Raw genomic sequence first — 56,914 nt, forward strand, 5'->3', positions numbered from 1 at the left:
GGTTCCGCTCGGTCGCTGTGGCCGACCACCGCCACAAGCGCATCGACATAGGATTCAAAACGCGATCCACTGTCCAGACTCGCAACGAGATCCATATCAGCCTTCTCCTGCCGAAGCATGAATCTTCCCCTTATACCTCATTTTGCGATACAAGAATCATACATATACAAAATGTAGATATTTTGTGACTCAGTAAGACTAGTGGCAGATGATTTTTAGTGGAATCGCTCCGCGATACCGCCAAAAATCTGAATCCGCCTTTATATCAATAAAGTAGAGGGCGATGACATTTGGCGTGGTCATGCCCCTTGATGGGGGCGCCTTCTAAGGCTTCTCCCGTTGCCTCCGGTTCTCCGATGGCATGAAAGGAGCCACCGGATATTTTGAACCACCAAGACACCAAGTCACCAAGGCGTCTTTCGGATCCGTCGGCGGCAGCCAATCCGCGCCACAGGCATTCGCCCGACAGCCGATGACGGGACGGGAAAATGCCAGTGGCACACTCCGCCACCTTGGTGACTTGGTGTCTTGGTGGTTCATCAAAAGCCGGAGCGCACAGAAACGATCAAGAGGACGAACTCCATCCGGCCAATCGCCAATTGTCCACAGAACCTAGGGTCTGTAGACCCTACCGGGCCCAAAAATCCTCCTCTTCCCGACATATCCGGGTTGCCGCGCAAGGCGATCGCCCGGATCACGCCCGCCCGGTCAGCCCCTCGCTTCGGGGCTGCCGGATGCCCCCGCTTGCCTCGCCCCTCAATTCCTCTTCACTGCATAGACTTAATGGTTTACTCATATGTCATATTCATATGTACAAACTTCATATTTAACATATTATTTTATGTTAAATATGACCACACCGCTTGGAACCAGGATTGATGAGCACAGCCCAAACCTCTCCCCTCCCCCGGAAAGAATCCCCCGATTCCGCCGAACGCATCCGGGTCGCCGTCGACGTGGGGGGAACCTTCACCGACGTCGTCCTCCTGACCTCCGAGCGCCGATATACGGCGAAGGTTCTGACCACTCCCGCCGCTCCGGAACGGGGCGTCATCGAGGGCGTGGAGGAGATTCTCGCCCAGGCGAGGCTGGCCTGGCGCGACATCGACCTGCTGATTCTCGGCACCACCCTGGCCACCAATGCGCTGATCGAGCGCAAAGGCGCCACGACGGCGCTGGTGACGACGCAGGGCTTTCGCGATCTGGTGGAAATCGGACAGGAAGACCGCTTCGCCCAGTATGACGTCTTCCTCGACAAACCGGCCCCCCTGGTGCCGCGCCGCTGGCGTTACGGTGTCGCCGAAAGGCTGGACGCCGGCGGCAAGGTCATCACCCCGCTCGATGACGATCAGGTGCGCCGTCTCGCCATCACCCTTGCCGACGAAGGCATCGAGAGCGTCGCCATCTGCTTCCTTCACGGCTATGCCAATCCGCTCCATGAGCGTCGCACCCGCGACCTGCTGAAACAGCAGGCCCCCCACCTTTGGATCTCCCTGGCTTCGGACGTTTGTCCGGAAATCCGCGAATATGAACGGCTGTCGACGACCTGCGCCAACGCCTATGTGCAGCCGCTGGTCGCCGGCTATCTCGATCGGCTGAACCGCCGCGCCACCGAACTGGGCCTTCGCAACGAACCGTTCCTGATGACCTCGGGCGGCGCCATCACGACGGTCGAAACGGGAATGGCGGAACCCGTCCGGCTGGTCGAATCCGGCCCGGCCGGCGGCGCCGTCCTTTCCCGGCAGATCGCCCGGCAGATCGGCGCGAAGCGGGCGCTGTCCTTCGACATGGGGGGCACCACCGCCAAAATCTGCTTCATCGACGACTACCAGCCGCAAATCAGCCGCAGTTTCGAGTTCGGACGCGTTCATCGCCATCTGAAGGGATCGGGCCTGCCGATCCGCATTCCCGTCATCGAAATGGTCGAAATCGGGGCCGGCGGCGGCTCCATCGCGCGGGTCAACCATCTCGGCGTCGTCCAGGTCGGCCCCGACAGCGCCGGATCCGCCCCCGGCCCGGCCGCCTATGGACTGGGCGGCGACCGCCCGACCGTGACCGACGCCAATACCGTTCTCGGGATCATCGACCCGGAACGGTTCGCCGCGGGAAAAGTCGCCCTCGACGCGAAGCTCGCCCGAGGCGCCCTGGCCTCCGGCCTGGCCACGCCCACGGGTCTCGACATCGAGGCCAGCGCGCAGGCGGTCGTCGAAATAGTGACCGAAACGATGGCCAATGCCGCCCGCGTCCATGCCACGGAGCTGGGAAAATCGGCCGAGGACTACACATTGATCGCCTTCGGCGGCGCCGCGCCGCTCCATGCCGCCCAACTGGCCCGAAAACTGGGCATCTCGCGGCTTGTCATCCCAAAATCTGCCGGAGTCGGCTCGGCGCTGGGTTTCCTTTGGGCCCCGGTGGCCTATCAGACCGTGCGCAGCCTGCGTCAGCGCCTGGCGGACATCGACCATGCCGCCGTCGAACGGCTTCTGGCCGAGCTGGCCGCCGGGGCCGAGGCGGTGGTCCGGCGCGCGGCCCCCGGCGCGGTTCTGACCCAGCAACGCCTCGTCTATATGCGTTATGCCGGCCAGGGTCACGAAATCGCCGTCGACCTTCCCGTCCGGCCTTTCGACGAGCTGGCGGTGAGCGATCTTCAAACGGCTTTCGAGACGCGATACGGGGAACTGTACGGCCGCAGCCTGCCGCACATCGCCGTCGAGGCGGTCAGTTGGTCCATCCTGGTCGAGGCGGACGAACAGCCGAACCCGGAACCCGACAGCCTCGCGGCGCCGGCGACGAGCCCTTCCCCTGCCGATTCGCGCAGGGTCTTCGTCACCGAGGACTCGGAATGGCGGACATTGCCGGTTTTCGACCGGGCGGCCCTGAAGACGGGCGCCGTGCTGGAGGGGCCCGCCCTGATCGTCGAAGACGAAACCACGACCTACGTCGCCGCCGGCTTCCACGCACGCGTCAGCGAGCTGGGCGCACTGGTCCTGGACAACGGCCGGCCGGCCGAGGCGGCTCAATGAGCGAACGACTGCACAGGGTGGGCCGTTGCCTCAGACGCGTCGTCTTCCAGGCCGTCCCCACCATTCTCGGGATGGTGATCCTGAATTTCCTGTTCCTGCAACTGGTGCCCGGAGACGCCGCCGACGTCCTCGCCGGTGAATCCGGCTCGGCCACGGCGGAAACCATGGCCCAGCTTCGCGGCCGTTTCGGTCTCGACCAGTCGGTGGCCGGCCAGCTCCTGGCCTATCTGGACAATCTCGCTCATTTCAGCCTCGGATATTCACCGCGCTACAACGCGCCCGTCCTCGATCTGATCCTCGCGCGCCTGCCGGGCACGCTGATCCTGATGTTCGGCGCTTTGGGCACGGCTTTCATCGTCGGGCTGATTATCGGCGCGATCATGTCGGCCTGGGCCGGAAAATGGGCCGACAGGGTCCTGTCCGTCGTCGCGCTGCTTTTGTATTCGACACCGGGATTCTGGATCGGCCTCATGGCCATCGTTCTGTTCTCGGTGCACTTGGGATGGTTGCCGGCGGGAAGCGACGCGACGATCGGCGCCCATTTGCATGGCCTGGATTTCCTGTTCGATCGCCTGCGCCACCTGATCCTGCCCACCATCGCCCTGGCGAGCTTCTTCGTGGCGATTTACGCCCGATTGACCCGGGCGGCCATGCTTGAAGTGAACCGTCAGGACTTCGTCCGCACGGCCATGGCCAAGGGACTGCATCCCTGGCGGGTGCAGATCTCCCATATCCTCCGCAACGCCTTGATTCCCATTACGACCGTGGCAGGCATCCACCTCGGCAATCTGTTGGGCGGAGCGGTCGTGGTCGAGACCGTTTTCGGCTGGCCGGGGATGGGCCGGCTGGCGCTGGAAGCGGTCATGGCCCGCGATTTCCATGTTCTGCTGGGCGTCCTGCTGCTGGCCTCGTTCGTCGTCATCATCGCCAATGCCCTGATCGATCTGCTGCATGCCTGGCTCGACCCCCGGATCGAGGTGAGATGAGCATGTCCGTTTCCCCACCCACCCTGTCGCCCGCCCCGTCCATCGCCATGTCGACGGGCGAACCTGAAGCGAATCACCTTTCCAGGCGCCGACTTCCGCGCGCGATCCTGCGCAACCCGACGGCGTTGGCGGGGTTGCTCATCCTGCTGACCTTCGTCGCCCTGGCGGTGTTCGCGGGCGTCCTTTACCCCCAGGATCCGCTGGATATGGTCGGCGCGCCGCTGTTGTGGCCGGGCCAGGATCCCGAGTTCCTCCTGGGAACCGACTCGATGGGCCGCGACGTCGCGGCCGGCCTGGCGCACGGCGCCCGCGCATCGCTTCTGGTCGGAGCGATATCGGCGGTCATCGGCCTGTTCATCGGCACCCTGGTGGGGGCGATCGGTGGATATTTCGGCGGCGTCGTCGACGATCTGCTGGTGCGCCTGACCGAGTTCTTTCAGACCATCCCGACGATGTTGCTGGCCATCGTCATCGTGGCCATCGCCGAACCGTCGATTGGAATGATCTCGCTGGCGATCGGGGTCGGCTCATGGCCGACCATCGCCCGGCTGACCCGCGCCCAGTTCCGCTCCCTGCGCGAGGCTGATTTCGTCATGGCCGCGCGCAGCCTGGGTTATGGCGACGCCCGCATCATCTTCCGCGAAATCCTGCCGAATGCCCTGGCGCCGATCATCGTCACGGCCTCGGTGATGGTGGCGAGCGCCGTCCTGACCGAATCGGCATTGTCCTTCCTCGGCATGGGAGACCCCAATGTGGTGAGCTGGGGCAACATGATCGCCAACGGGCGCGAACTGCTGCGCACCGCCTGGTATCTGACCGCCCTGCCCGGCGGCGCGATCTCGCTGGCGGTCCTTTCCCTGAATCTGGTGGGGGACGGCCTGAACGACGTTCTGAACCCCCGTCAGCGTGGGGAATGAACGGCATGAACGCCATCATGGAGGCCACCAATCTCACCGTCGCCTTTCCCGGCACCGTCGCGGTGCAGGGCGTCACTCTGTCGATCCAAGCCGGTGAAACGCTGGCCTTGGTGGGCGAATCCGGCAGCGGAAAATCGGCGACCGCGCTTGCCCTGATGCGGCTGCTGCCGGCCAGCGCGCGCATCCTGTCGGGGCGGGTGCGGTTCGAGGGAACGGATCTGATGGGCCAACCGGCCGCCGCCCTGCGACGGCTCAGGGGCAAACGCATCTCGATGATCTTTCAGGAGCCGATGACCTCGCTCAATCCGGTCATGTCGATCGGCGGGCAGATTGCCGAAGTCCTCCGCCAACACGAGTCCTTGTCGCGCAAACAGGCCCGCGACCGCGCCGTCGACCTGCTCGCCCTGGTCCGCATCCCCGATCCGGCGCGGCGCTACGACGAATTTCCCCACAACCTCTCCGGCGGCATGCGCCAGCGCGTCATGATCGCCATGGCGGTGGCGTGCAATCCCCGCCTGCTGATCGCCGACGAACCGACCACCGCGCTCGACGTGACGATTCAGGCCCAGATCCTGGAATTGCTCGACGGGTTGCGCAGACAGCTGTCCATGGCGGTGCTGCTGATCACCCACGACCTCGGCGTCGTGGCCCAATGGGCCGACCGGGTGGCGGTGATGTATGCCGGCCGGATCGTCGAGCAGACGACCGCCGCCAGGCTGTTCCAGGGCGGCGGCCCCGCCCATCCCTATACGCGGGGGCTGCTGGTTTCGACGATCGCGCTGGATGCCGGAAAGCATTACCGCCACGCCCGCCTCCATGAAATCCCCGGCACCATCGCCGATGCCGCCGGGGCACCGGGATGCGCGTTCGCTCCGCGCTGCCCCGGGGCGCATTCCGACTGCCTCCATCGTCCGCCGCCGCTCGAAGAAGTCGGGCCGGGCCACCTCGCCGCCTGCTTCGCCCCGCTTTCAAATGGACGGCTTTCCTCCAGCCACGGTGACGACGATGCCCTTGCTCTCGGTTGAATCGCTGCATTCCGGTTATGCCTCCGGCCATGGGATCCTTCGCGCCGTCGACGGGGTCTCCTTTCACATCGACAAAGGCGAGACCCTTGGGCTGGTGGGCGAATCGGGGTGCGGAAAATCGACGCTGGGCAAAGCCCTGCTGAGGCTGGTCCCCTCTTCGCAAGGCACGATCCGGCTCGACGGCACGGACATCACGCGGCTGAGCCGGCGGGCCCTGCGGCCTCACCGCCGCCGCATGCAGATGGTTTTCCAGGATCCTTTCGGATCTCTCAATCCCCGACAGACCGTGCATAGCCTGCTCGATACGGCATTGAAGGTGCACGGATTGGGCGATCGTGACGAACGCCGCCGCCTGGCCGCAGAAATCGTGCAGCGGGTCGGATTGCCCGCGTCGTCCCTGACGCGGTTTCCCCATGAATTCTCGGGCGGCCAGCGCCAGCGGATCGGAATTGCCCGCGCCCTGGTCCTGCAACCCGAACTGATCGTCTGCGACGAACCGGTCTCGGCGCTCGATGTCTCGATTCAGGCGCAAATCCTCAATCTGCTCGTCGATCTCAAGTGCGATCTGGGCCTGTCCTATCTGTTCATCTCGCACGATCTGTCGGTGGTCCGCTATTTCGCCGACCGCGTCCTGGTGATGTATCTGGGGCGCATCGTCGAAAGCGCCGACCATGCCTCGCTGTGGCGCGCCCCCCGGCATCCCTACACGCGGGCCCTGATCGAGGCCGTCCCCTCCACCGCCCCGGAAAGACGCCGCATCGCCGGTGCCATCGCCGGCGATCTCCCGAGCGCCGTCCAGGTGCCGGCGGGATGCCGCTTCCGTTCGCGCTGCCCGCTGGCCGACGAGCGGTGCGCCCATCAGGAACCGGCTTTGCGGCAAGTCGCCGCGGGCCATGCCGTGGCCTGCCATTTCGCCGAGCCCGCGCCCTTTCAAAATATCGAGCCCCAGCCCAGGAAGACCCTATGACCGAAACGACGAAACTCGACGACAGCCTGATTCGCAACCAGGTGATGTGGAACCGCCTTTTATCCGTCGTCGAGGAACAGGCCCAGGTTCTGATGCGGACCGCCTTCGGCACCCCGACCCGGGAAGCCGGAGATTTATCGGCGGGCGTTTTCCTGCCGGATGGACGGATGATCGCCCAGGCGGTCACCGGCACACCCGGCCATGTCAATTCCATGGCCGAGGCGGTCAAACATTTTCTGCGGGCCTTTCCCGCCGAAACCATGCGGGAGGGCGACGTCTTCCTGACCAACGACCCCTGGAAGGCGACCGGCCATCTGTTCGACATGACCATGGTGACGCCGGTTCACCGGCAGGGCAGGCTGACCGCCTTGTTCGCCTCGACCCTGCATGTCGTCGACATCGGCGGCCAGGGCGCCGGTCCGGACAGCCTGGAAATCTATCACGAGGGTCTGTTCATCCCCATCCTGCGTTTCGTCGAGCAAGGAGTGGTGAACGCGACGCTGCTGGCCATGGTGCGGGCCAATGTGCGCGACCCCGAGCAGGTGGAAGGCGATCTGTTCGCCCTGGTCGCCTGCAACGAGGTCGGCGGGCGCCGGCTGCGCTCGATGCTCGGCGAATTCGGCCTGGACGATCTGACGCCCCTGGGCGCCTACATCATCGAGCGGTCGCGCCTGGCGATGCGGCAAGCCCTCAAGGAGTGGCCGCGGGGAACCTATGCCAACGCCATGACGGTCGACGGCTACGACAGCCCGATCGAACTGCGCGCCGCCGTCACCATCGGAGAAGACTCCATCCTCGTCGACTTCGCCGGTACCTCCCCGTCGGTGGCGCGCGGCATCAACGTGCCGAAGTCCTACACCGACGCCTATGCGTCCTTCGGCATCCGATGCCTGATCGGCGCCGACGTTCCCAACAACGCCGGCTCGCTGGATCCCATCCGCGTCGAGGCGCCGGCCGGTTCCATCGTGAACGCCCAATATCCGGCGGCGGTCTCCACCCGCCATGTCATCGGCCAGATGCTGCCCGACGTCATGTTCGGCTGCCTGCGCCAGGCCCGGCCGGACCGGGTGCCGGCCGAAGGGGCCTCGTCGCTGTGGAACATCCACCTGATCGGCGGCGAACCGATCGCCGGCGGACCGAATGGCGCGCTGATCCGGGGGCGACGGTTCAACATCACCAGTTTCTCGACGGGCGGTACCGGCGCCCGTCCCGGCAAGGATGGCCTTTCCACGACGTCCTTTCCAAGCGGCGTTCGCAACGTTTCGGTCGAAATCCTCGAAAGCGTCAGTCCCATCGTCTTCCGACGCAAGGAATACCGGCCGGATTCGGGCGGCGCCGGACAGGTCCGGGGAGGACTGGGACAGGTCATCGAGATCGGACATGCGGATGAGGCGATGCCGATGATCGTCGCCGCGACATTCGACCGCATCGACAATCCGGCACGCGGCGCGCTGGGAGGCGCGGACGGCGCGCCCGGCGGCATCCGCCTGGCCTCGGGCCCTCTCCTGAAGGGCAAGGGCAATCAGGTCATCCCGGCGGGCGACCGGGTGATCATCGAAACGCCGGGGGGCGGCGGACTTGGCGATCCCCGCCGGCGCGATCCCCAAAGCCTGGCGCGAGACCTGGTCAATGGACTGGTCACCCAATCCGCGGCCCGAACCTCCTATGGCGACACCGCCCCCCTCCCGGAAACGGCCCCCATTCTCTGAAGGAAGAGCCATCATGAATTTTCTGACGAGCCTACGCCTGCTGACCCGCATCGGCATTTGCCTGCTGGCGGTCGGTTCGGCCCCCGCCTTCGCCGCGCCGCCGGCCCATGGCGGCAGCCTCACCCTCCTTTCCACCACCGAGCCGACAACTCTGGTTTCACTGGCCACCACGGCCACTCCGGCGCTGACCGTCAGCGCCAAGGTGACCGAAGGCCTGCTCAAATATGATTACGACGTCAATCCGCAGCCCCAGCTCGCCACCGCCTGGACGATCAGCCCCGACGGCAAGACCTATACGTTCACGCTGCGCCAGGGGGTGAAATGGCATGACGGCAAGGACTTCACCGCCGAAGACGTCGCCTATTCGATCGATCTGATCAAGAAGATCCATCCCCGGGGACGCGGCACCTTCGCCAATGTGCTGGCCGTCGATACGCCGGACAAATATACCGCCGTCATCAGACTGTCGAAACCGTCGCCCTATCTGATCAAGGCCTTCGCCGCGACCGAAACGCCGATCGTCGCCAAGCACATCTATGAAGGAACCGATGCGGCCGCCAATCCCAACGGCAATGCCCCCATCGGCACCGGCCCGTTCAAATTCAAGGAATGGGTGCGGGGCAGTCATATCGTCTATGAACGCAACCCCGACTATTGGGACAAGCCCAAGCCCTATCTCGATCAGTTGATCGTGCGCTTCATTCCCGACCCGGCGGCGGCGGCCATCGCCTTCGAGACCGGCGCCATCGACCTGGGCTACAGAACCCCGGTGCCGCTGGCCGATCTGGAACGCCTGCGCAAGCTTCCCTCCCTGCGCTTCGAAACCAAGGGAAACAGCTATTCGTTCAACGTCACCCTGCTTGAATTCAATCTGGACAACGAATATTTCAAGACACTCAAAGTCCGCCAGGCCATCGCGCACGCCATCGACCGCGACACCGTTCTCAAGGTGGTCAACTACGGTTACGGCAAGCCCTCGGCTTCCCCCATCGCTCCCGGACTGAAGGCCTTCCACGATCCGGCGCCGACGCCTTACCCCTTCGACTTGAAAAAAGCCAACCAGTTGCTGGACGAGGCCGGTTATCCCCGCGGCGACAAGGCCGTACGGTTCCACGTGACCCTGGACTACAACCCGATCGCCTCGGATGGCGCGCGACTGGCCGATTTCCTCCGCTCCGCCCTTTCCCGGATCGGCATCGACGTCACCGTCCGGGCGCAAGATCCGTCGAGCTTCATCAAGCGCGTCTACACTGACCGCGATTTCGCCTTCACGACCAACGGCATGAGCAATCTGTTCGACCCCACCGTCGGCGTGCAGCGCCTCTATTGGTCGAAGAACTTCATCAAGGGCGTCCCCTTCTCCAACGGCACCCACTACGCCAACCCCAAGGTCGACCAGTTGCTGGAGGATGCGACGGTGGAAATCGACCCGGCCAAGCGTTTCGCCCAATTCCAGGAGTTCCAGCGCATCGTCGAAGAGGAGATTCCGGCCGTGAACCTCTATCAGCCGGAATTCATCACCATCGCCAATGCCCGCGTTCACGATCACTCGCTCACCGCCGACGGCGTCGAATCCAATCTCGCCGACGCCTATGTCGATCCTTGAGGATGAAATAGCCATGCGATCAACCGGTCTCGACCGCCGTCACTTCCTGATGGGAGCGTCCTCTCTTGGCCTTGCCCTGAGCCTGGCGAGACCGGTGAAAGCGCAACCGTCCGCCAAAACCCGGCTTATCCTGCTGGGGACCAAGGGCGGACCGCGCCCCACTCCGAAAGGCCGGGGAAACCCGGCCCAGGTCATCGTGGTCAACGACGTGCCCTATGTGATCGACTGCGGCAGCGGCGTCGCCGACAAGCTGATCCTGGCGGGAATTCCGCTGCCGTCGCTGCGCCATGTCTTCATTACCCACCATCATTCCGACCACAACGCCGACTATGGAAACCTTCTGCTGCTGGCCTGGGCATCCGGCCTGAAGAGCAGGGTCGACACCTGGGGACCGCCGCCGATCGCCAAAATGACCCGGCTGTTTTTTGAAATGAACCAGTATGACATCGAGGTGCGCATCCCCGACGAGGGCCGCCCGGATCTGCGCAAGCTCGTGGACGTCCATGAATTCGATCGGGCCGGCGTGGTCATGGAAGACGAAAACGTCAGAGTGACGGCCGCGCTGGTCGACCATCCGCCGGTGACCCCGGCATTCGCCTACCGGTTCGACAGCGCCGACCGTTCCATCGTCATTTCCGGCGATACCAATTATTCCGAGGCCCTCATCACCCTGGCCAAGGGAGCCGACGTCCTGGTCCATGAGGCGCTCTACCTTCCGGGACTCGACCGGCTGCTGCCCAAAACGGCGAATGCGGATCGCCTCCGCGAGCATATCGTCGCCGCGCACACCTCCACCGAGGACGTCGGCCGGGTGGCCGCCGCGGCCGGCGTGAAGACCGTGGTCTTGTCCCATCTGGTGCCCGGAGACGATCCGTCGATCAGCGACGACGACTGGACGGCCGGAGTCCGCAAGCACTATGACGGCAAGGTGATCGTCGGCCGTGACCTGATGGAGATTTGACGGCGGGATCAAACGGAAGGCTCGTCCACCCGCCCGGCATCCCGAATGCCCTGTCCCGCCAGGCCGACGACGAGTCCCACCCCCACGACCATCAGGCTGACCGCCAGCGCGGTGAACAGCGGGTTGACGGGCCAGTCGAGGCCGAACCGCCCCACCACGGCGACGACCGTGCTGGCCGCCATCGACAGCACGGCCCAGAAGGCGCTCAACCGGCGCGGCCAGAAAATCGCCAGGGTCATCGGAACGAAGACGCCACCGCCGCGCAAAGCCATCGACATATAGTTCCAGTCCAGCACATAGCTGTTGGCGTTGCTCAACGCGATCAGCGTGGCGAGAATGGTCACGGCGAGAACGGCCAACCGGTTGATCCCCAGGATCCGCCCCTCCCCGGTGACGTGAAACAGGTTGCGGCCAATGTCGTTGGCCAGCATGGTCCCGATGCCCAGGGCCAGACCGGCCACCGAGCCGACGATGGAAAACAGGATGCCGGCGAGGCCGATGCCGCCCAGCCAGGCCGGCAGATGGAGAACCAGATACATCGGCAGCGCCAGGATCGGCTTGATGTCCGGGTGGGTGACATGCATGACCATGCCGATGGCGACGGAGGGCAGTCCAACGGGAATGGTGATAGCGGCGGCGACCAGGGTTCCGACGGCGGCCACCTTCGTATCGGAGGCGGAATAGACCGCCTGGATATAGGTCTGGGTACAGATCATGCCGACGATCAGGGACGCCACATTGCCCAGGCAGTCGGGCAATCCGCGGGCGATCGGGCTGAACCAGGGGAAGGCCGGGAAGAGCGCATCGAAGTCGGGCATGCGGCCAAGCGCCAGGGTGGCGACGGCGCCGGCGGCGAACAGCGTCACCCAAAGAACCCCCATCTTCAGCAGCCCCGAGACCCCCGCCCCCTTCAGCCCGCCGACACAGACGCAAGCGACCACCATCGAGATGATGAGGGCGGCGGCCTGCCAGGACGCCATGCCGAAGACCAGTTCGACCATAGCGATGCCCGACAGCACGCTGGCCACCGCGCTGAACAGGATGCCCAGCGAGGAGATCAGGCTGGTCAACGGCCCGGCGAGACCGCCGTAATGGCGGCCGAGATATTGGGGCAGCGTCTCCAGGCCGCTTTTGCGCAAGGGATAGGCGTAGAAGGCCGCCAGCACGATCAGCCCCAACCCCTCGCCCATGGTGAACCACCAGGCGGACAGGCCGTAGCTATAGGCCATCTGCGCCGTTCCGATGGTGGCCGAACCGCCGATGCAGGTGCCGGAAATACCGCCGGCGATCAGCATGGCGCCGGAAGAGCGTCCACACAGGCTGAACTCCACCGCCGAACGGACCGAGCGGGTCGAATAGACGGTAACGGCGAGGATGACCGCCAGCGTCGCCGCCAGGCTGATCCAATGGCCGATGGTCAAGGAAATCATTTTTGTTTGCGCCGGCCCATTAAGACGGGGGCGCCCCCATCACATAGCGAAAAATGTCTCATCGAAAGGGTCGCATCGCCGTTTAATCGCGTCAAATATCAAAATGTTCATCTTTGATATCTAATATGGATTAAATGACAGCGGACCAAAATTTTAAACCCGGGCAAGCGCGTTCACGCGGTCGCCCGGCGATGGAGAACGACCGATGGACATCCGGCAACTGCGATATCTGGCCGCGGTGAGCGAAGAGCTGAATTTCGGCAAGGCCGCGGGCCGCCTCAACATCGCCCAGTCGGCGTTGAGCCGCCAGATCCTGCTGCTCGAGGAGGAAATCGGCACCCGCCTGCTGGTCCGCCACAAACGCTCGCCGGTGCGTCTGACCGAAGCCGGGGTCCTGTTCATGGCCGCGGCGCGCTCGGCGCTGGAACATTTCGAACGGGCCGAACTGGTCGGGCGCCGCCTGGGCCGGGGCGAATTGGGCAAGGTGAAAATCGGCTATGTCGCCTCGGCCACCTTTTCCGGGCTGCTGCCGGCGTCCACCTTCGCCTTTCGCCGGCAATGGCCGGAGGCGGAGATCGATCTCAAGGAAATGGAAAGCGTCACCCAGGTCAGCGCCCTGTCCGGCGGCGAGATCGATATCGGCTTTTTCCGTCCGCAGCCGTCGCTGCCCGCCGATCTCTCGGTCATTCCGCTCCTCCGGGAACCGGTGATGGTGGCGCTGCGCAAGGACCATCCGCTGGCCCGCTCCGAAAGGCCGATCGCCGCCGCCGATTTGGCCGGCAGCCATTTCGTCGTACCGCAGACGGACGACGAGGTCGGCTTCTCGCGTCACGTCGCCGAGATCGCCCGCCAGGGCGGTTTCACGCCCATCTACGCCTTCCATGTGCGGAATTTCATCGCGGTTCTGAGCCTGGTGGCCGCCGGCCTCGGCATCGCGGCCGTACCGGCATCGCTCGGCTGCCTGCAACCGGCCGACGTCGTCTACCGGCCCCTGGCCGACTGCGCCGTGTTCGCCGAACTGACCGCCGCCTTCCGGCGCGACGAGCAGTCATCGGCGGTGCGGAATTTCATCGAAGTGATCACCCGGCACAGCCTTATGCCATAAGTAGCATAAACTTGATTAAAAAATCACCTGAGTTGTATCATGCCTAAATCTTGTACGGATAATCTCGTCGCCACGGGACGGACCACCTGGGCGCCGTCCCGTCGACGTCGGGCATCGTGAACACCACCATTCGAGGAGGAGGCTCATGATCGAGATCGACGTCACCCATTGCTGGGCCGAACTGGAATTGGGAAACCGCTTCCGCCGCTCCTTGCGGCGCCACCTGCGGGAATGGCTTTACGCGGAAATCGAGGAACGCGGATTCGTCGGCGATGCCACGGGATTCGACCGCGATCCGGTGGAAGATCAGATCGACGCCATGGAGGTCGACGTCATCAATCGGGTGAAGACGGCCTTTCGCAACCGCGCCCGAATGGAAATCGCCGATTATTCGCCGGCCACCTTGTCCAAATGGCTGCGCCGCATCCTCAAGGGCGAACTGGCCATGTGCAAGCGGACCTTCCTCGAAGACCACTCCTGTGGGCTCGATTTCCTGATCGTCATCGCCAGCGGCGCCCAGGGCGAAATCGAAATGGAAGTCGAATAGGAAGACACCCGTCCGCCCGAAACGGTTCTTTCAAACGCCCCCGCGGGCTCGTTGGGCATGTCATCCAAACCGACATGTCCGACGAGACGCTCGCGTGCTGCCCCCACTCCCGCCCCTGCCGAGCCGAACCATCCCGACGGAATGTCGTTGACTCCCATATGCATTAGTCTAGTAGACTATAGGCTATAATCCACATGATGATAGTGGATTATAGTATGACGGCGCCGGGACGCGCGACGGCGATTTGCCCCGTCTCTTCTCCTAAAGGAACCAGCATGACCTCTCCTCTTCCGCCCGAAGTCACCGCCCTTCTCGACGACGAAACCACCGTCAAGGCCCTGGCCACCGTCGACGCCTCCGGCGTTCCCCATCTCGAAATCCCCTTGGCCCTGTTCGCCGGAGGGGACGGCACCATTCATTACCTGGAGCCGCTGGAATCCTCCGCCACCAATCGCAATCTGGTGCGCAGCGTCTGGTTCGACGCTCCCCTGGCCGTCATCCTGCGGGCGGCGGATGGCCGGACCGCCCATATCAGGGGGACGGCGATCAAGGTCCATGTCGCCGGCCCGCTGTTCCAGCGGCACTACACCGCGCTGCGCGACCGCCTGGGAGATGTCGACCTGGCCGGCGTCTGGGTGATCCGTCCCGACGAGATCACCTGGAAGACCTTCGATGCGGCCTTGGCCCGCGAAGCGGCGGAGCATCCGTCCTTCATCCATCTCGACCGCCTGGCCATTCACTGAAAAGGCCCCTCATGAAGCTGATGAAGATCGCGACTCCAACCGCCGCCGCCATCCGGACGATGGATCGCAATTGAGCGGAGACATCGCCCTGACGCGAACGATAGCAGCCGCCCCCCCGGATTCCGGAGCCGGCAGGAGAACAGCCCTGCTTTCCGGCCTCGGACGGACGGCGCTCTACGTCGCCCTGCCGCTGGCCGTCATCGCGCTTTGGCAGGGCCTGTTCGAACTGGGGCTGATCCGCCCCATCCTGCTGCCGCCCCCCACCCGAGTCGCCCAGGCCTTCTGGACGCTTGGACTGTCGGGCGAACTGCCGCGCCACGTCGCCATCAGCCTGCTGCGCGTGCTCGAAGGCTTCGCCATCGCCGCCCTCGCCGGCCTCCTCCTGGGGTTGGCCATCGGCCTGTCGAAGAAGGTCGACCGGGCCTGCGACCTGCTGATCCAACTCGTCAAGCCGATCCCGCCCATCGCCTGGATCCCCCTGGCCATCCTGTGGTTCGGCATCGGCGAGGCGGCCAAGGTCTATATCATCTTCCTGGGCGCCTTCTTCCCCATCCTGGTCAATACCGTCGACGGCATCCGCCAGACCGACCAACGCTTCGTCGAATTGGCCCGCATCCTGGAGGTGCCGCGCCGGCGCTTCATCCTAAAGGTGGTGCTGCCCGGCGCCCTGCCGGCCATCATGACCGGCCTGCGCGTCGGCGTGATGGTGGCCTGGATGTGCGTGGTCGCCTCCGAACTGATCGCCGCCTCCAGCGGCGTTGGCTATCTGATCATGGACGCGCGGCAACTGTCGCAGACCGACGTGGTGCTGGTCGGCATGATCACCATCGGCGCCATGGGCAAGCTGCTGGACAGCCTGCTGAAACGCCTGGAACGCCGCCTGATCACCTGGAAAACCTCTTTCGGGGGGCAGTGAGCATGGCCGAGCTGCGCATCAAGACCCTCGTCAAGCGTTTTTCCCAGGCGAGCGGCGCGGTCCTGGCGCTGGACGGCATCGATCTCGACATTCCGTCTGGCGGCTTCACCAGCATCGTCGGCGCCAGCGGCTGCGGCAAGAGCACCCTCTTGCGGATCATCGCGGGATTGGAGGGCGACTTCGCCGGCGAGGTGAGCCTGGACGGAAGGCCGGTCGGCGGCCCCGGCCTCGACCGAGGCATGGTCTTTCAGGAGCACCGCCTGCTGCCCTGGCTGACGGTGGAGGAGAATGTCGCCTTCGCCCTGAACGGCCCCACCCCCGCCGAGGTCCGGGAACTGGTCTCCGAACATCTGGAACTGGTCGGCCTCGGCAGCTTCGCCAAGGCCTATCCCGGCCAGCTTTCCGGGGGCATGGCCCAACGCGTCGCCATCGCCCGCGCCCTGGTCAACCGGCCCCGGGTGCTGCTGCTGGACGAACCCTTCGGGGCGCTGGACGCCATGACCAAGATCATCATGCAGCAGGAGATCCTGCGCATCTGGGAGGCCGAGCATATCACCATGGTCCTGGTCACCCACGATATCGACGAGGCCGTGTTCCTGGGCGATCAGGTGGTGATGATGTCGGCCCGCCCGGGCCGGGTCAAAGCCGTGCTGCCCGTCTCGCTGCCCCGGCCGCGAGACCGCTCCAGCCCGCATTTCATCGATATTCGCCGCCACATCTTCGGATCCTTCTTCGCCGAGGCCGAGGAGACCTTCGCTTATGCCATCTGAAGCGAGGCGAACGGCACCGACGGCTGGATGATAAATAACATTTTATATTAGTTATTAATGAAAGGTGTCAGAACACCAGCGATATATGCGAGAAAACCTCATATTTTAAGCCATATTCATAAACATCTATATTTTAGTAGACTGATGGTCTATGACTGGAAACTCAGTCATAGACCATCAGGACCCACTCTTCCAATGCCTCATGAAAAGTTGATCTCGCTCGCCGAAGCGGTCCGCCGCTACACCTGGGACGGGATGCAATATGCCAGCGGCGCCGCCCTCCCCGTCGGTTCCGACGCCATCGTCTTCGGCCGCGAACTCTTGCGCCAGAACCGCAAGGATCTGCATGCCATTTTCCATTGCAACACACAGCAACTCAACCTGCTGGCCGCCGCCGGCGCCGTGACCAGGGCGGAATGCGGCTTTTCCGGGCTTGAGGTCTTCGGTTTCGCCAACGGGCTCAGGCGGGCCGTGGAAAGCGGCCGGCTGGCGCTCGAGGATTATTCCAACCTGGCCATCCCGCTCAGGCTGCTGGGCGGAGCGCTCAACTGGCCCTTCGTGCCGGCCACGGTCGCCATCGGCTCCGACATTCAATACCGCAGCGCCTTCGCCCCCGACGACTATCCTGCCCAAAAGAAGATTCCGATGGTCACCGACCCCTTTACCGGCAAGGAAATCGGCGCATTCCTGCCTTTGCGACCGGATCTGGCGGCCATCCACGTCACCCTGGCCGACCCGCTGGGCAACGCCATCATCCTCGGCACCGAATGGAGCCGCTTCGAGCTTTCGCGCGCCGCCAAAAAGGTCGTGCTGATCGCCGACGCGCTGGTCGACACCGCCTGCATGCGCCAGTTCCCCAATCTGGTCCGCATCCCCGACATCATCGTCGAGGCCGTCGTCCATTGGCCCTTCGCGGCCTGGCCGCAAAGCTCGCCCGGCATGTACGACGCCGACGAGGAGCATATGGTCGCCATGAACAAGGCGCTGGCCACCGAAGAGGGCACGGCGGCCTATATCCGCGACTATATCGACGGCGTCACCGACATCCCCGCCTATCTCGATCGCATCGGCCGCGACAAGGTCGAGCATTTGCGCCGCAGCAGCACCAGTTTCCTGCTCGATCCCTTCCGTCAGTGGCTGCTGGCGGCCGAGGAGGTGGCGCCGTGAGTGGGCTCGATTATACGCGCCAGGAGATGATGGCCATCGCCACCGGCCGTGAGATCCGGGACGGTGAACTGGCCATCTTCGGTGTCGGCCTTTCCATGCTGGCCGGCTTCTTCGCCCAGGCCCACCACGCCCCCAATGTCCGCACGATGACCGAAGGCGGCGTCTACGGCGCCACGCCGGTCGGCGGCCTGCCCTGGGGCATCGAATGCAACCGCATCTCGTCCAACGCCACCAGTTTCACCAACGCCATCGACGCGCTGGGCTTCCTTGTCGCCTCGGGGCGCTGCGACGTCGGCATCATCGGGGCGGCGGAAGTCGACAAATTCGGCAACGTCAACACCACCGGCATCTGGGAGGGCCCGATCGGCCCCACCTTCCGGCCGCCGAAAACCCGCCTGACCGGGGCCGGCGGCGCCAACGACATCGCCTGCGGCGCCAAGCGGACGATCATCATGGTCAGCCACGAGCGCAAGCGCTTCTCGGAGAAGGTCGCCTACATCAGTTCGCCCGGTTATCTTGAGGGCGGCGACGCCCGCAGCCGGCACGGGTTCAACGGCGGCGGCCCGGCCGCCATCGTCACCACGCTGGGCATTCTGCGCCCGCATCCCGAAACCAGGGAATTCGAGCTGGCGTCCTGGTTCTCGTTTTCCAATATCGAGGAAATCAAGGCGAACACCGGCTGGGACCTCAAGCTGGCGGCCGGAGCGCATGAGGCGCCGGAGCCGACCGCGGATGAACTGGCGGCGCTGCGCCGCGTCGACGAAACCGGAGCCCTCAGGAAAAAGGGCTGATGGAGAAATGACCATGACCGATACCCCGCTCCTGCTTCGCCAGGACGAAGACGGCGTCGCCACCCTGACGCTGAACCGCCCGCAGTCGCGCAACAGCCTGTCGCAAGGCATGCTGCGGACACTGCTGGAAACCTTCGAAGCCCTGGCCGACGACGCTTCTGTGCGCGTGGTCGTCCTGGCCGGGGCCGGCCCGGCCTTCTGCGCCGGCCACGATCTCAAGGAACTGCGCGCCGCCGAATACGGACGCGCCTATACGGAAGCCCTGTTCGCCGATTGCGCGCGCGTCATGCAGGCCATCGTCCATCTGCCGAAACCGGTGATCGCCCGCGTGCATGGCATCGCCACCGCCGCCGGCTGCCAGCTCGTCGCCAGTTGCGACCTGGCCGTCGCCGCCGAGGACTCCCGCTTCGCCACGCCCGGTGTCAATATCGGCCTGTTCTGCTCGACCCCGATGGTGGCGCTGTCGCGCAACGTCGGCCACAAGGCGGCGATGCAGATGCTGCTCACCGGCGATCTGATCGACGCGCCGACGGCGCTCCGCTTCGGCCTGATCAACGAGATCGTGCCGGCCCAGGATCTCGTCTCCGCCACCCGGACGCTGGCCGTCAAAATCGCCTCGAAATCGCCGCTGACCCTGGCCGTCGGCAAGGAAGCCTTCTACCGCCAGGCCGAACTGCCGCTGGCCGAGGCCTACGCCTACACCGCGAAGGTGATGGTCGACAATCTGGAAGCCCGGGACGCGCGGGAGGGCATCGACGCCTTCCTCGACAAGCGGGCGCCCGTCTGGTGCGGGCGCTGACGCCGATGACCGAAAATCGCCCCAACCGCCCGGACGGCGGCTTCGCCACCCGCGCCATCCATCATGGCTATGATCCGGCCCTGGAACATGGCGCGCTGACGCCGCCGGTCTTCCTCACCTCGACCTATGCCTTCGAATCGGCGGAAATCGGCCAGCAGCTCTTCCGCGGCGAGCGGGAGGGCTATGTCTACGGCCGCACCCGCAATCCCGGCCAGGCCCTGCTGGAAGACCGCCTGGCGACATTGGAGGGCGGCGAAGCCGGCCTTGCCGTGGCCTCCGGCATGGCGGCGATCAGCGCCACGCTATGGACCCTTTTGGAGGCCGGCGACGCCGTGGTCATCGACCATACGCTCTACGGCAACAGCTTCGCCCTGTTCACCAAGGGCCTGACCCGTTTCGGCATCAAGGTTTCGGTCGCCGATTTCACCGATCTCGACGCCGTCGAGCGGACCTTCAGGGAGGCCCGGCCCAAGCTGGTTCATTTCGAAACGCCGGCCAATCCCAACCTGCGCCTGATCGACATCGAGGCGGTGACGCGGCTGGCCCATGAGACCGGCGCCCTGGTCATGGTCGACAACACCTTCGCGACACCGGTCCTGCAACGCCCCTTGGAACTGGGGGCCGACCTGGTGGTGCATTCGGCGACGAAATTCCTGGGCGGCCATGGCGACCTGATCGCCGGCGCGCTGATCGGCGACAAACAGACCGTCGAGAGCGTCCGCCAGCACGGCCTGCGCTATCTGACCGGAGCCACCATCTCGCCCATCACCAGCTTCCTGTTGCTGCGCGGATTGAAAACCTTGGAACTGCGCGTGGCGCGGCACAGCGCGTCGGCCCAGACCCTCGCCGAATTGCTGGAACGCCACCCAAAAATCCGCTGGATTTCCTATCCGGGCCTGCCCTCGTCGCCGTTCCATGCCCTGGCGAAGCGTCAGATGAGCGGTTTCGGCGGCCTGGTGGCCTTCGAACTGGATGGGGGACTGGAAGCCGGGAAGCGCTTCATGAACCGCCTGAGTCTGGTTACCCGGGCCGTCAGCCTGGGCGACGCCGAGACCCTGGTGCAGCACCCGGCCAGCATGACCCACGCGGCCTACTCGGCCGAGGAACGCCGCCGCCACGGCATCGGCGACGGCCTCATCCGCCTGTCGGTCGGCCTGGAAACCCCCGACGATCTTCGCGATGACATCCTGCAAGCCCTGGAGGCCGTTTGACCCATGAGCGCCACCGACGTCGTCACCTATGAAGTCCGCGATCGCGTCGCGATCATCACCATCAACCGCCCGGAAAAGCGCAACGCCCTCACCAAGCAGGTGGTCGAGAGCCTGAACGCCGCCTGGCTGCGCTTCAACGCCTCCGACGAACGGGTGGCGGTGATCACCGCCACCGGCGAGACGGCCTTCACCGCCGGCGCCGATCTCAACGACGTTCCGCACGACCTGTGGCGCGCCATTCCCGGCATCGGCGTCGAGGTCGAAAAGCCGGTGATCGCCGCCGTATCGGGCTGGGTGGTCGGCGGCGGCCTGCTGTTCGCCCAATACAGCGACATCCTGGTCGCCAGTGAAACCAGCAAATTCTCCTATCCCGAGGCGAAGGTCGGCTTCAGCGGCGGATTGATCGCCTCGCTGGCGGCCCGCATCCCGCACAAGATCGCCATGGAGATGCTTCTTCTCGGCGAACCGCTGTCGGCCCAGCGCGCTTATGAAATCGGGCTGGTCAACAAGGTGGTGCCGGCCGGCCAACATCTCGAGGCCGCGCTCGAATACGCCAACAAGCTGGCCGCCAACGCGCCCCTGGTGCTGGCGCAACTGAAACGTTTCGTCTCGCGCACCATTCCCAAGGGCCCTTCCGAGCTGGCCGGCATCGCCCGGCGCGATGTCGACCGGGTGACCTTCAGCGACGATTTCGCCGAGGGACTGGCCGCCTTCAAGGAGAAACGCCCGCCGGTTTTCCAGGGCTCCTGACGCGATGAGGGATCCCGGTCCGGTTTCCGTGAACGCCCTGGCGGGCTCCATCCCGGACGGAGCCCGCCTGGCCCTGCCCGCCGATTATGGTGGCGTGGCCATGGCCGCCACCTTTGCCCTGATCCGTCGCGGCGCCCGTCGCCTGCGGCTGTTCGGCGTGCCCACCTCGGGCCTGCAAACCGACCTTCTGATCGGCGCCGGCGCCGTCGAAACACTGGAAACCGCCGGCATGGCGCTGGGCGAATCGGGGGTCGGCCCGCGCTTTCGCGACGCTTTGCGCGCCGGCGGCCTCGTCGTCCGCGATTCCACCTGCCCCGCGCAGCACGCCGCGTTGCAGGCGGGCGAGAAAGGCATCCCCTTCCTGCCGCTGCGCGGCATCCTCGGCACCGATCTCCTGGCTGGCCGGCAGGACTGGCCGGTAATCCGCAATCCGCTGGCCGGGGAAGCCGATCCGGATCCCATCGTGCTGATTCCCGCCGTGCGGCCCGATGTGGCGCTGTTCCACGCCGCCCTGGCCGACGCCGCCGGCAATGTGTGGATCGGCCTGCGCCGCGAACTGGCCACCCTCGCCCACGCCGCGCGCCGGACATTGGTGACGGTCGAGGCGCTGCATCCCGGCAATCTGCTGGAGGATCCCCTGATGGCGCCCGGCACCCTGCCCCACCTTTACGTCGCCCAAGTCGCGGTGGCCCCGGGGGGAAGCTGGCCGCTGGCCTTCGGCGAGTCCCACCCCGCCGACGACGGGGCGCTCGCCCGTTATTCCGAAGCCGCGAAAACCGATGACGGGTTCGCCGCCATCCTGGCGGAGTGGCTGCGATGAGGGAGCGCGACGTGACGAAAAGCGCGTTTCTCGCCGCGGTCCTGGCCCGTTGCATCGCGGGTTCCGGAAGCGTCGCCGTCGGCAGCAATTCGCCGATCCCGGCCGCCGCCGCCCTCTTGGCGGAGCATAAGGCGGCGGGCCGGCTCACCGTTTTCATCCTCGGCTCGCCCCGGCACAATCCCTTCACCGACGGCGGCAGGGAGATGTTCGACTTCGCCGCGCAGGGACGTCTCGACAGTTTCTTCCTGGGCGGCGGAGAAATCGACGGGACGGGCGACATCAACCTGCTGCGCACCGGAGACCACCGTTTCCCCGGCTGCTACGGGGCCCCCTATCTGATGGCCCTGGTCCCCAACATCGTCCTTTTCCGCGAAGAGCACAGCCGCCGCGTGCTGGTGCCGCGCGTGGACTTCGTCAGCGCGCGCGGGAGCGGACCGGAGGGAGCCTATCGCACCGGCGGCCCCAAAAGCCTGGTCACCGGACGCGCCGTCTTCCGTTTCACGGACGGCGGCTTCACCCTGGTTTCCTGCCATCCTGGCGAAACCGTCGAGACCATCCGCGCCGAAACCGGTTTCGATTTCGCCGTCGCCGCCGACCCACGGCCGACCGAAGGACCGACGGACGAGGATCTGCAGCTGCTGCAAGGTCCCATCGCCAGCGCCCTGGCTCCGCTCTACCCCCGTTTTACCGCCCGCCTTCTGCGAGGATCCCATGCATGACTTCGGCATCGACACCCGAGACCCCGGCGAATATGTCGCCGCCCTCGATCGCTTGCGATTTGCCAAACTGAAACGGCAGATCGCCTACGTCTTCGGCAATACCGACTACTACGCCGCGCGTTTCCGCGAGGCCGGCGTCGCTTCGCCCGACGATATCCGCACCCTCGACGATTTCCGCCGGTTGCCGGCCTTCCTCGACAAGGCCCGTCATCGCCGCTCGCAGGAGGAATCGCTGGAACGCCACGGTCACCCGTTCGGCCTGCATCTGACGGCCCCCCTTGAGCAGGTGATTCACGTCGCCGCCACCTCGGGCACCACCGGTCAACCGACATTCTACGCCTTCACCCGCAAGGACCAGGACATCACCAATCGGGTCCTGGGCAGGCTCTTCCAGGTCGCCGGCATCGCCCCCGGCGACACCACCTTTCACGCCTTCGGACTGAGCCTGTGGCTGGCCGGCATCACCTATGTCCAGGCCCTCGAAGCCTACGGGGCGCGGCCCATTGCCGTCGGGGCGGAAGGCGGAATCCCGAAGATTCTGCGCTACCTCGAATATACCCGCCCCAAGGCGCTGTTCGGAACGCCCTCGCTGCTCAACCAGTTGATCGAGCGGGCCCCCTCGGAAATCGGAAAACCCGTCGGCGCGCTGGGCATCAAGACCTTGGTGTGCACCGGCGAACCGGGCGTCAGCATCACCCCCATCCGGGAGAAGATCACCGGAGCCTTCGGCGCCAGGATCTTCGACGTCACCGGCGGCGCCTGGCACAACGGGACCATTTCCTGCGGTGGCGGCGACTACCACGGCATGCATTATATGGCCGAGGATTACTGCTTCCGCTACGACCTGGTGGATCCGGAAACCAAGGCGCCGATCGAAATCAGGGACGGCGCCGTCGGCGAGGCCATCCACACGGCCCTCGAATATGAAGCCGCCCCGGCCTTCCGCAACGCCACCGGCGACATCCTGCGCATCCGTATCGGCGAATGCCCCCATTGCGGCCATTTCGGAACGCGCATGGAAATCGTCGGCCGCGCCGACGACATGCTGAACGTCAAAGGGGCCAAGGTCTATCCCTCCGCCATCCAGGAGGTGGTTTCCGGCTTCCAGCCGGCGGTCTCCGGCCAGATCCGCATCCGGCTGTCCGCGCCGCCGCCCCGAGTCGAGCCGCCGTTGCAGGTCGTCGTCGAGGCGGGCGAGGACACACCTTCCGGCCAATGGGACGACGTCGCCCGCCGGATCGAACAGCGCGCGCGGGAAATTCTCGCCATTCGCCCCCGCGTCACCGTCGTTCCCTTCGGTTCGCTGCCCCGTTCGAACCAGAAGACCAAGCTGATCGAAGTGGTATCCAAGGACAGTTGACAGCCCGATCCGCCGCCCATTCCCTCACAAGTGCAAGGTGAACAGGATGACCAACAGCCACACCCTTTCCAGGCGCACCCTGATGCTCGGCGCCATGGCCGCCTCGACCGGCCTGTTGCCCGCTTTTCCCGCCCGGGCCCAGATACAGGCCCAGGACAAATTGAAGCCGATCAAGCTGGCGTGGAACGCCAACGCCGCCTGCCTGGCCCCCATTCCGCTCGCCATCAGTTCCGGGCTCTTCATCAAGCACGGGCTGGACATCGAACTGATCAACTATGTCGGTTCGACCGACCAGCTTCTCGAATCCATCGCCACCGGCAAGGCCGACGCCGGAGTCGGCATGGCCTTGCGCTGGCTGAAGCCCCTGGAACAGGGTTTCGACGTCAAGCTGACCGGCGGCACCCACGGCGGCTGCCTGCGTCTTCTGGCGCCGAAAGGCTCCGGCCTCACCGCCGATCTCTCCACCTTTAAAGGCAAGACCATCGCCACCCCGGATCTTGGCGGACCGGATCGCAATTTCTTCTCGATCCTGTTCAAAAAGAACGGCCTCGACCCGGACAAGGACGTCAACTGGCGTCAATATCCGGCAGACCTTCTGCCGTCCGCCGTCCAGAAGGGCGAAGCCGACGCCCTTACCCTCAGCGACCCGCTGGCATGGGTCTTCCGCAAACGGCCGGATCTCGACGAAGTCGCCACCAATCTGACCGGAGACTATGCCGACCGCGTCTGCTGCGTCATCGGCATCCGGGGCAGCCTGCTGAGGGATGACAGGGCGGCGGCCAGGGCTTTGACGCTGGCCCTGCTCGAAGCCCACCATTTGACCGCCATCGACTATCGCAAGACGGCCGAGGCCTTTTATCCCTACTCGCCCAAGGTCGACATCGAAGATCTGGTCTCCATGTTGAAAAGCCATACGCACGGCCACAATCCGGTGGGAGAGCCCTTCAAGCGGGAACTCCGCCTCTACGCCGAGGATCTGAAACTGGTCAACGTTCTGAAGCCGACCACGGATCCCACCAAATACGCCGAAAAGATCTACGCCGACGTCTTGTCGTAACGCATCTCGACAGCGAGTGGTCCACCCCAGACGCTTGGGTGTCCAGGCGTCTGGGTAAGCCGGCCCACCAACTCATTGATAAATTTCCGACCGAGGATGGCCATGGGTACGAAAGAAACGATTTTTTCCATCGAACATGCCGCCATCCGTTTCGGACCCGGCGCCCTCGAAGACGTCGGAGAGGAAGCGCGGACACTGGGATTGACCCGCGTGCTTTTGGTGACCGATGCCCGCATCCGCCGGCTCCCGTTTTTCGAAACGGTGCGAACGTCGCTCCATCGCGCCGGCGTCGAGGCCGTGGTTTTCGACCGGACGGAAGTCGAACCGACCGACGTCTCCATGCTGGAAGCGGCGCGGGCCGCAACCGAGGCGAGGGTCGACGGCTTCATCTCGCTGGGCGGAGGATCCGTCATGGATACCGCCAAGGCGGCCAATCTGTTTTCCACCTGGCCCGCCGAATTCCTCAGCTATGTCGCGGCGCCCCTCGGCGAGTCGCGCGCCGTGCCGGGACCGCTGAAACCCCATATCGCCTGCCCGACCACCTTCGGCACCGGCGCCGAGAACACCGGCATCGCCATCTTCGACGTCACCGCGGCGAAGGTGAAAACAGGAATCGTCTCCCGCCGCATCCGGCCGACGCTGGGCATTCTCGACCCGACGGTTCTGACCCATCTGCCGGCCCGGGTGGTGGCGGCCAACGGCTTCGACGTCCTCAGCCACGCCATGGAAAGCTTCAGCGCGAAACCCTACACCGCGCGCCAGCGGCCCCCGCTTCCCTCCCAGCGGCCGATGACCCAGGGCGCCAATCCCTACAGCGCCGTGCCCTGCCTGGAGGCCATCCGGCTGACGTCGCGCAATCTCGTGGCCGCCGTCACGGAAGGAGACCCGGAAGCCCGCAGCCAATTGATGTTCGCCGGATTGCTGGCGGGTATCGGTTTCGGCAATTCCGGCTGCCATCTCCCCCATGCCATGTCATATCCGGTGGCCAAGCTGGTGAGGTCTTTCCGCCCCGAAGAATGGGGCGAGGGCAAGCCCCTGGTTCCACATGGAATGGCGGTGGCGGTGAACGCGCCCGCCGCCCTGCGATGGCTGGCCCGCGCCGCGCCGGAACGCTTCGCGCCCATCGCCCGGGCCCTGGAAGGACCGGGTCGGGACGACCATCCCGGCGACACCATCGCCGGCGTCTTGCTGGGACTGATGCGCCAGACCGGCATCCCCGTCAATCTGGCGCAACTGGGCTTTGACGAGAAAGACATCGGGACGCTGGCGAAGGGCGCCCTTGAGCAGAAAAGGCTGGTCGAGAACTTCCCCGGCGAACTCTCGCACACCGACATGGAGGCGATCTTTCGGGAAGGGCTTTTCCAGGGTGAGTCCGCGTCATAGCGAAGGACTTTCAGGAAACCCACCACCGTCATGCTTCGCCCGTTACCCATGGTTCCCAATGGCCTGAAAGACGACCCTGGATATTTTGAACCACCAAGACACCAAGGCACCAAGGCGGCGGAGTACGCCGCAGGCGTTTTCCTGTCCGACCGACGACATCACGCGGGATGACCGAATGAAAGCCTGCGGCGCTGCAACCCAGTCCATCGCCCGTTCTTTCGGGGAACGCCTTGGTGCCTTGGTGGTTTTTCAAAAGCCGGGGCGCACCGGACCCCTCAGGAGGAGGAAGGGCATCTGGCCGATCGCCAAATGTCCAAACGCCCCCAGGCTGACGAGCGCGATTCCGCCTAAATACGAAGCGCTACTCCATCCCCATCAGGACGCGGTATTTGGCCATCAGGGCGTCCGGCCCCTCCACCCGGAGGGGATTGACGATGATGCAATCGACCGGGCAGATCTCGATGCATTGCGGCGTCCCGTAATGTCCGACGCATTCGGTGCATTTGTCGGGGTTGATCTGGCATGTCTCCTCCCCCTCGGTGATCGCCTCGTTCGGGCATTCCGGTTCGCATTCGTCGCAATTGATGCAGGCATCGGTGATCAGCAGGGCCATGAAAGCCTCTTGTCAGAAAGGAAGCGGAGAAAGGCGGATGCTCGCGGCCAGCAAAAGCAGGCAGGCTCCATAGCCGGCGGCGCCGGCCGGGCGGCCGGAGACCGGCAGGCCACGGATCAAACGCCACCCCAGGCGGCCGCTCCACAGGCATCCCAGGAGAACCGCGAGATCGCGCGACCATGTCAGAAGATCGCCGACCTCCACCCCCTCTCCGGCCAGCAAGGCCAGTGAATGTTCCCCGGCGCCGGCCATCAGGCCGAAACCGGCCAGGGGTATCAGGCCATAGCTGAGACGCATGGCCGAAATGAACCGCCCGCCGGTGGCGGCGAACAGCAGAAACGCGGCCGCGCTTCCCAGACCGAGCGAGATGGCGAGCATGGCCGAAGCCGAGTGGTGCCAGTGAAGACCGGCCTGGGAAAGACCGATCAGCACATAGCAGATGCCGAAGGCGTCCCAGGGACGGACCTCGTCGTCACGCAAACTTTCGATTTCCGAACCGAGCGGACGCCAGGCCAGCTCGACCGCCCCGCGATGGCCGCTGCAACGGCCGCACATGTTGCATTTCTCGTTGCTGGTCAGCCTGCGGACATCGAGCAGCAGCGGGCAGTCTACCGGCTTCGGCACCGGACGCGGGGCCGCCTCCCAGGCGCCGCGATCCACTCGGAAATGCAGCACCGAGCAGCGTGACAACAGGGAGAAAATACTGGTCACCGGGCAAAGATAGCGGCACCACACGCGCTTGCCCCGGCCGTAGACGAGCCCGGTGCCCAGGGCCAAACCCGACATGCCGCCGACGGCCAGCAGCGTTCCCCAGGCGGACCGATGTGCCTGGAAGGCATCGCTGAAGAAGGTCAGGACCGAGTAAAGCGCCAACGGCCACCAGGCCCAGCGCAACCATTCGGTCGGCTTGCGGCCACGGCCGCGGCGGCTGGCGAATTCCGTCACCGTGCCGTCCGGGCAAAGGACGCCGCACCAGAACTGCCCGATCAGCATCATCGAGCCGATGACCAGGGGCCACCAGACACCCCAGAAGAGGATTTCGGCGACACGGCCGATCCGGCCCTCCGGCCAGATCACCGGCCCCGCCAGCAACAGGACGTAAAGCCCCACCACCAGCCACTGAACCAGCCTGACGAGATCCTGCCGGCGATAAAGGCCGTCGCCGAAATCCTTCGCCGTGATCATCTCAAAATCCCGCCAGCGCATGCCGGGCCGCCTTGCGGACCTCGACGTCGGAATCGTCCAGCATGGCTTGCAGAGCCGGGACCGCGTCCCGATGGCCGATCGCCCCGAGAGCGTTGACCGCCTCCTTGCGCAGATTGCCGATGGGGTGGGTCAGCGCCTCGGCCAGGGCCGGTATGGCCAGCGTCTCGCGATATTTGCCCAAGGCCACGGCCGCCTTCAGCCGAACCTGCCAGTAGTCGTCGGTCAGGGCGGCGATCAAGGCGCCGGTGACGCCCGCCGGACGAAGCCGGCCAAGGATCGACGCCGCCTCCTCCCTGGTCTGCCAATCCCCATCGGCGAGGCCGGCGAGCAAACCGGCGAGCACCAGTTCGGCGGAGCCATATCCCAAGGCACCGACGGCGGCCCGGCGCACCTCGGCGGACGGATCCCCGGCCACCCGTTCGGCCAGCCGGGGCAAGGCGGCGGGATCTTGTAGATAGCCCAGCACCATGACCGCCTCGCGGCGAACGGCGGCAAGGCCATCGTCCAGCGCCGCCAAGGCCGGGGCCAGGGCGCCCTCCAGCCGCAGGCGGCGGAGGGCGGCCAGGATTGCCGCCCGCGCCGCCCCACGGGCGGAGGCCAGACGTCTCAGCAAAGCCGGACCCGCCGTCCGATCCTGGATTTCCGCCAAGGATCGGGCGGCGGCGGCGGCCACCTCCCCGTCCTGGTCGTCCAGGCGGTCGACCAAGGCCTCAACCGCCTCTTCCGCCGCCACGCCCTCCAAGGCGGAGACCGCTTCCAGGCGGACCCCCGGATCATCATCCCGGCTGGCGCGGATGAAAGGCAACGCATCCTCGTGGACGGCATCCGCCGCCGTCAGGATGGCCAGACGGCGGACTTCCGGATCCCGATCGTCGAGGGCGGCGAGCAGGATGGCGATCTCGGGATCGGACATGGCGAACCTCACCGCAAAAGATAGGGAATCGCCACGGTGATCGCCTTGGTCGGGCAATCATGCTGGCATGGCAGGCAGTACCAGCATTGGTCATAGGCCATGTGCACCTTGCCCTCCTCGTCCAGGGCCAGGATATCGGTGGGGCAGACGTCGATGCAGGTGCGGCATCCCTTGGCGGCGATGCATTTGTCGTGATCGATGGTGACCGAGGGCTGATTCACTTTCGGCATGGAATTCACTCCGCGGCCGTTTCGATACGCAGTTGGTTGTAGGCGTCGCGCTCGTCGTCGCCGACCGGCACGATGTAGGGGTCGACCGGGCGCTTGAAGATCTCCGGCTTGCCGTCGGGCCCCTTCCTGACCTCGACGAAGCAGAACCACTCGGCGTCGTTCCTCTCCTCGAAATCGCTGCGGTAATGGTAAAGCCCCCAGCGGCTTTCGGTGCGGAACAGCGAGGCGCGGGCCGCCAGTTCCGCGCAATCGACGATGGCGTGGATCTCCAGCGCCCGCATCAGTTCATGGGGATTGCCGGCCTTGACGCGCTTGAGATCCTCGCGGATCTCGGCGAAACGGTCGAGACCGATCTCCATCTTGCGGGTCACCTTGGGCGGCTGCAGATAGTCGTTGACCATGCGCCTCAGCTTGTATTCGACGTCGGTCGGATCCAAACCCTCGGCGCGCTCCAGGGGGGCGAGCACGCGGGCGTGCTCCCTCTCCACCTGGCCGGCGTCGAATTCCGGCAGATCGAGGCCGGCGGCATAGTCGACGGCGTCCTGGCCGGCGATCATGCCGAAGACCATGGCGCCCATCATGTAATTGTGCGCGACGTTGCACAGGTCGCCTGCCGCATAAAGGCCGGGAACCGTGGTCCGCGCGTTCTCGTCGACCCAGACGCCGGAGGCGGAATGCCCGCCGCACAATCCGATCTCGGAAATATGCATCTCGACCAGATCGGAACGGTAATCGGTGTGCCGTCCTTCATGAAACAACCCGCGCGTCGGACGCTCGGTGACATGCAGAATGTTCTCGATCCTGGTGACGGTCTCATCGGCCAGATGGTCGAGCTTAAGAAACACCGGCCCATTGCCGCTTTCCAGCTCGCGCCAGAACTCCAGCATCATCTGGCCGCTCCAGTAATCGCTTTTGATGAAGCGCTCGCCCTTGGCGTTGACGGTGAAACCGCCGAACGGTCCGGTGACATAGGCGCAGGCCGGTCCGTTGTAATCCTTGATCAGCGGATTGATCTGGAAGCATTCGAGACCGGACAGTTCGGCCCCGGCGTGATAGGCCATGGAATAGCCGTCGCCGGCATTGCACGGATTTTCGTAGGTGCCGAACAGATAACCCGACGCGGGCAGCCCGAGACGTCCGGCGGAACCGGTGCACAAGATCACCGCCTTGGCCCGGATGACCACGAACTCGCCGCTGCGGCTGTCCAACGCCATGGTCCCGGCGATGCGGCCGTCGGGGGCCACCAGAAGCCGCGTGGCGATCAGGCGGTTGCTGACCGCGATGCCCAGGCGGCGGATCTGTTTGTAGATGAATTTCTTGATGGCGTGCCCTTCCGGCATGGGCAGCACATAGGCCCCCATGTGATGAACCTTTTTCACCGCATAGGCGCCGGTTTCGTCCTTTTCGAATTTAACGCCCCAGGAATCCAGCTCGCGGATCATGTCGTAGCTGCGCGTCGCATAGGCCATGATGGCCTTCTGATTGACGATGCCATCGTTGGCGATGGTGATTTCCTTGACATATTGCTCGGGCGTCGCATAGCCGGGAATGACGGCGTTGTTGACGCTGTCCATGCCCTCGGCGATGGCGCCGGCACGCTTGACGTTGGCCTTGTCGAGCAGCAGCACGCGCGTCCCCGGCGCCTTCTCCTTGGCCTTGATGGCGGCCAGAGGGCCGGCGGTGCCTCCGCCGATGACCAGGACGTCGGTTTCCATCTGGCGGATGGCGGTGGTGATTGCGGACATGGGGCATCCTCGGTTCCGAAAGATGAAAGGGGTCCCGGATGGAACGCCGCCACCATGCCCGAGGATGACGCCCCCGGTTGAGCAACTAATTGCCTCATAAATTACATTTTTAAAATGGACAACTACTAGCTTAACCTACATTCCTAGTGGAATATAGATTGACTCCTTCCAGCCATTGCCGTCAGCTCAGGACGACAGCGGCCATATCTCGACAGCAAGGAGATCCGGTCCATGAAGGTCCGCACAGTGTTCGTCACCGTCGCAACCCTCTTGCTGGCCGTGCCGGCGCGGGCGGAACAAACCCTGACCATCGGCATCGGCACGCAGGACACCACCACCAACACGGTGACCGCCGGAGCGGTGATCCGGGAACTGAAGCTTTTGGAGAAAAATCTGCCGAAAGGCGGAAAATACGCCGACCTCGCCATCAAGCTGGACTGGCAAAACTTCACCTCGGGTCCGCCGGTGACCAACGGCATGATGGCCAACAAGCTGCAGTTCGGCGCCATGGGCGATTATCCGCTGGTGGTCAACGGCTATACCTTTCAGGGCAATCCCGAAAGCAAAAGCCAGCTCATCTCGGTGGCGGCCTACAATCTCCACGGTTCTGGCAACGGCCTGGTGGTCAACAAGGACAGCCCCTACTACGAACTCTCCGATCTCAAGGGAAAAACCGTCAGCGTGCCTTTCGGCTCGGCCGCGCATGGCATGTTGCTGAAGACGCTGCAAGACAACGGCTGGGGCCAGGATTATTGGAAGCTGGTCAGCCAGAGCCCGGAGGTCGGCGCCACCAATCTGCAGGAAAAGAAGATCGACGCCCACGCCGACTTCGTCCCCTTCGCCGAGTTGCTACCGTTCCGCGGCTACGCCCGCAAGATCTACGACGGCGTCGAAACCCATACGCCGACCTGGCATGGCGTCGTGGTCCGCACCGATTTCGCCGAAAAATATCCTGAAATCGTCGTCGCCTATCTGAAAGCCGAGATCGAGGCCGAGCAATGGATCAAGGCCGACCCCAAAGGCGCCGCCGAAAAGATCGCGGAATGGACCGGTATCGACAAGGAAGTGGTCTATATCTTCCTGGGGCCGGGCGGCATCATGACGCTCGATCCCACCATCAAGCCCGCCCTGGTCGCCGCCGTGGCCGAGGACGCCGAGGTGTTGCGCAAACTGGACCGGGTCAAGGAGTTCGACCCGGCCAAATGGGTCAACGACGCCTATCTGCGCCAGGCGTTCAAGGAACTGAACCTCAATTACGACGAACGGCTGGCGAGCCTCGCCAATTACGAGGTCAAGGGAACCGATCCCTATTGCAAAAAGCCGGTGACCGAGCCCCGTCAAGCCGGAGAGATCTGGATCGACGGCGGCGACATCGTCGCCTACAGCTCGCCCAAATGCACGCTGGCGGCATTCAACGACCTGAAGAGCAAGGGACGGAAGGCCAGGGTGGCCTATCTTTTCGATACGACGCTCGGCATCAAGCTTTTCGCCGACCAGGCCTTCTACGCCATTCCGACCAAGGGAGGTGACGCGATTCCCTTCCTGCTTCGCAAGAACGCCGAGGCCTATGCCCAAAAGAACGGTGGCACGGTGGGCGGATTCGAAGAGGCCCTGGCCGCCGTCGGAACCGGGAGCTGAAAAGCGATGACCGGGGCGATCGCCACCGCACGCGAGGAAACCGGCCAGGGGGGGCGCCCCCCTTCGGCCGGCGGCCCCCTGACCGCACTGCGGCGAAAAACCGCATGGACCTGGACCTTGAGCGTCGCGTCGCTGCTGCTTTTCGTTCTGGCCTGGCATGTCGCGACCTTCTACCGGCTGGATCTGCACATCCGCTTCATCAATGTGCCGACACCGCAGGCGGTGGCGGCACGGGCGGTGATCGCCTTCGGAGACGCGCGTTTTCTCCAGCACATCGTCGTCAGCCTCCAGCGCATCGGCGCGGGGTTTGCTCTGGCCGCCCTCGCGGCCATCCCCCTGGGGCTGGTCATGGGACGGTTTCAGATCATCCGCGTCCTGGTTTATCCGGTGGTCGAGGTATTACGGCCGATACCGGCCATCGCCTGGGTTCCCATGTCCATCATGCTGTGGCCGACCTCGGAGGAAAGCATCGTCTTCATCACTTTCCTGGGGGCGTTCTTTCCCGTTCTGATCAATACGCTGCATGGGGTGGCGGCCATCGACCCCGCCCTGATCCGCGCCTCGCGCAGCCTTGGCGCCAATGAGGCCGCTCTTTTCCGCCATGTCTTCCTGCCGGGCGCCCTGCCCCACATCTTCACCGGCTTGACGGTCGGCATGGGCGTCGCCTGGGTCTCGTTGATCGCCGCCGAAATGATCTCCGGCCAGTTCGGCATCGGCTATTTCACCTGGGAGGCCTATTCCCTGGTCCAGTACGCCGATATCGTCCTCGGCATGCTGCTGATCGGCGTTCTGGGACTGTTGTCCAGCGGACTGCTCCGCCTGCTGGGCGTCGTCCTCATGCCCTGGCAACCCCGTCAAAGCCCCAGCAACCGCGAGGCCGCTCGATGACGTCGATTCCTTCTCAACGAAGCCTCAGGGTGACCAAGGGCCGCATCGCCATCGAGCGGCTGGAGATCCGCTTCGCCGGCCATACCGCCGTCACCGATTTTTCCCTTCAGGCGGACCCCGGGGAATTCATCTGCCTGCTGGGTCCGTCGGGGTGCGGCAAATCCACCGTGCTCAACAGCGTCGCCGGCTTCGTCGCCCCCGACCGCGGACGGATCGCGGTGGATGGACATCCCGTCGCCGGACCGGGGCCGGAGCGCGGCATGGTGTTCCAACAGCATTCCCTGTTTCCGTGGAAGACGGTGCTCGACAACGTCGCCTTCGGTCCCCGCATGCAGGGCCGCTCGCGGGCCGACGCCGCCGAATTGGCCAGACAATATCTGGATCTGGTCGGGCTCGGCTCGTCGGCCGACCGCTATCCGGCCACGCTGTCGGGCGGCATGGCCCAGCGGGTCGGCATCGCCCGCGCCCTGGTCAACCATCCCAGCGTCCTTTTGATGGACGAACCGTTCGGCGCGCTCGACGCCCAGACCCGCACGATCATGCAGGAAAGCCTGCTGAGGCTATGGGGCCAGACCGGAAACACGGTGCTCTTCGTCACCCACGACATCGACGAGGCCTTGATCCTGGCCGACCGCGTGGTGGTGATGAGCGCCGCGCCGGGCCGCGTGCTTCTCGATCTCCGGGTCGAACTGCCGCGCCCGCGCCCCGAGGACGTTTTCGCCCACCCGGCCTTCGCCGGGCACAAACGCCAATGCCTGAAGCTGATCCGGCAGGAGAGTCAGCGCGCCTTCGACTTCGCCGATGGCGCCGGAATCTGAGGAGGAGGAGCCCATGACCAAGCCCGCCGACGGGGCCCGCGCCCAGCCCGCCCCATCACTGCATCTGCACGAGGAAGGGGGATCGGAAGGGGCCAGCCTCAACCTGCTGGCAGGCCTCTCCGACGAGGAATATGCCGAGATCTGCTCCGTCTCCTCGATACGGCAGTTCGCCGCCGGACGCACGGTGTTCCTACAGGGCGATCATCACGACGGCATCTTCATCATCCTGGCAGGACAGGTGCGGACCTACTACACCGGACCGTCGGGACGCGAGATCACCTTGGCATACTGGTCGCCCGGCAACTTCGTCGGCGGACCCGAAATATTCGGCGGCAGCCCACACATGTGGTCCGGCCAGGCGATTCGCCCCACCCAGGTCCTGCATGTCAGGGGCCGCGAACTGCGCTGCCTGATCGAACGCCTGCCGCGCCTGGCGGTGGCCCTGGTCGAGGCCCTCGTCCACAAGGGCAAGGCCTACTCCGCCCTGATCCATATGCTGGGGACCCGTTCTGCCGCCGAGCGCCTGGCCCAGTTGCTGCTGCTGATGGCCAATCTCGACGGCCACGCGGTCCCCGAAGGCGTGGCCATCGGACGCACGCTGAGCCAGGAGGACCTGGCCAAGATGGTCGGCTCCACCCGCCAATGGGTCACCACCACCCTCGACCGCTTCCGCGAGCAGGGAATGATCGCCATCACTCCCAACCGCATCGTGATCCGCAACGAGGAAGCCTTGCGCCGTTTCGCCGGTTGACCACGGCAATCCGGATCAGATCTCGTATTCGGGGCGAACCCGCTCGCTGCCCAGAATCGCCTTGAGAATCTGCTCTTCGAGCAACGCCAGATCGACCGAACCGCGACGCCTGGGTCGCGGCAGGTCCACCACCTGGTCGAGCGCGACACGTCCGTCCTCCAGCAGAATCACCCGGTCGGCCAGCGTCAGCGCCTCGGCGACATCGTGGGTGACGAACAGGGCGGTGAAGCCCTGATCCAGCCAGACCCCCTCAAGCAGGGTCTGCATCTCGATCCGCGTCAGGGCGTCGAGCGCGCCGAACGGCTCGTCGAGCGCCAGAAAATCCGGCGCGCTGACCAGGCTGCGGGCCAAAGCCACCCTTTGCCTCTGCCCGCCCGACAGCACTCCCGGCCAATCGTTCTCCCGCCCCTCCAGGCCGACGGCGGCCAGCGTCGCCGATGCGGCGGCGCGGGCGGTCGGCAGGCTGCGGCGGCGCCCCAAACCGACCTCGACATTTTCCAAAACCTTCGCCCAGGGCAACAGCCGCGCTTCCTGGAACATGATACGCCCGGCCCCGGCCACCGCCGCCCCCGTCACCGGATCGGAAAAGCGCACGCTGCCCGAGGTCGGCTGATCCAGCCCGACGAGAAGACGCAGCAAGGTGCTCTTGCCGCAGCCGCTACGGCCAACCACGGCAACGAAGGAGCCGGCCTCGATCTTGAGGTCGATTCCTTCGAGCACGGCCTGCGCGCCGAAGCTGCGGGCCAAGCCGTCGATGGAAATGGCGACGCCGCGATTGTCCTCGTCCGCCGCCCGATCCTGGTGTTCACGCCGAGGTAAGCTCATGGCCCGTCTCCCTCAATTCCGGTCGCGAAAGGCGGCGTGCCAGCCGAGATAGGACCGCTCCAGCCGACGAACCAGGGAATCGGCGGCTTTGCCCAGCAGCGCATAGACGATGATCGCCACCACGATCACGTCGACCTGCATGAAGTCGCGGGCGTTCATCGCCATATAGCCGATGCCCGACTGGGCGGCGATGGTTTCGGCGACGATCAGCGTCAACCAGGCGATACCGATGGCATAACGCAAACCCACGAAAATCGACGGCAGCGCCCCCGGAAAAATCACCCGGCGAAACAACTCGAAGCCGCTCATGTCGTAGCTGCGGGCCATTTCGACCAATTGCGCGTCGACGGTACGAATACCGTGGAACGTATTGATATAGACGGGAAACAGCACGCCCAGGCCGACCAGGAAAAGCTTGGCGTCCTCCTCGATGCCGAACCAGAGGATGACCAGGGGAATCAGCGCCAGATGAGGCACCGTGCGGATCATCTGCACCGTGCTGTCAAGCAGCCGCTCGCTTCCCGGCGACAAACCGTTGGCGAGACCGAGGGCGAAACCGAGACTGCCGCCGACGAGAAGGCCGCCGAGCGCCCGCAGGAAACTGATTTCAATGTTGGAGAGCAATTCGCCGCTGGCCGTCAGCCGCCCGAAGGCCTTGGCCACGTCTACGGGCGACGGCGCCACATTGGGCGGAATCGCCCCCAGCGAAGCGCCGAGTTGCCACAGGGCGAGAAGCAACAGGGGGACGAGCCACGGAGCCCCGTGGCGGGCCCCCCATTCGACGAGCCTGGCCGGCGACCAGGAAAGGACGGAGACCCGGCGCGGCAGGGTCAAGGACGTCGCGTCATTCATCGGGGCCACCGTCATGATGCCGAAACGGCGCGAAGACGGCCGGTTCCGCCGATCCCGAACTCACCGACCTGGGTCTGATGAGAAGGAACCTCTCCCCCCCGGCCGATTCCAAGGGCCGGGAACAGCAATTCGGCGACGGTATAGGCCTCCTCCAGATGCGGATAGCCCGAGGCGATCACCGTATCGATACCCAGATCCTGATATTCGCGCAGGCGCTTGGCCACCGTCTCCGGATCGCCGACCAGCGCCGTCCCGGCGCCGCCCCGCACCAGGCCGACGCCGGCCCACAGATTGGGCGCGACGATCAACGAATCGCGGCGGCCACCCTTATGCAGGCGGCTCATCCGTTTCTGGCCGACGGAATCGGAGTCGTGGGCGAATTTCGCTTGGGCGGCGGCGATAGCCTCGTCGGAAAGGTTGCTGATCAGTTTGTCCGCCGCGGCCCAGGCTTCCGCCTCGGTCTCGCGGACGATGAGATGAAGGCGCAGGCCGAATCTGACCTGACGACCGAAGGCGGCGGCCCGGCGCCGCACGGCGTCGAGCTTGGCGGCGACCTCGTCCAATGGTTCGCCCCAGGTCAGATAGACGTCGACATGCTCGGCCGCCACCTCGATCGCCGGATCGGAGGAACCGCCGAACCAGATGCCCGGATAGGGCTTCTGAACGGGCGGAAAGGAGAGTTCGGCCCCCCGCACCTTGATATAGCGGCCGTCGAAGTCGACCGTTTCGCCGGCCAGCAGACGGCGATAGACGTGCAGGAATTCGGAGGCGTGCTCGTAACGTTCATCATGGGAAAGGAAGATGCCGTCCCCCGCCAGTTCGCGGGCGTTTCCGCCGGCCACGATATTGACGATGGCGCGCCCGTTGCTTAAACGGTCGATGGCGGCGATCTGCCGGGCGAAATAGGTCGGCTGGGCGACGCCGGGCCGCAGGGCCAACAGGAATTTCAACCGCTCGGTATGCGGCGCCAGGGCGGCGGCCGTGATCCAGGGATCGTCGCAGCCTTTGCCGGTGGGAATCAGCACGCCTTGATAGCCGAGACCATCGACGGCCTGGGCGATCTGCTTCAGATAGCGGAAATCGGCGGGCCGATGCCCCTGCTCCGTTCCCAGATAACGGCCATCCCCGCTGACGGGAATGAACCAGAACAAATCGAGCGGTTTTCTTGCGTCACTCATGGTGGTTACCTGCCGGCATGAAGGAAAACGAGGGGCTGATCACACTTTCGGCGTCCATTTCCAGACGATGTCGCGCACGGCGATCCGCTTCGGAATCAAGCCGAGGTCGTGGAAGCGGTCCGCCGTCACCTGCTGCGCGTTGACGATCGCCTCGTCGATGGGCGAGATGGAATAGGTGGCCCGTTCGACGACCCTCGTCTCAATGGCGAGATCGATGCCCTGGGCCTCCTGCAGCGTCCTGGCGACATCGGCGCGATGATCGTTCGCCCAGGCCGCCTCCCGCGCCAGGACGTCGGCGATCTGACCGACGATGTCCGGATAGGTTTCGGCGAATCCCTTGTTGGCCAAATAAAAATTATGGGGGTCGTGGACATCCTTGTTGAAGGCGAGGACGCGGGCGCCTTGTTGCAGTTCGGCGCTGGCGAGATAGGGATCCCAGACCGTCCAGGCGTCGATGGCCCCCCTGGTGAAGGCGGCCGCGCCGTCGGCCGGCGCCAGATAGACCGGCGTGATGTCGGCCCAGGTCAAACCGGCTTTTTGGATGGCAGCCACCGACGTGGCATGGGCGCTCGATCCTTTGGCGACCCCCAGTTTGCGTCCCTTCAATTCGGCCAGCGTCCGGATCGGCGAATTCGCCGGCACGATCACCGCCTCGCCATTCGGCGGCTGCGCCGCCACGTAATAGAGATTGGCCGCCGCCGCCTGGGCAAAAATCGGCGGAGCGTCGCCCACGGTGGCGAAATCGATCGAACCGACGTTCAGGGCCTCCAGCATCGGGGGGCCGAATTGAAACTCCACCCACCGGACGTCGATTCCCCGCGGTTTGAAAAAGGCTTCATAAGTCCCGCGCTGTTTGATGGAGACGAACAGGCCGGACTTCTGAAAACCGAGGCGGATCTCCTTCGGAACACTCGCCGCCATCGCCTTTCGCGCCGAGGAGGCGATCCCGACGAAAGAGGAGACCAGGATTCCCGCCGCCGTCGACTTCAGAAACTCGCGTCGATTCATCGAACTGCATTCCCTTTATCTTCCGCTCCCGGCGGTCATTCCGCGGCAAGGCCGCATCTTCGGAAGCAAGCCGCTAATACACATATTATAATTGTTATAATTGAATTATCACATGACGCCACAGCCAGATCACCATAATTCCATCGAATAGGTCTATTTATATATTTAATAACAATATTTTTGTGTTTATTATGACCGCAACCGATCACTCCGTTCCGAAGCAACTGGAACATCGCGGAATAATGTGCTAGTTAATTGTTTGCTAGTTAATATTCTAAGGAACCCGCCCCTGACGCCTGTCAGCGATCCGCGTGACGGTTTTCGTATCCGACGATCCCGCGCGACGAGCCGCCCTTCCCCTTCATGCCGATATCATCAAGGGATGAGCCGCCTTGCGCGCAAGCGAGGTGAAAAGACGACATGGAACAGAATGGCTCAACGATCTGGAGTAAAAATTTTACCGGCCTGGTCCTTTCCAATGGATTTTTCTTCGGCGGTTTCCACATGCTGCTGCCGACAGTCCCGCTCCTCGCCTCGGATATGGGCGGCAGCAAGACACAAGTCGGTCTGATTGCCGGCATTTTCGTCCTTTCGTCGGTCATCACCCGCCTTTTCACCGACCTGGGAGTGAGAAAGCTCGGAAAGCGCAATTGCCTTCTGCTCGGCATCGTCATTTCCCTGTTCTCCGCCGCCCTCTATCCGTTCGCGCCGACGGTGGAGACCATGTTGTGGGTCAGGGTCCTGCATGGTGTGGGCTTCGGCATCGGAACCACCTTCTATGTGGCCATCGTCTCGGATGTCATACCGGCCACGCGGCGGGGCGAGGGCTTGGGATATTTCGGCCTGGCGACCACCATCGCCATGGCGGTGGCGCCGGCGACCGGCCTTTGGATCGCCAAGGAATATGGATTTACCGCGATGTTCGCCATGGCCGGAAGTTGGGAACTCATCGCCGGTCTCCTGCTGAGCACCTGCGGCTTCTCGTCCGCCCCGACATCCGCGCCGCATCCGGAGCGACACGAAGCGCCCGCAATCGGGCGGAGATCCGTTCTCGACATCTTCGTTGAACCGGGGACCCTGTTTCCGGCGTTCCTGGTGATTATGATGGGAATTGCCCATGGCAGCGTCATCAACTTCATCGCCGTCTACGCCAACGAACTCCATCTCGCCAATCCGGGCTATTTCTTCATCCTGGGAACCGGCTGCATCTTTCTGTCCCGTCTCGCCATGGGCAAGGTCTACGATCGGAAGGGACCGGCCTGGGTCGTCCTGCCCGGTGTGATCCTGCTGCTGACCGGTCTGGTCACGGTGGCCGAGGCGAGCACGATGGAAGTCTATCTCGCGGCCGCGGTCCTGCACGGTTTCGGGATCGGCATGCTCTTTCCCGCCTTGCAGACCGCCACGATTTCCGACGTGGCGCCCCAACGGCGAAGCGCGGCCAGCGCAACCTTCTCGAACGCCCTCGACATCGGGCTGGGCGGAGGATCGGTGCTGCTTGGCATGTTCGCCCAAAAAGCCGGACTGCCTTCCGCCTATCTATGCGCCGCGGCCGTGATGGGCGTTTTCCTGGTCATCTATACCATCCATCTGATGAACCAGAAGGGACTGCTGGGGACCGAACCTCTCCCCGAAGAGGAATGACATCGCCTTTTCCCAGGAGCTTTTTCCGATGCCATCCATCATCATGGCGGATCGGATGAACCATCCGGACGGACGAAGGAAAGGCTTGCGGCATGGTGGATGCGGATACGGTGATACATCAGTTGTATCAAACGACCCGAGCCATTTCGAAGGACCTCAATCAGCGCTTCGAACCCGAAGGATTGTTCAGTTCCGAATGGTCGATCATTTCGGTGTTGCGCAAACGCGGACCGATGACCCAGGCCTCCCTGGCCGGCTATCTCAACATAGAGCCGCCGGCCATTTCCAAAACGCTGCTGCGTCTTGAGGAGAAGGGACTGATCAAGAGGGAAACCGGCTCAAGTCGAAGGGAAAAACTGGTTTCCCTGACCGCTCTCTCCGCCGAGAAATACCGGCAATGGGAAAATATCATCGCCGCCCATCACGCCGATCTCCTAAGGGAGATCGGCACCGACGACCTGGAACATTTCGTTTCCGTCCTGGCCGCGCTCTTCAAGAACACCTGCCGCCCATAATTTCTTGATGGCATCCGATGCCCTTCCCCTTTTTAAGGCGGGCGAAAGCCCTTCTCCCCTCGTGGGAGAAGGGTTGGGATGAGGGGCATTCCGCCGACAGGCGGAGAAAAATTCTCGGACTTTGTGCGACTTTCCCCCCTCACCCTCCCGCTACGCGGGCCCCTCCCTCTCCCACAAAGCGGGCGAGGGAATAATCCCTACCGAACGACGGCCGACGCGGCCCCCCCGCGTCCCAGACGCCTTGCGCAGGATGGGCAGATCAGGGGCATTGCCCCGTCGCGACCCAGCCGATCGCTGACCAGATGAAACTGCCCTTCGGCGACCAGCGGCTGATGGCAAATCCGGCAGGAGAGCATCTCCTGCCGGCGAACGACCGTGCCGGTGATGATGGTGGAGCGGGCGCCGTCCCGGTCCTCGACGCGAATCGCTCCCGTCGGGCAGGCCTCGGCGCAGGCGCCACAACCGATGCAGCGGCTGATCGGCCGGGTGAAGTCGTCGAAAACCAGCCGTCCGGCCGGTGTTTCCACCATTCTCAGGGCCTCGGCTCCGACTTCGCTGCACACCAGTTCGCACAAACCGCAACCGATGCAGATGTCGCACCGCAGGCAACGATCGGCCTCGGCCTCGGCATCGGCCTCGGCCAGCCCCAACTCGATCTGCTGGTAGGTTGTTTTCCGTTCACCGGCGTCCCGCTGCGGCATGGAGGGGCGGAGCCGGCTGCTGCGCCGGGCGGCGGCGGTCGCGGCGGGCGGAACGCGGGCCGTTTTCGGTGACGGTTCGGCCGAGGCCGTCCCCTCGCCCATCATGAAGGCATGGATCGACGCGGCCGCCGCCTTTCCCGCCCGGATGGCGGCGACCACCGTGCTGGCGCCGTGGGCTACGTCGCCTCCGGCGTAGACGCCCGGTTGCGACGTAGCCCCCGTCTCGGCATCGGCGACGACATGGCCGGCCTTGATCTCGACCCGGCTGCCCTCCAGGCAGGACAAGGCCGATTCCTGACCGATACCCACCAGGACATGATCGACGTCGAGGGTCAGGAACTCGCCCGAGGCCCGCCGTTCCTCCTCGGTCGCCTTGGAGGAGCGGCGAAACACCATCTTGTTGTCGGGCAACACCCGCTCCGGCGCCCACAATTCGAGAATTTCCACGCCTTCCGCCACGGCCAGTTCGATCTCGTGCGGACTGGCGCGCATTTCACGGCGCCGGCCGCGATAGACCATCGAGACATGCCGGGCGCCCTGACGCAGGGCCGTCATGGCGGCATCCACCGCCGAATTTCCGCCGCCGACGACGATCACCCGGGGACCGACCCTGGGATCGGTCCCGGCCCCGACGCCGCCCAGGAAATCCATGCCGCCGATGACGAAGGGAAGATCATCGCCTTCGATGCCCAAACGTCTGGAAAGCTGCAAGCCCATCGCCAGATAGACGGCGTCGAATCCCTGCTCGTGCAGGTCGGAGACCGAACTCACCTCGGCCCCGGTATGAATGCTCACCCCCAAACTTTTGATATGGTCGATCTCGGCGTCCAGGATCTCATAGGGAAGCCGATAGGAGGGAATGCCATAGCGCAGCATGCCGCCGGCCTGATCGCGCGCCTCGAAAATCTCGACCTGGTGACCTTTGCCGGCCAGATAGTAGGCAACGGTCAGCCCGGACGGTCCCGAACCGACGACGGCGACACGCTTGCCGGTGGCCGGGGCCCGTTCGGGAGTCCCGTAGTTGTCGCAATGCTTCGCCGCCACGGCCTTCAACGGACGGATGAACAGCGACGAACCGACGGTTCCCCGCAAACACGCCGCCTCGCAAGGAGCCGGACAAACCAGGCCGCAGGAATGCGGCAGGGGATTGTCCTTGGCGATCACCCGCAAGGCTTCGTCATAACGGCCCCGTCCGATATGCGCGAGAAACCCCGGAATATCGATATCGGCCGGGCAAGCCGCGCGGCAAGGCGCTCCCGCTTTGCCCGAGCACCGTCCGGCGGCGCAAACGCCGCCCTGGGCATGATGGAGCCATTCCTCCCCGAACTCAGAGAGCGATGCGCTGAGGCGCACCGCCATTTCGGGCGCGAATTCCGTCAACTGCTCGGCCATCCGGCCCAGCGCGGCCAGCATATGGACCGATCCCCGCCCGGCGGCGATCTCGGTGGCCAGACGCGTCGCCTGGGCCAGGGCGAGACGAACCGGTCGAGGCGCGTCCTCGGCAGCCCGCCAGGCCAGCCTCAGTTCCTTTCGAGTTTCGTCCACGACGCATACGGCGCCGGACGATCGAACCATCGCATCCATGAGTTTTTCCGGTTTCTCTGACTTAAATCCAAATCCCGCTGATTGGCTCGGATCACCAAGCCCTTAATGCCGGGCGGGGCGTCCCTCCTCTTGGCGTCACGCGGGAAAGGGTTCCGCATGTGGGGACGCTTCCATCTCGACCAGCCGCACTTTGCAGGAAGCGACATCCTCTTTTCAAGAAAAGCCTGCGAACAATATCAATAAAGAGAGCGATATAAATTAAAAGTTGAGACAATTTCAGGGGTTAAATCGTAATTTAAACATCGATAAATAAAATAAATATTCGTCTCGGATCAAAAGGTGCCGCACTGGATCGGCACGGCACCCTTTTTATTCGGATTATTCGATTTCGATATAAGTCGATCCTTTGGCCTTGCACACCGGACACTGATCCGGGGCATCGCCGATCACCGTATGTCCGCAGATGGGACAGACGCGGACCTTGCCCTCGGGCAGATCCTTCCCGCCTTCCACCGCCGCCAGAGCGTCGGTGAACAGGCCGTGATGCACCACCTCGACGTCCATGGCGCGCTTCATGGAGATTTCGGCGACCCGCGCCCCTTCCGCCTGGGCGGTGGCGACGAAGCCCGGATACATTTCCTCGAACTCGTGCTTTTCGCCAGCGATGGCTTCGGCCAGATTGACGGCGGTCGTCTTGACCCCGCCCATGGCCCGCAGATGGGCATGCGCGTGAATGGTTTCGGCAGCGGCCACCGCGCGGAACAATTTGGCGACCTGAGCCAGTCCCTCCTTGGCGGCGGCTTCGCCGAAGGCGAGATATTTCCGGTTGGCCTGGCTCTCGCCGGCAAAAGCTTCGGCCAGATTCTTCTCAGTCTTCATTCTAAAGTTCCTCAAAACCCGTTGTTCCCACAAAAAATGTGAGGACATCGTAGAGCAAAAGATGCGCGACGAGAACAGGAACCGACAGGCCGAGACGAGAACAGCCGTCAGGCGGACCGGACCCCGGCCAGGAAACGCGTCACCTCGACCCGCAGTTTCTCGGAATGAACGGCCAGATCGCCCGACGAGCCCAGCACTTGTTCCGCCGCGCTCCCCGTCGCCTCGGCGCTCCGGTTGATGCCGCCGATATTGCGCGAGACCTCCTGCGTTCCCAGGGCCGCCTGCTCGACGTTGCGGGCGATCTCCTTGGTGGCGGCGCCCTGCTCTTCGATGGCCGCGGCGGTTCCCGCCGAAATCTCACGGATCCGATCGACGACCGCGGCGATTTCCCTGATGGCATCGACCGTACGGCGGGTTTCGTCCTGGACGGAGGAGATCTGCTGGCCGATTTCCTCGGTGGCCCTGGCCGTTTGATTGGCCAGGCTTTTAACCTCGCCGGCGACCACGGCGAATCCCTTGCCGGCATCGCCGGCCCGCGCCGCCTCGATGGTGGCGTTCAGCGCCAGCAGATTGGTCTGGGCGGCGATGTCGTTGATCAATTTGACCACTTCGCCAATGCGGTCCGCCGCCGCGGCCAACCCTTGAACCATGCTATTGGTGCGGGCGGCATGCTCGGATGCCTCGGTGGAAATTTTGGCGGAATCGACGACTTGGCGTGAGATTTCGGAAATCGAAGCGGTCAATTCCTCGGCGGCGGACGCCACCGTCTGCACATTCGCCGTCGCCTGTTCGGCGGAAACGGCCACGGCCGTCGCCTGGGACACCACCTGCGACGCGCCGCCGGACATACTCTGTGCCGTTGTCTGCAACGCCGATGAGGAAGCGGCGACCACCCTGACCACATCCATCACGCTGGTCTCGAAATCGCCGGCCAGTCTCGCCAGCGCTTGCTTCCGCTCGGCTGCGGCGGCGACCTTCATCTCCTCCTGCTGGTCCTGCAGGCGGCGATTTTCGAGGGCATTGGCCCGGAAGACCTCCATGGCCCGGGCCAATTCTCCGATTTCATCGCTTCGGGCAATCCCGTCTACCGCGGCGGCGGTCTCTCCCGCCGCCAAAGACCGCATCCGCACCACCACGCGACCGAGCGGGCCGGTGACCGAACGGGCCATCGTCGCGCCGAGCCCCACCCCCAACAGCAAGATGATCAGCCCCGTCACGCCGATATCGATGGCCTTGGCATGGAAAGCCGCATCGAGATCATCGACGTAGACGCCGGTGCAGATCACCCAATTCCACGGCTTGAAATCAAGAACGGCCGCCATCTTGGGGACCGCCGGCTCATCCTTGGCCCGTGCCCAGTGATAGCTGACATAGCCGACACCGGCCCTGCGCGCCGTATCGACGATCTCACGGGCAAAATAGACTCCCATGGGATCCTTCGCCTGCGACTGGTCCCGGCCCTCGAGATCCAGCCTGGGCGGCAGCAGAACGTTCCGATATTGATGATCGACAATGAAGACATAATCGCCTTCGCCGTAGCGAACGACGCGTAGCGCCTCCTTCGCGGCGACCTTGGCCTCGTCCAGGCCCATCTCGCCCTTTTCGACCCGGGCCTGATAGCTGGCGACGATACTGCCGGCGGATTCGACGATTTGCCGCAGGGCTTGTCGCCGATCTTCCACCATGCTGTCCCGCATGGCGGACAGCCCTTCATATGCCATGATCGCAAGCCCCGCCACCAACAAGATGACAAGGGACCAGATCCGTCCACCGATACCCAGCTTGAGCCTCGTCACGACGCCCCCCTTTTTTCGTCGGCATCGGCACCACAACCGCTGCGCCAATAACCGTTTAGTTACTTTAGCGCACGGGGAACGCGAATCGTCAAGTCTTTTCAGCAACTGAAAAATACCGGGAAACACACAGTTGGTCAGCCGGTTTTCGCGTCACCACCATGAGGCGATGAAAGCCGCGCGGACGCGAAGGAACCATCTGGTTCGGCGGGCCCGAAGACGGTGCGTCCGCCATACTCCGGGGACCGTCGGCGCTCCTCGGCGATGAAATCGGGCAGCGCCGGGCCGGTGGCCACGCGCTCCAACCGCCGCGCCTGATCATCCAGGCGGCGGATGGCGTCCAGCCGTTCGTCATTGCCGAGCCTGGCCCCCTCCACGGCGGACTTCAGGACGGCGATGGTTTGATCGTAGACGGTGAGCGGCACCGGATAGGGATGACCATCCTTGCCGCCATGCGCCAGGGAAAAGCGCGCCGGATCGGCAAAACGGCAGGGCGCGCCATGCACCACCTCGGCCACCATGGCCAGGGCGCGGACGGTGCGGGCCCCGACGCCGGGGGTGAGCAGCAACCCGGAAAAGTCGACGGGACCGCGTTCGGCGGCGGCGGCCAGCGCGCCATGCAGACGCCGGATCATCACGTCGCCGGGCCGCACATCGTGGTGCGCCGGCATGACGAGATGCGGCAGAAAGGGTTGGTCGGAAACCGCCGCCGGTACCGGTGCCGGTGCCGGCGCCTCTTCCAGCGCCACGGCCTCGCGCGCCAGCCGGTCCGGCCCGAAGTCGCGCAGCAGATCGACCTGGGCCTGCCGGGAGACGGCGGCACGATGATCGGTCAGATTGATGATCCGCCCCCGTCCATGGCCCTCGATCGCCGCATGCGGTTCCTCGACGAAGTTGGTCAATCCCTCGGACAGCCAATGATAGCGCCGCGCCTGGCGGCGATCGCCGTTCATGCCCTGCTGCACCACCGTCCACCGGCCGTCGTCGGCCACGATGAAGCCATGCAGGTAAAGATCGAAACCGTCCTGAACCGCCGCGCTGTCCACTTTGGCGACAAGGCGGCTCGCCGTCGCCAACCGGTTGCCATCGAAGCCGACCCTGTCACCGATGGCGACCAGCTCCTGCGGCGTTTTCCGGGAATGCCGTCCCCGCCCGCCACAGACATGGATGCCCAATTCGCCGGCCAGGGGATCCAATCCGCGCTTCAATGCCCCGATGACGCTGGTGGTGATGCCCGAGGAATGCCAGTCCATTCCCATCACCGCCCCGAAGGACTGAAACCAGAAAGGATGGGCCAGACGGCGCAACAGTTCGTCCCGACCATAGGCATGCACGATCGCCTGGGCGATCACCGCGCCCAGGCGCGCCATGCGTCCGGCCAACCACGCCGGCACCCGACCGTTATGAAGCGGCAGATCCGCGCTGCCGGCCCGTTGCGCCACGACTCAACCCTCAGAACAAAGAATGAACATGAGGTCTAGCACGAAACCCGCAGTCATGCCAGCCGGTAGCGAACCCGAGAATGATGGAAGGTCTTGAACCGCCTTGCGGGTCCGGCCCCTGAACGGCCGTTACGGTTTCTGCCGATATTTAGATGCGTCGCGGCCCCCACCGATCGACGGGACGAGGACGGCGCCGCCCCTTGTCAATTGACGATATTCAGAAGCTTGGATTGGTCCTGACTGGCGATTAAGTAATCGGCGTCCTGCCGACTGTACGACAGCAGCAATTGTAGAGACTGACCGGATGAACCTTGGAGACCGATCAGCGTAAAAGTGACATCAGACCCCTGACCAGGATAGTGAAAATCTCCTCCACCAAAATAATGATCGGTATTAAGATTGATCTGCCAATTTGTACCATTGACGGTAATCTGGAGGTCGAGGTCAGAATATTCCTTCCATGGCTGTTCGTTGTAGGTTCCAAAAGATGTATCGCCTGAGGAAATTACTGTTCCACTCGACTGAATCGGCGAATTGTTGACGGTAAAATTCGTGATCGTCACACTCGATCCGGTCGTATTCGTTAAATTAACTTGCCCCATTTTCTTTCTCCATCGTGAGAGCCAATGACAACATACGACAATTAAAATCATTATAGCAACAATATAAAATATTATAATGTACATATACTTTAATTCATATACTATATGATTTAAAGTATATGACTCATAAATAATACATTTTTAATAAGTAATTGAATATGCAAAATATAACGTATCGTTTATGTTATGTATCGAGATTACAAACAAATAGTTTTAATAAAATAAAATTATACGTCCACAAGATTTCATAAATCTGTGAAATCGATCTAATGAAACAAACCACCCCGATAACAATCGAGAAGTTTGCCAAATTAACTAAGAAATTCTATTCCGTTCGCACCGATATCGGCTGTACGTCAGCTTCGAAATCCGAATGCCCATCGTATTTTGCCGCCGGGCGGCGCATAAATGACGATGCGGCCGGACGTCTGGACGCCCGCCAACTTTCAAGGAGACTATGATGGTTCTGCTCGAATTTTCGATGTGGCCGTTAGGGGAAGGCGAAAGTGTCAGCGCTTACGTCGCCCGGACGCTGGATGTCATCGACAAGAGCGGCCTGCCCTATCAATTGACCCCCATGGGAACGATCCTCGAAGGCGAATGGCCCGAGGTGATGGCCGTGGTGACCCGCTGTTTCGAGACGATGCAACAAGATTGCGGACGGATCGAGACGAGCATCAAGATCGATTACCGCGCCGGGAAGGAAAGCCGGCTGCGATCGAAGATCGATTCCGTCCAGACCAAACTGGGCCGTAAACTTTCCACCTGATTTCAACCATCCTCATGCAAAGGAACAGGAAATGAGCAGCAAAGTTACTCTTGGCGGCAATCCCATCGACGTCGCCGGCGATTTCCCCAAGAAAGGACAGTCCGCCCCCAAATTCTCGCTGGTCGGCAAGGATCTGGCGGACGCGACCCTGGCGACCTTCGCCGGCAAGCGGAAGATCCTGAACATCTTCCCCAGCATCGACACGCCGACCTGCGCCACCTCGGTGCGCCAGTTCAACCAGAAGGCCAATGACCGGCCGAACACCGTTATCCTGTGTATCTCGGCCGACCTTCCCTTCGCGCAAAGCCGTTTCTGCGGGGCCGAAGGGTTGAGCAATGTGGTCACGCTTTCGACCATGCGCGGACGCGAGTTCCTCGAAGCCTATGGCGTGGCCATCAAGAGCGGCCCGTTGGCCGGTCTCGCCGCCCGCGCCGTCGTCGTCCTCGACGCCGACGACAAGGTGATTCACAGCCAGCTGGTCTCGGAAATCAAAGAGGAACCCGACTACGCGGCGGCGCTCGCCTCGTTGGCTTGACAGTCTTATGTGAGTGGCACCGGCGTCCCTGCCCATAGGCGCTAACTTAAGGCCTCTCTCCCGCGGACAAGCGGGAGAGAGGGGGTGGCCGCATCCAGCATCTTGCCGGATCCGTGGCGCCATTATCAGAAACACAGATGAACGGGATGAACACAGATAAGCACAGATGAGCTTTTTCTTTATCTGTGCCCATCCGTGTTCATCTTGTTCATCTGTGTTTCTCTGGAAAGGAGTTGGGAGACAGTGTTCTCCCTCTGGTTTTCGCTTCGGATCTTGCCCGCTTTTCCCCACCCTCCCGCTGACGCGGGAGAGGGCTTATTTGGGGCTTAAGCTAGTGCATATGGGCAGGAACGCCGATGCCACTCACAATAAGACATTTGCTCATTGGCCGGCGTCGTAGGGAGCCGGAGCCCAGCCGTAGCCCCCGGCGTCCCGCCGGACATGCCCCAGACCGGGGAAGGAGATATGCGCGGCGCCCACCAGATATCCCTGATCGGCGGCCTCGGCCAGCAAGGCCCGCCGCGACGCGACCGCTTCCTCACGGTTCACGTCATATTCGATGCTGATCGAGGGATCGTCGAACTGGGCCTCGGCCAGATGGATGGTATCGCCCCACAGCAGAAGCTTCCGCCCTTCGCTTTCAATCAGATAGGCCGTATGGCCTGGAGTATGGCCATGGGCGGGAATGGCCCGGATGCCGGGAAGCGGTTCGCCGGCGCCGTCGAAGGGATGCAGCCTCCCCGCCGCCACATAGGGGTCGAGCGTGGCATGCGACTGCCGGATCGTCCTGACAAGAGACGGATGGGCCTTTTCGGCATCGGCGCCCAGCCAGAAATCGACATCGCGCCGGTCCACATAGACCGTGGCGTTGGGAAACAGCCGCTTGCCGCCGATGCTCAAGCCCCCCGAGTGATCGCCATGGATGTGGGTCAAAAGGACGGCGTCGATCCGCTCAGCCCCATATCCCGCCGCCCGGAGATTGGCGAGAAGAAGACCACCGGAATGGGCACCGAACAATTCGCCAGCCCCCGTATCGACCAGTATCAGCCGCCCGGCCTTGTTGATCAGGAAGCTGTTGATCGAAAGTTGCAGCGGCAGGTCCTCGTGCGCCGCCGCCAAGGCCCGGCGCACGACCTCCGGCTTGCTCATGATCTCGTCGACGGAACGGGGCGCCGTGCCATCCGAAAGCACGGTGATCTCGTCCTTGCCCAGCATCATCCGATAAAATCCCGGAGCCTGGAAATGGGTCTGCGGCGTTTCGGCGCGCGTGGCGGAAGACATCGCTAGCATGCCCAGCAGGGCCATCGGCAGAATCGTCAGGGAAACGTTTCGGAACATCGGAAATCTCCGTTGGCCACGGCGAAGTGGCTCTCATGATTAAATATATTTCCGCAACACCGGCAGACTAGTCTCCTGAAGAAATCTTGATTATCCGGCATTTTCGGGAATTACTGTTCCATATACGGGATAATATGAAACTCCGGAGATGACGATGACCGTCGATCCCAATGGCGCGCTCGCCTTCGTCAAGGTGGTCCAGGAAGGCTCCTTCACCGCCGCCGCGCGGGCCCTGGGGCTTCCCAAAGCCACCCTGAGCCGGCGGATCGGCGAGCTGGAAACCAGCCTTGGCATCCGGCTGCTCAACCGCACCACGCGGCGCCTCGGCCTGACCGAGGCGGGGACCGTTTATTATCGGCATTGCCAAGGAATCGCCCTGGCATTGACCGAGGCGCAAGCGGCGGTCGACCAATTGCGCAGCCGGCCCCAGGGCTGGCTGCGCATCACCACGTCCTTCTCGCTGGTGAACAATCTTCTGACGCCGCTTCTCGGCGAATTCCGCGACCTCTACCCCGAGGTGAGAATCGATCTGGCGCTTGGCCACGAACCGCTCGACCTTATCGCCCAAGGCATCGACCTGGCCCTCAGGATGGGTCCCCTGCCCGACAGTTCCCTGACGGCCCGACGCCTGGCCGTTTTCCCCAATCGCATTTACGCCGCCCCGACCTACCTCGCCCGCCATGGCGAACCGAGGCATCCGGACGAGCTTGCCGGCCACCCCGCCCTGGCCACACGAATCGCCCGGCGTGGCGAGGGCTACGCCTGGCCGATGAGCGACGGCGGCGAACTGCGCGATTATCCGATCGACCCGGTGGTGGTGGCGGACGATCCGGAAGCGCTGAAAGGCCCACTGCTGGGCGGATGCGGACTGATGATGGCAACCGACATGATCATGCGCCGGCTCATCGAGGACGGACGGGTTCAGCCGCTGCTGCCCGGCTGGACGGGCCGGCGGCCGGAACTGCACGCGATCTTTCCGCAAGGCCCCGTCCAACCGCCGAAGCTGCGGGTCTTCGTCGACTTCCTGGCCGACAGGCTGACGGCGTTCAGATAACGACGGTCAGGCGGTGAAGAGCCCCAGCCGGGTCGAGGGCACCCAACCCGGCAGGACCGCCGCCATCTGCCGGTCGGAAAGGCCCATGTGCCGTTCGAGGACCATCCCGATGACGCTGCGGAAGTCGGTGGTCACCGCCAGATCGCGTCCCTGGTAGAGATCGGCCGGCCCAAGACCGGGCCAGTCTCCTTGGATCCGTCCGCCGGCCACCCTCCCGCCCAGGACCCACATGACGTTGCCGTGGCCGTGGTCGGTGCCCTTGTCGCCATTTTCGTGAACGGTCCGTCCGAACTCGGACATCACCAGCACGACGGTGTCGTCCAGCGCCGCCCCCAATCCCCGCGCCAGCGCCGCCAGCCCCTCGCCCAACGGCGCCAGGCGCGAAGCGAGCTGACCGGTGGCGCCGCCCTGATTGACATGGGTATCCCATCCCCCGAGATCGGCGAAAGCCAGGCTGATCCGCTCATCGCGCGCCAGCAGGCGGGCCAGGCGGGTCGCCGTGCCGGGAAAGCCCCCGGGGGCGGGCGCTCCCTTGTCGGCCTCGGCCTGTTCGGCGGCCAAATCGGCCATGAGCTGCCGGCGCGCCTGCCGGCCATCGCGGTAGGCGGCGGAAAGCGGGTCGTTGCCGGAATAGAGCCCGTCGAACGCCTCGGCCATGGCCGGACGGTCCAGCGGCTGCGGCCGTCCGGCATCGGGCCCCAGGGCGAAGTTCGCGTTGGGCGCCGCTCCGGCCAGGATGCGGGGGCGAACCGCCCCCAGGCTAAGGGCCTGGATCGCCTCATGTGGCTCCGGCATGGCGGCGGCCAGCCGGTTCATCCAGCCGTCCGGCGTCCCCCGCACTCCCGGTGTCCCGCTTTCCATGAAATCCTGGGCCTCGAAATGCGAGCGGGACGGATCGATCGAGCCGCAGGCATGCACGAAGGCGAGACGCCGCTCCCGCCACAGCGGCAGAAGCGGCGCCAAGGCGGGATGCAGACCGAAGCGGCCGTCGAGATCGAGGGCGCCGCCATCGGCGCCCGGCGAGGCGAGCCCGATGGTCGGCCGCATTTCCCGGTAGCGGGGATCGGTATAAGGGACGACCAGATTGAGACCGTCGACGGCGCCGCGCAGCATCACGACGACCAGACGGCGCTTGCCCGGGGGAGCGGCGGCCAATGCCGGACGGCATCCGGCGAAACCGGTCGCCGCCAGTCCGGCGGCCGTGGCGGCGAAGCGAAGAAAGCGACGGCGATGCATGCTCATCATACCTTATCCCTCCCATGGCGGATCACCGGGTCATGAAGTCGGGTCCGCCCAGGATCATGGCGGATTTGAGCGCAACCGGCGCGGCGGCCGCGGCACTTGCGGTTTTGGCCGACAAGGCCGGCCCGAGCACCGCCGCCAGCCGCCCTCCATCAACGGGTTTCGGCTTGGGCGCGGGCGGCTCGCCCTCCACGGGCAGGCGGCCGGCGCCGAGAGCGTCGGCGAAACCGATCCGCAGAGCCAGGGCGTCGGGATTGAGCCAGGCATCCCGGGTATTCTTGTAGCCATCCGGCGTCAGACAGCCATACAGCGGCTGCCCCTGGCGCGACATCGCCTCGACCAGCGGCCGGACGTTTGTCACGTCGGTCCCGGCGGCGCGCAGGGCCGAAATCACATATTGGAACGGCGTCTTGAATTTGGCGCCGAAATTGGCGGGAGAGCGGAACTCCGGACTGGCGAACAGATCGCGCAAAACGGCGCGGATATCGCCGTCGCTCCTCAGCCACACCCGCGTCAGGCGCGAGACGAGAGCCGGCGGCGGCTTGTCGGCGACGAAATACTGCGCCAATTCGAAGCTGAGGTGGCGCGCCGTCGCCGGGCTCCTGGCGAGGAGGTCGAGGGCATGCTCGACTTCAACCGCCCCCTCGCCGCGAATGGCATGGCCGAGAAAGATCTTGTCGCCAAAATCGTGACGTTTGGCGTCGAAGACGAAACCGTGCTCGGATGGAGGATTGCCGGGCGGACGCGCGATGCCCCAGCCGGTCAGGATGCGGGCGAGCGCCACGACGTCGTCCTGGGTATAGCCGCCATCGACGCCCAGGGTATGGAGTTCCATCAGTTCCCTGGCGTAGTTTTCGTTGAGCCCCGATTGCCGGCCCTTCGGCGCGGAAGGACCGCCCCCGGCGTTCTGCCAGTTGTCGAGATAGACCAGCATGGCCGGATGCCGGGCGGTCGCTTCCAGCAGGTCGCGGAAACGGCCCAGGGCAAAGGGACGGATCGCCCGATCCTCATAGTCGCCGACCCACAGATAATCGAAGTCCTTCTCGGCGAAGACGTTGAAATGGTTGAACCAGAAATCGACCATCACCTCCTGGAGTTGCCGAGGGCTTTCGATCGCCCGCATCAGCCGCGCGGCTTGCGCCTCCTGCATGATGATCCTCGCCCGCTCGCGCGCCATCCTGGCCTCCTCCGGAGCGGCTCCGGCCGGCGGCGGGCCGTAAGCCTTGAACAGCGCGACGGCATCGAGCCTTTGCGTCTGTAAGCCGGTCAGCCGGCCGGCGAGCACCGGCGGTTCCGGAATGTCGTCCGGGTGAAGCTGTTCCTCGATCCAATCATCGACGCCACGGTCTTGAACGGAGGCAAGGCTTTCGGCGTTCGGACCGAAGGCCAGCCGGTTCAGGACATGCATCTCCAGACGCCGATCCAAGGCAGTGGGCGCGGCGCAGGCCCCCACCGCCAGCAAAACCGCCAGAAACAATCCCTTTCGACCCATCGACGCGATCTTTCCATGCACTGGTCGGGCGCGCCCCAGGTGACGGCTCGGCCAAGAACCCGGGAATTTTTCAGGAACATTCTGGCAATTGAAAGGCGTTGCCGCCGACCGCCAGCTTGACGCCGCGCTCGTCCATCTCCATGTTGCAGGTCCAGCGGCGAACCATTCCGGCTCGCGCGGCGAGGCCGGGAGCGTTCAGCGTGACGGCGTCATCGCCGATATCACCACGATGTCACCACATTCAAGTCCGATGACGGTCGATAAAGACACCGGCCGCCCCCGTCGGCATCGACGACGCGGCACGGACGGACGCCCCATCTCAAGCGCCCCCCGACGCTGAAACAAAGGAATTCCTGCATGGACAAACGAGTGGAATCGGACATTCAAACCGGGGACCATTTCATGAAGGTCAGCGAGGCCTATGGAAAGATCTGGACGGTGGTCGAGCTCAGGGTCGCCAGCGACAGCATCCTTCATGCCCGGCTGAAAGCCAGCGGAGCGCAGAACGGCAGCGCCACCATCGCCGCCAATGTGCTGGTGGACCGGCACTTCTGGACGCCGGTGGATGTCGAATAGGACGATCAGCTGCCGCCGAACCAGTTGTATCCCTGGTCCTCCCAATAGCCGCCGGGATTGCTGTTGGTGACGAAGAGCGCCCGGATATGCTTTGGATTTTTATAGCCCAGCTTGGTGGGCATGCGCAGCTTCATGGGAAAGCCGTATTCGCGCGGCAGTACCCGGCCGTCATAGGTCAAGGCCAGCAGAGTCTGCGGATGCAGGGCGGTCGCCATGTCGATGCTGGTGTAATAGTCGTCGGCGCATTTGAAACCGATGTATCCGGCGCCCGTATCGGCGCCCACGCGTTTCAGGAAGTCGGAAAACCGCACGCCGCCCCAGCGGCCGATCGCGCTCCATCCCTCCACGCAGATATGGCGGGTGATCTGCTCGACCTGGGGCAAGGCGCGCAATTCTCCCAGCCGCCAGCCTCGCTTGTCGGCGACCAGGCCGGATACTTCCAGCGCATAGCCGGCCTCGTCGACGGCAGGGGCCTCGTCGATGCCGTAGAAGGCGTTGAATGGGAACGGCCGCGTGATCATCGCGGCGGGATAGGTCGGGGCCAGGGCGTCCGGATCGAAGATCCAGCCCTGTACGCGGTCGTTGAAGCGCGAGATCGCGGCCAGGGCCCGTTCCACCTGATCGCCGTCGTTCAGGGAACATCCCGAAAGCATCGCCACCCCGCCCAGGGTCAGGCTGCCGAGGAAGGTCCGGCGGGACGGTTCCGCGAGACGCGGCGCCAACAGCTTGCGGGCCTCCTTCAGGATCGATCCGGCATCCGGGCGGGCGGCATCGGTTTTCGGGCGAGGCATGGCGATCTCCTTTCAGCGTCCACGAATCATGCGCGGCAGGGTGCGCGGCACCAGGGCCACCATGACCAGATGCAGGGCGACGAACCCGGCCAGCAGGACCATGGCGACGAAATGGACAAGGCGCGCCGCCTCGTAGCCGCCCAGCAGATCGCGCAAGACGGCGAACTGCACCGACTTCCAGAGCACCAGGCCGGACATCGCCAGCACGACGAGATCGAGCGTCGCGAACAGATAGGCGGCCCGCTGCACCTGGTTGTAGCGCCCCGGATCGTCATGCCTCAGACGCCCGCGCAGCGCCAGGACGGCGTCGGCCAGCACCCCGCGCGGAGAAACGGGGAAGAAGCGGCGGAACAATCGGCCGCCGACCAGATTGACCGTCAGATAGAACAGGCCGTTGCCCGCCAGCAGCCACATGGCGGCGAAATGCCATTGCAGCGCGCCGCCCAGCCAGCCCCCGAGCGTCACCTCGCGGGGAATGGAGACGGCGAAGAGAGGCGCGGCGTCGTAGATGCGCCAGCCGCTGCCCATCATCAGCGGCACCGCCAGGGCGTTCAGCCAGTGGCTGATCCGCA

General features: G+C 64.2%; 53 protein-coding genes (1 of these 53 cut by a window edge). 33 read left to right on the forward strand and 20 right to left on the reverse strand.

Annotated elements, in window-relative coordinates:
* Positions 1-878 precede the first annotated feature (878 nt).
* Genes CWS72_RS23005 through CWS72_RS23040 form a run of 8 tightly spaced genes read left to right on the forward strand, consistent with a single transcriptional unit; the run spans position 879 to position 11,194 of the window.
* On the forward strand, positions 879-3,023 hold the full coding sequence (locus tag CWS72_RS23005; RefSeq protein ID WP_101253001.1) for a hydantoinase/oxoprolinase family protein: 2,145 nt from the start codon (positions 879-881) through the stop codon (positions 3,021-3,023).
* Entirely contained in the window at positions 3,020-4,009 is a 990-nt protein-coding gene (locus CWS72_RS23010; RefSeq protein WP_101253002.1) for an ABC transporter permease, read from the forward strand. Before CWS72_RS23005 ends, CWS72_RS23010 begins: the two co-directional genes overlap by 4 nt.
* A 2-nt stretch (positions 4,010-4,011) precedes the next feature.
* Positions 4,012-4,926 (forward strand): ABC transporter permease, encoded by a 915-nt coding sequence (locus tag CWS72_RS23015; protein WP_241911864.1) that lies wholly within the window; start codon positions 4,012-4,014, stop codon positions 4,924-4,926.
* A gap of 5 nt (positions 4,927-4,931) precedes the next feature.
* Positions 4,932-5,951, forward strand: coding sequence for an ABC transporter ATP-binding protein (locus CWS72_RS23020; protein ID WP_101253043.1), 1,020 nt, complete (start codon positions 4,932-4,934; stop codon positions 5,949-5,951).
* Positions 5,932-6,918 (forward strand): ABC transporter ATP-binding protein, encoded by a 987-nt coding sequence (locus CWS72_RS23025; RefSeq protein WP_101253004.1) that lies wholly within the window; start codon positions 5,932-5,934, stop codon positions 6,916-6,918. Before CWS72_RS23020 ends, CWS72_RS23025 begins: the two co-directional genes overlap by 20 nt.
* The gene (locus CWS72_RS23030) at positions 6,915-8,627 is read left to right on the forward strand and encodes a hydantoinase B/oxoprolinase family protein (RefSeq protein ID WP_199175904.1); all 1,713 of its coding nucleotides are present in this window, start codon (positions 6,915-6,917) and stop codon (positions 8,625-8,627) included. The genes CWS72_RS23025 and CWS72_RS23030 overlap by 4 nt, the downstream gene beginning before the upstream one ends.
* Positions 8,628-8,640: 13 nt before the next feature.
* The gene (locus CWS72_RS23035; RefSeq protein WP_101253005.1) at positions 8,641-10,233 is read left to right on the forward strand and encodes an ABC transporter substrate-binding protein; all 1,593 of its coding nucleotides are present in this window, start codon (positions 8,641-8,643) and stop codon (positions 10,231-10,233) included.
* Between the two features lie 13 nt (positions 10,234-10,246).
* Complete coding sequence (locus tag CWS72_RS23040; RefSeq protein WP_101253045.1) at positions 10,247-11,194, forward strand: MBL fold metallo-hydrolase; 948 nt, start codon at positions 10,247-10,249, stop codon at positions 11,192-11,194.
* Positions 11,195-11,202: 8 nt separating this feature from the next.
* Here the strand turns inward: CWS72_RS23040 and CWS72_RS23045 are convergent, their stop codons facing one another.
* The gene (locus tag CWS72_RS23045) at positions 11,203-12,624 is read right to left on the reverse strand and encodes a sodium:solute symporter family protein (protein ID WP_101253006.1); all 1,422 of its coding nucleotides are present in this window, start codon (positions 12,622-12,624) and stop codon (positions 11,203-11,205) included.
* Positions 12,625-12,829: 205 nt separating this feature from the next.
* Here CWS72_RS23045 and CWS72_RS23050 point away from each other — a divergent pair, with 205 nt between their 5' ends.
* The 15 genes from CWS72_RS23050 (at position 12,830) to CWS72_RS23120 (ending at position 26,762) form a co-directional block, all read left to right on the forward strand.
* Entirely contained in the window at positions 12,830-13,729 is a 900-nt protein-coding gene (locus CWS72_RS23050; RefSeq protein WP_101253007.1) for a LysR family transcriptional regulator, read from the forward strand.
* 145 nt (positions 13,730-13,874) lie between these two features.
* Complete coding sequence (locus CWS72_RS23055; RefSeq protein ID WP_101253008.1) at positions 13,875-14,276, forward strand: hypothetical protein; 402 nt, start codon at positions 13,875-13,877, stop codon at positions 14,274-14,276.
* A 275-nt stretch (positions 14,277-14,551) separates the two neighbouring features.
* Positions 14,552-15,019 carry a hypothetical protein gene (locus CWS72_RS23060; RefSeq protein WP_101253009.1) on the forward strand — a complete coding sequence of 156 codons (468 nt, stop codon included), beginning with the start codon at positions 14,552-14,554 and terminating at the stop codon, positions 15,017-15,019.
* A gap of 70 nt (positions 15,020-15,089) precedes the next feature.
* Positions 15,090-15,935, forward strand: a complete 846-nt coding sequence (locus CWS72_RS23065; protein WP_241911865.1) for an ABC transporter permease — start codon at positions 15,090-15,092, stop codon at positions 15,933-15,935.
* A 2-nt stretch (positions 15,936-15,937) separates the two neighbouring features.
* A complete protein-coding gene (locus CWS72_RS23070) occupies positions 15,938-16,705 on the forward strand; it encodes an ABC transporter ATP-binding protein (protein ID WP_101253011.1) in 768 nt (255 codons plus the stop codon).
* A gap of 195 nt (positions 16,706-16,900) precedes the next feature.
* Positions 16,901-17,872: a CoA transferase subunit A gene (locus CWS72_RS23075; RefSeq protein ID WP_101253012.1), complete on the forward strand. Its 972-nt coding sequence runs from the start codon at positions 16,901-16,903 to the stop codon at positions 17,870-17,872.
* A complete protein-coding gene (locus CWS72_RS23080; RefSeq protein ID WP_199175906.1) occupies positions 17,869-18,663 on the forward strand; it encodes a CoA-transferase subunit beta in 795 nt (264 codons plus the stop codon). The genes CWS72_RS23075 and CWS72_RS23080 overlap by 4 nt, the downstream gene beginning before the upstream one ends.
* A gap of 13 nt (positions 18,664-18,676) precedes the next feature.
* Positions 18,677-19,462, forward strand: coding sequence for an enoyl-CoA hydratase (locus CWS72_RS23085; protein ID WP_101253047.1), 786 nt, complete (start codon positions 18,677-18,679; stop codon positions 19,460-19,462).
* Positions 19,463-19,467: 5 nt separating this feature from the next.
* Positions 19,468-20,673, forward strand: a complete 1,206-nt coding sequence (locus CWS72_RS23090) for a trans-sulfuration enzyme family protein (RefSeq protein ID WP_101253048.1) — start codon at positions 19,468-19,470, stop codon at positions 20,671-20,673.
* Positions 20,674-20,676: 3 nt separating this feature from the next.
* Positions 20,677-21,423, forward strand: coding sequence for an enoyl-CoA hydratase/isomerase family protein (locus tag CWS72_RS23095; RefSeq protein WP_101253013.1), 747 nt, complete (start codon positions 20,677-20,679; stop codon positions 21,421-21,423).
* A gap of 4 nt (positions 21,424-21,427) precedes the next feature.
* Positions 21,428-22,243: a CoA transferase subunit A gene (locus tag CWS72_RS23100; RefSeq protein ID WP_101253014.1), complete on the forward strand. Its 816-nt coding sequence runs from the start codon at positions 21,428-21,430 to the stop codon at positions 22,241-22,243.
* Between the two features lie 11 nt (positions 22,244-22,254).
* The gene (locus tag CWS72_RS23105) at positions 22,255-22,962 is read left to right on the forward strand and encodes a CoA-transferase (RefSeq protein WP_241911866.1); all 708 of its coding nucleotides are present in this window, start codon (positions 22,255-22,257) and stop codon (positions 22,960-22,962) included.
* On the forward strand, positions 22,955-24,322 hold the full coding sequence (locus CWS72_RS23110; protein WP_101253016.1) for a phenylacetate--CoA ligase family protein: 1,368 nt from the start codon (positions 22,955-22,957) through the stop codon (positions 24,320-24,322). The genes CWS72_RS23105 and CWS72_RS23110 overlap by 8 nt, the downstream gene beginning before the upstream one ends.
* A gap of 46 nt (positions 24,323-24,368) precedes the next feature.
* Positions 24,369-25,379 carry an ABC transporter substrate-binding protein gene (locus CWS72_RS23115; RefSeq protein WP_101253017.1) on the forward strand — a complete coding sequence of 337 codons (1,011 nt, stop codon included), beginning with the start codon at positions 24,369-24,371 and terminating at the stop codon, positions 25,377-25,379.
* Positions 25,380-25,481: 102 nt separating this feature from the next.
* Entirely contained in the window at positions 25,482-26,762 is a 1,281-nt protein-coding gene (locus CWS72_RS23120; RefSeq protein ID WP_199175910.1) for a hydroxyacid-oxoacid transhydrogenase, read from the forward strand.
* A 361-nt stretch (positions 26,763-27,123) separates the two neighbouring features.
* Here the strand turns inward: CWS72_RS23120 and CWS72_RS23125 are convergent, their stop codons facing one another.
* Genes CWS72_RS23125 through CWS72_RS23145 form a run of 5 tightly spaced genes read right to left on the reverse strand, consistent with a single transcriptional unit; the run spans position 27,124 to position 31,469 of the window.
* On the reverse strand, positions 27,124-27,375 hold the full coding sequence (locus CWS72_RS23125; RefSeq protein ID WP_101253019.1) for a YfhL family 4Fe-4S dicluster ferredoxin: 252 nt from the start codon (positions 27,373-27,375) through the stop codon (positions 27,124-27,126).
* A gap of 12 nt (positions 27,376-27,387) precedes the next feature.
* Complete coding sequence (locus tag CWS72_RS23130) at positions 27,388-28,560, reverse strand: 4Fe-4S binding protein (RefSeq protein ID WP_101253049.1); 1,173 nt, start codon at positions 28,558-28,560, stop codon at positions 27,388-27,390.
* A 1-nt stretch (position 28,561) separates the two neighbouring features.
* Positions 28,562-29,494 (reverse strand): HEAT repeat domain-containing protein, encoded by a 933-nt coding sequence (locus CWS72_RS23135; RefSeq protein WP_101253020.1) that lies wholly within the window; start codon positions 29,492-29,494, stop codon positions 28,562-28,564.
* A gap of 8 nt (positions 29,495-29,502) precedes the next feature.
* Positions 29,503-29,724, reverse strand: coding sequence for a 4Fe-4S dicluster domain-containing protein (locus tag CWS72_RS23140; RefSeq protein ID WP_101253021.1), 222 nt, complete (start codon positions 29,722-29,724; stop codon positions 29,503-29,505).
* Positions 29,725-29,729: 5 nt separating this feature from the next.
* Complete coding sequence (locus CWS72_RS23145; RefSeq protein ID WP_199175914.1) at positions 29,730-31,469, reverse strand: fumarate reductase/succinate dehydrogenase flavoprotein subunit; 1,740 nt, start codon at positions 31,467-31,469, stop codon at positions 29,730-29,732.
* Between the two features lie 231 nt (positions 31,470-31,700).
* Here CWS72_RS23145 and CWS72_RS23150 point away from each other — a divergent pair, with 231 nt between their 5' ends.
* Genes CWS72_RS23150 through CWS72_RS23165 form a run of 4 tightly spaced genes read left to right on the forward strand, consistent with a single transcriptional unit; the run spans position 31,701 to position 35,564 of the window.
* Positions 31,701-33,107 (forward strand): ABC transporter substrate-binding protein, encoded by a 1,407-nt coding sequence (locus CWS72_RS23150; protein ID WP_101253022.1) that lies wholly within the window; start codon positions 31,701-31,703, stop codon positions 33,105-33,107.
* A 6-nt stretch (positions 33,108-33,113) separates the two neighbouring features.
* The gene (locus CWS72_RS23155) at positions 33,114-33,995 is read left to right on the forward strand and encodes an ABC transporter permease (RefSeq protein ID WP_101253023.1); all 882 of its coding nucleotides are present in this window, start codon (positions 33,114-33,116) and stop codon (positions 33,993-33,995) included.
* Positions 33,992-34,813 carry an ABC transporter ATP-binding protein gene (locus tag CWS72_RS23160; RefSeq protein ID WP_101253024.1) on the forward strand — a complete coding sequence of 274 codons (822 nt, stop codon included), beginning with the start codon at positions 33,992-33,994 and terminating at the stop codon, positions 34,811-34,813. Before CWS72_RS23155 ends, CWS72_RS23160 begins: the two co-directional genes overlap by 4 nt.
* Positions 34,814-34,826: 13 nt before the next feature.
* Positions 34,827-35,564, forward strand: coding sequence for a Crp/Fnr family transcriptional regulator (locus CWS72_RS23165; protein WP_101253051.1), 738 nt, complete (start codon positions 34,827-34,829; stop codon positions 35,562-35,564).
* Between the two features lie 15 nt (positions 35,565-35,579).
* Here the strand turns inward: CWS72_RS23165 and CWS72_RS23170 are convergent, their stop codons facing one another.
* The 4 genes from CWS72_RS23170 to CWS72_RS23185 are packed head-to-tail and all read right to left on the reverse strand — an operon-like array spanning position 35,580 to position 39,427.
* Positions 35,580-36,389, reverse strand: a complete 810-nt coding sequence (locus tag CWS72_RS23170) for an ATP-binding cassette domain-containing protein (RefSeq protein WP_101253025.1) — start codon at positions 36,387-36,389, stop codon at positions 35,580-35,582.
* 12 nt (positions 36,390-36,401) lie between these two features.
* Positions 36,402-37,241 carry an ABC transporter permease subunit gene (locus CWS72_RS23175; RefSeq protein WP_101253052.1) on the reverse strand — a complete coding sequence of 280 codons (840 nt, stop codon included), beginning with the start codon at positions 37,239-37,241 and terminating at the stop codon, positions 36,402-36,404.
* 11 nt (positions 37,242-37,252) lie between these two features.
* Positions 37,253-38,419, reverse strand: coding sequence for an FMNH2-dependent alkanesulfonate monooxygenase (gene ssuD / locus CWS72_RS23180; protein WP_101253026.1), 1,167 nt, complete (start codon positions 38,417-38,419; stop codon positions 37,253-37,255).
* Between the two features lie 39 nt (positions 38,420-38,458).
* Entirely contained in the window at positions 38,459-39,427 is a 969-nt protein-coding gene (locus CWS72_RS23185) for an aliphatic sulfonate ABC transporter substrate-binding protein (protein WP_101253027.1), read from the reverse strand.
* Positions 39,428-39,847: 420 nt separating this feature from the next.
* Between CWS72_RS23185 and CWS72_RS23190 the strand changes: the two genes are divergently transcribed.
* Entirely contained in the window at positions 39,848-41,068 is a 1,221-nt protein-coding gene (locus CWS72_RS23190) for an MFS transporter (protein WP_101253028.1), read from the forward strand.
* Between the two features lie 92 nt (positions 41,069-41,160).
* Complete coding sequence (locus tag CWS72_RS23195) at positions 41,161-41,583, forward strand: MarR family winged helix-turn-helix transcriptional regulator (protein ID WP_101253029.1); 423 nt, start codon at positions 41,161-41,163, stop codon at positions 41,581-41,583.
* A gap of 197 nt (positions 41,584-41,780) precedes the next feature.
* Here the strand turns inward: CWS72_RS23195 and CWS72_RS23200 are convergent, their stop codons facing one another.
* The 5 genes from CWS72_RS23200 to CWS72_RS27530 all read right to left on the reverse strand — a co-directional run bounded on the left by CWS72_RS23200 (position 41,781) and on the right by CWS72_RS27530 (position 48,545).
* Positions 41,781-43,829, reverse strand: coding sequence for an FAD-dependent oxidoreductase (locus tag CWS72_RS23200; RefSeq protein WP_158240794.1), 2,049 nt, complete (start codon positions 43,827-43,829; stop codon positions 41,781-41,783).
* Positions 43,830-44,207: 378 nt separating this feature from the next.
* Entirely contained in the window at positions 44,208-44,708 is a 501-nt protein-coding gene (locus CWS72_RS23205) for a rubrerythrin family protein (RefSeq protein ID WP_101253031.1), read from the reverse strand.
* Positions 44,709-44,815: 107 nt separating this feature from the next.
* A complete protein-coding gene (locus CWS72_RS23210; RefSeq protein ID WP_146002843.1) occupies positions 44,816-46,504 on the reverse strand; it encodes a methyl-accepting chemotaxis protein in 1,689 nt (562 codons plus the stop codon).
* A gap of 134 nt (positions 46,505-46,638) precedes the next feature.
* Positions 46,639-47,943: a DUF763 domain-containing protein gene (locus CWS72_RS23215; RefSeq protein ID WP_101253033.1), complete on the reverse strand. Its 1,305-nt coding sequence runs from the start codon at positions 47,941-47,943 to the stop codon at positions 46,639-46,641.
* 203 nt (positions 47,944-48,146) lie between these two features.
* Entirely contained in the window at positions 48,147-48,545 is a 399-nt protein-coding gene (locus CWS72_RS27530; RefSeq protein ID WP_146002844.1) for a hypothetical protein, read from the reverse strand.
* A gap of 457 nt (positions 48,546-49,002) precedes the next feature.
* Between CWS72_RS27530 and CWS72_RS23220 the strand changes: the two genes are divergently transcribed.
* Together CWS72_RS23220 and tpx are read left to right on the forward strand one after the other, a co-directional pair.
* Positions 49,003-49,314, forward strand: a complete 312-nt coding sequence (locus CWS72_RS23220; RefSeq protein WP_199175917.1) for an MTH1187 family thiamine-binding protein — start codon at positions 49,003-49,005, stop codon at positions 49,312-49,314.
* 31 nt (positions 49,315-49,345) lie between these two features.
* Positions 49,346-49,849 carry a thiol peroxidase gene (gene tpx / locus CWS72_RS23225; RefSeq protein ID WP_101253034.1) on the forward strand — a complete coding sequence of 168 codons (504 nt, stop codon included), beginning with the start codon at positions 49,346-49,348 and terminating at the stop codon, positions 49,847-49,849.
* A 381-nt stretch (positions 49,850-50,230) separates the two neighbouring features.
* On the opposite strand, the gene CWS72_RS23230 is transcribed toward tpx, so the two are convergent.
* A complete protein-coding gene (locus CWS72_RS23230) occupies positions 50,231-51,187 on the reverse strand; it encodes an MBL fold metallo-hydrolase (RefSeq protein ID WP_199175919.1) in 957 nt (318 codons plus the stop codon).
* Positions 51,188-51,341: 154 nt separating this feature from the next.
* On the opposite strand from CWS72_RS23230, the gene CWS72_RS23235 reads away from it, so the two are divergent.
* Positions 51,342-52,241: a LysR family transcriptional regulator gene (locus CWS72_RS23235; protein ID WP_101253055.1), complete on the forward strand. Its 900-nt coding sequence runs from the start codon at positions 51,342-51,344 to the stop codon at positions 52,239-52,241.
* Positions 52,242-52,247: 6 nt separating this feature from the next.
* Here the strand turns inward: CWS72_RS23235 and CWS72_RS23240 are convergent, their stop codons facing one another.
* Complete coding sequence (locus CWS72_RS23240; protein WP_199175921.1) at positions 52,248-53,486, reverse strand: DUF1501 domain-containing protein; 1,239 nt, start codon at positions 53,484-53,486, stop codon at positions 52,248-52,250.
* Positions 53,487-53,508: 22 nt separating this feature from the next.
* Positions 53,509-54,975, reverse strand: coding sequence for a DUF1800 domain-containing protein (locus CWS72_RS23245; RefSeq protein WP_101253057.1), 1,467 nt, complete (start codon positions 54,973-54,975; stop codon positions 53,509-53,511).
* A gap of 357 nt (positions 54,976-55,332) precedes the next feature.
* Here CWS72_RS23245 and CWS72_RS23250 point away from each other — a divergent pair, with 357 nt between their 5' ends.
* A complete protein-coding gene (locus tag CWS72_RS23250) occupies positions 55,333-55,551 on the forward strand; it encodes a hypothetical protein (protein ID WP_101253035.1) in 219 nt (72 codons plus the stop codon).
* Positions 55,552-55,556: 5 nt separating this feature from the next.
* On the opposite strand, the gene CWS72_RS23255 is transcribed toward CWS72_RS23250, so the two are convergent.
* On the reverse strand, positions 55,557-56,342 hold the full coding sequence (locus CWS72_RS23255; protein WP_101253036.1) for a molybdopterin-dependent oxidoreductase: 786 nt from the start codon (positions 56,340-56,342) through the stop codon (positions 55,557-55,559).
* Positions 56,343-56,354: 12 nt separating this feature from the next.
* Positions 56,355-56,914, reverse strand: the 3' portion of a protein-coding gene (locus CWS72_RS23260; protein ID WP_101253058.1) for a cytochrome b/b6 domain-containing protein. Its footprint extends 55 nt past the window's final position; 560 of the gene's 615 nt are visible here — the last part of the coding sequence; its start codon lies off the right edge, out of view; it ends in the stop codon at positions 56,355-56,357.

This window comes from Telmatospirillum siberiense (assembly GCF_002845745.1).
Lineage (GTDB): Bacteria > Pseudomonadota > Alphaproteobacteria > Rhodospirillales > Magnetospirillaceae > Telmatospirillum > Telmatospirillum siberiense.

Bases quoted from the DNA above. Each gene is read 5' to 3' on its own strand.
- CWS72_RS23005 (WP_101253001.1), top strand. From the start codon at position 879: ATGAGCACAGCCCAAACCTCTCCCCTCCCCCGGAAAGAATCCCCCGAT.
- CWS72_RS23010 (WP_101253002.1), top strand. From the start codon at position 3,020: ATGAGCGAACGACTGCACAGGGTGGGCCGTTGCCTCAGACGCGTCGTC.
- CWS72_RS23015 (WP_241911864.1), top strand. From the start codon at position 4,012: ATGTCCGTTTCCCCACCCACCCTGTCGCCCGCCCCGTCCATCGCCATG.
- CWS72_RS23020 (WP_101253043.1), top strand. From the start codon at position 4,932: ATGAACGCCATCATGGAGGCCACCAATCTCACCGTCGCCTTTCCCGGC.
- CWS72_RS23025 (WP_101253004.1), top strand. From the start codon at position 5,932: ATGCCCTTGCTCTCGGTTGAATCGCTGCATTCCGGTTATGCCTCCGGC.
- CWS72_RS23030 (WP_199175904.1), top strand. From the start codon at position 6,915: ATGACCGAAACGACGAAACTCGACGACAGCCTGATTCGCAACCAGGTG.
- CWS72_RS23035 (WP_101253005.1), top strand. From the start codon at position 8,641: ATGAATTTTCTGACGAGCCTACGCCTGCTGACCCGCATCGGCATTTGC.
- CWS72_RS23040 (WP_101253045.1), top strand. From the start codon at position 10,247: ATGCGATCAACCGGTCTCGACCGCCGTCACTTCCTGATGGGAGCGTCC.
- CWS72_RS23045 (WP_101253006.1), bottom strand. From the start codon at position 12,624: ATGATTTCCTTGACCATCGGCCATTGGATCAGCCTGGCGGCGACGCTG.
- CWS72_RS23050 (WP_101253007.1), top strand. From the start codon at position 12,830: ATGGACATCCGGCAACTGCGATATCTGGCCGCGGTGAGCGAAGAGCTG.
- CWS72_RS23055 (WP_101253008.1), top strand. From the start codon at position 13,875: ATGATCGAGATCGACGTCACCCATTGCTGGGCCGAACTGGAATTGGGA.
- CWS72_RS23060 (WP_101253009.1), top strand. From the start codon at position 14,552: ATGACCTCTCCTCTTCCGCCCGAAGTCACCGCCCTTCTCGACGACGAA.
- CWS72_RS23070 (WP_101253011.1), top strand. From the start codon at position 15,938: ATGGCCGAGCTGCGCATCAAGACCCTCGTCAAGCGTTTTTCCCAGGCG.
- CWS72_RS23075 (WP_101253012.1), top strand. From the start codon at position 16,901: ATGCCTCATGAAAAGTTGATCTCGCTCGCCGAAGCGGTCCGCCGCTAC.
- CWS72_RS23085 (WP_101253047.1), top strand. From the start codon at position 18,677: ATGACCGATACCCCGCTCCTGCTTCGCCAGGACGAAGACGGCGTCGCC.
- CWS72_RS23090 (WP_101253048.1), top strand. From the start codon at position 19,468: ATGACCGAAAATCGCCCCAACCGCCCGGACGGCGGCTTCGCCACCCGC.
- CWS72_RS23095 (WP_101253013.1), top strand. From the start codon at position 20,677: ATGAGCGCCACCGACGTCGTCACCTATGAAGTCCGCGATCGCGTCGCG.
- CWS72_RS23100 (WP_101253014.1), top strand. From the start codon at position 21,428: ATGAGGGATCCCGGTCCGGTTTCCGTGAACGCCCTGGCGGGCTCCATC.
- CWS72_RS23110 (WP_101253016.1), top strand. From the start codon at position 22,955: ATGCATGACTTCGGCATCGACACCCGAGACCCCGGCGAATATGTCGCC.
- CWS72_RS23115 (WP_101253017.1), top strand. From the start codon at position 24,369: ATGACCAACAGCCACACCCTTTCCAGGCGCACCCTGATGCTCGGCGCC.
- CWS72_RS23120 (WP_199175910.1), top strand. From the start codon at position 25,482: ATGGGTACGAAAGAAACGATTTTTTCCATCGAACATGCCGCCATCCGT.
- CWS72_RS23125 (WP_101253019.1), bottom strand. From the start codon at position 27,375: ATGGCCCTGCTGATCACCGATGCCTGCATCAATTGCGACGAATGCGAA.
- CWS72_RS23130 (WP_101253049.1), bottom strand. From the start codon at position 28,560: ATGATCACGGCGAAGGATTTCGGCGACGGCCTTTATCGCCGGCAGGAT.
- CWS72_RS23135 (WP_101253020.1), bottom strand. From the start codon at position 29,494: ATGTCCGATCCCGAGATCGCCATCCTGCTCGCCGCCCTCGACGATCGG.
- CWS72_RS23140 (WP_101253021.1), bottom strand. From the start codon at position 29,724: ATGCCGAAAGTGAATCAGCCCTCGGTCACCATCGATCACGACAAATGC.
- CWS72_RS23145 (WP_199175914.1), bottom strand. From the start codon at position 31,469: ATGTCCGCAATCACCACCGCCATCCGCCAGATGGAAACCGACGTCCTG.
- CWS72_RS23150 (WP_101253022.1), top strand. From the start codon at position 31,701: ATGAAGGTCCGCACAGTGTTCGTCACCGTCGCAACCCTCTTGCTGGCC.
- CWS72_RS23155 (WP_101253023.1), top strand. From the start codon at position 33,114: ATGACCGGGGCGATCGCCACCGCACGCGAGGAAACCGGCCAGGGGGGG.
- CWS72_RS23160 (WP_101253024.1), top strand. From the start codon at position 33,992: ATGACGTCGATTCCTTCTCAACGAAGCCTCAGGGTGACCAAGGGCCGC.
- CWS72_RS23165 (WP_101253051.1), top strand. From the start codon at position 34,827: ATGACCAAGCCCGCCGACGGGGCCCGCGCCCAGCCCGCCCCATCACTG.
- CWS72_RS23170 (WP_101253025.1), bottom strand. From the start codon at position 36,389: ATGAGCTTACCTCGGCGTGAACACCAGGATCGGGCGGCGGACGAGGAC.
- CWS72_RS23175 (WP_101253052.1), bottom strand. From the start codon at position 37,241: ATGAATGACGCGACGTCCTTGACCCTGCCGCGCCGGGTCTCCGTCCTT.
- ssuD (WP_101253026.1), bottom strand. From the start codon at position 38,419: ATGAGTGACGCAAGAAAACCGCTCGATTTGTTCTGGTTCATTCCCGTC.
- CWS72_RS23185 (WP_101253027.1), bottom strand. From the start codon at position 39,427: ATGAATCGACGCGAGTTTCTGAAGTCGACGGCGGCGGGAATCCTGGTC.
- CWS72_RS23190 (WP_101253028.1), top strand. From the start codon at position 39,848: ATGGAACAGAATGGCTCAACGATCTGGAGTAAAAATTTTACCGGCCTG.
- CWS72_RS23195 (WP_101253029.1), top strand. From the start codon at position 41,161: ATGGTGGATGCGGATACGGTGATACATCAGTTGTATCAAACGACCCGA.
- CWS72_RS23205 (WP_101253031.1), bottom strand. From the start codon at position 44,708: ATGAAGACTGAGAAGAATCTGGCCGAAGCTTTTGCCGGCGAGAGCCAG.
- CWS72_RS27530 (WP_146002844.1), bottom strand. From the start codon at position 48,545: ATGGGGCAAGTTAATTTAACGAATACGACCGGATCGAGTGTGACGATC.
- CWS72_RS23220 (WP_199175917.1), top strand. From the start codon at position 49,003: ATGATGGTTCTGCTCGAATTTTCGATGTGGCCGTTAGGGGAAGGCGAA.
- tpx (WP_101253034.1), top strand. From the start codon at position 49,346: ATGAGCAGCAAAGTTACTCTTGGCGGCAATCCCATCGACGTCGCCGGC.
- CWS72_RS23230 (WP_199175919.1), bottom strand. From the start codon at position 51,187: ATGTTCCGAAACGTTTCCCTGACGATTCTGCCGATGGCCCTGCTGGGC.
- CWS72_RS23235 (WP_101253055.1), top strand. From the start codon at position 51,342: ATGACCGTCGATCCCAATGGCGCGCTCGCCTTCGTCAAGGTGGTCCAG.
- CWS72_RS23240 (WP_199175921.1), bottom strand. From the start codon at position 53,486: ATGATGAGCATGCATCGCCGTCGCTTTCTTCGCTTCGCCGCCACGGCC.
- CWS72_RS23245 (WP_101253057.1), bottom strand. From the start codon at position 54,975: ATGGGTCGAAAGGGATTGTTTCTGGCGGTTTTGCTGGCGGTGGGGGCC.
- CWS72_RS23250 (WP_101253035.1), top strand. From the start codon at position 55,333: ATGGACAAACGAGTGGAATCGGACATTCAAACCGGGGACCATTTCATG.
- CWS72_RS23255 (WP_101253036.1), bottom strand. From the start codon at position 56,342: ATGCCTCGCCCGAAAACCGATGCCGCCCGCCCGGATGCCGGATCGATC.